The 55,407-nt window shown below is 61.5% G+C and carries 56 protein-coding genes (1 of these 56 cut by a window edge); 19 read left to right on the top strand and 37 right to left on the bottom strand.

Annotation, left to right across the window (positions count from 1 at the left end):
* The 9 genes in view from rplP to rpsJ are tightly spaced (at most 22 nt apart) and all read right to left on the bottom strand, a layout consistent with a single transcriptional unit that may run on beyond the window.
* Positions 1-145, bottom strand: partial view of a 50S ribosomal protein L16 gene (gene rplP / locus AACW18_RS00550; RefSeq protein WP_033130009.1) — the 5' portion only. It extends 269 nt beyond the left edge of the window; only the first 145 of its 414 coding nucleotides appear in the window; the start codon lies at positions 143-145; its stop codon lies off the left edge, out of view.
* A 13-nt stretch (positions 146-158) separates the two neighbouring features.
* Positions 159-872 carry a 30S ribosomal protein S3 gene (rpsC, locus tag AACW18_RS00545; RefSeq protein WP_033130008.1) on the bottom strand — a complete coding sequence of 238 codons (714 nt, stop codon included), beginning with the start codon at positions 870-872 and terminating at the stop codon, positions 159-161.
* 3 nt (positions 873-875) lie between these two features.
* A complete protein-coding gene (rplV, locus tag AACW18_RS00540) occupies positions 876-1,220 on the bottom strand; it encodes a 50S ribosomal protein L22 (protein WP_005890899.1) in 345 nt (114 codons plus the stop codon).
* A 10-nt stretch (positions 1,221-1,230) separates the two neighbouring features.
* Entirely contained in the window at positions 1,231-1,509 is a 279-nt protein-coding gene (gene rpsS, locus AACW18_RS00535; RefSeq protein WP_005307960.1) for a 30S ribosomal protein S19, read from the bottom strand.
* 22 nt (positions 1,510-1,531) lie between these two features.
* Positions 1,532-2,353, bottom strand: coding sequence for a 50S ribosomal protein L2 (gene rplB / locus AACW18_RS00530; RefSeq protein ID WP_042652873.1), 822 nt, complete (start codon positions 2,351-2,353; stop codon positions 1,532-1,534).
* A gap of 15 nt (positions 2,354-2,368) precedes the next feature.
* Complete coding sequence (gene rplW, locus AACW18_RS00525; RefSeq protein ID WP_005319747.1) at positions 2,369-2,671, bottom strand: 50S ribosomal protein L23; 303 nt, start codon at positions 2,669-2,671, stop codon at positions 2,369-2,371.
* On the bottom strand, positions 2,668-3,273 hold the full coding sequence (gene rplD, locus AACW18_RS00520) for a 50S ribosomal protein L4 (protein ID WP_025325386.1): 606 nt from the start codon (positions 3,271-3,273) through the stop codon (positions 2,668-2,670). Before rplD ends, rplW begins: the two co-directional genes overlap by 4 nt.
* A 17-nt stretch (positions 3,274-3,290) precedes the next feature.
* Positions 3,291-3,923 carry a 50S ribosomal protein L3 gene (gene rplC, locus AACW18_RS00515; protein WP_005319753.1) on the bottom strand — a complete coding sequence of 211 codons (633 nt, stop codon included), beginning with the start codon at positions 3,921-3,923 and terminating at the stop codon, positions 3,291-3,293.
* A gap of 22 nt (positions 3,924-3,945) precedes the next feature.
* On the bottom strand, positions 3,946-4,257 hold the full coding sequence (rpsJ, locus tag AACW18_RS00510) for a 30S ribosomal protein S10 (protein WP_005307944.1): 312 nt from the start codon (positions 4,255-4,257) through the stop codon (positions 3,946-3,948).
* Positions 4,258-4,612: 355 nt separating this feature from the next.
* Between rpsJ and AACW18_RS00505 the strand changes: the two genes are divergently transcribed.
* On the top strand, positions 4,613-5,527 hold the full coding sequence (locus AACW18_RS00505) for a DMT family transporter (protein WP_042652874.1): 915 nt from the start codon (positions 4,613-4,615) through the stop codon (positions 5,525-5,527).
* 37 nt (positions 5,528-5,564) lie between these two features.
* On the opposite strand, the gene envZ is transcribed toward AACW18_RS00505, so the two are convergent.
* Positions 5,565-6,875 carry a two-component system sensor histidine kinase EnvZ gene (gene envZ, locus AACW18_RS00500; protein ID WP_042652875.1) on the bottom strand — a complete coding sequence of 437 codons (1,311 nt, stop codon included), beginning with the start codon at positions 6,873-6,875 and terminating at the stop codon, positions 5,565-5,567.
* On the bottom strand, positions 6,872-7,591 hold the full coding sequence (ompR, locus tag AACW18_RS00495) for an osmolarity response regulator transcription factor OmpR (protein WP_218389854.1): 720 nt from the start codon (positions 7,589-7,591) through the stop codon (positions 6,872-6,874). Before ompR ends, envZ begins: the two co-directional genes overlap by 4 nt.
* A gap of 230 nt (positions 7,592-7,821) precedes the next feature.
* Between ompR and greB the strand changes: the two genes are divergently transcribed.
* Complete coding sequence (gene greB, locus AACW18_RS00490) at positions 7,822-8,295, top strand: transcription elongation factor GreB (protein WP_218292535.1); 474 nt, start codon at positions 7,822-7,824, stop codon at positions 8,293-8,295.
* Between the two features lie 215 nt (positions 8,296-8,510).
* Complete coding sequence (locus tag AACW18_RS00485; RefSeq protein ID WP_218389853.1) at positions 8,511-10,832, top strand: Tex family protein; 2,322 nt, start codon at positions 8,511-8,513, stop codon at positions 10,830-10,832.
* A gap of 106 nt (positions 10,833-10,938) precedes the next feature.
* Here the strand turns inward: AACW18_RS00485 and AACW18_RS00480 are convergent, their stop codons facing one another.
* The 3 genes from AACW18_RS00480 to bioH all read right to left on the bottom strand — a co-directional run bounded on the left by AACW18_RS00480 (position 10,939) and on the right by bioH (position 12,600).
* Positions 10,939-11,529: a hypothetical protein gene (locus AACW18_RS00480; protein ID WP_218389852.1), complete on the bottom strand. Its 591-nt coding sequence runs from the start codon at positions 11,527-11,529 to the stop codon at positions 10,939-10,941.
* Position 11,530: 1 nt separating this feature from the next.
* Positions 11,531-11,764: a flagellar biosynthesis protein FlgE gene (locus AACW18_RS00475; protein ID WP_218389851.1), complete on the bottom strand. Its 234-nt coding sequence runs from the start codon at positions 11,762-11,764 to the stop codon at positions 11,531-11,533.
* A 71-nt stretch (positions 11,765-11,835) separates the two neighbouring features.
* A complete protein-coding gene (gene bioH, locus AACW18_RS00470) occupies positions 11,836-12,600 on the bottom strand; it encodes a pimeloyl-ACP methyl ester esterase BioH (RefSeq protein WP_218389850.1) in 765 nt (254 codons plus the stop codon).
* 38 nt (positions 12,601-12,638) lie between these two features.
* On the opposite strand from bioH, the gene AACW18_RS00465 reads away from it, so the two are divergent.
* Both AACW18_RS00465 and nfuA read left to right on the top strand, forming a co-directional pair.
* Entirely contained in the window at positions 12,639-13,355 is a 717-nt protein-coding gene (locus tag AACW18_RS00465; RefSeq protein ID WP_218389849.1) for a ComF family protein, read from the top strand.
* A 193-nt stretch (positions 13,356-13,548) separates the two neighbouring features.
* On the top strand, positions 13,549-14,127 hold the full coding sequence (gene nfuA, locus AACW18_RS00460) for a Fe-S biogenesis protein NfuA (protein WP_042652881.1): 579 nt from the start codon (positions 13,549-13,551) through the stop codon (positions 14,125-14,127).
* Positions 14,128-14,203: 76 nt separating this feature from the next.
* Here nfuA and gpsA read toward each other — a convergent pair whose 3' ends face one another.
* From gpsA to AACW18_RS00445, 3 genes are read right to left on the bottom strand one after another with little or no spacing between them, the layout of a single operon-like run.
* Positions 14,204-15,208 (bottom strand): NAD(P)H-dependent glycerol-3-phosphate dehydrogenase, encoded by a 1,005-nt coding sequence (gpsA, locus tag AACW18_RS00455; protein WP_218389848.1) that lies wholly within the window; start codon positions 15,206-15,208, stop codon positions 14,204-14,206.
* 2 nt (positions 15,209-15,210) lie between these two features.
* Positions 15,211-15,681, bottom strand: coding sequence for a protein-export chaperone SecB (secB, locus tag AACW18_RS00450; protein ID WP_005890810.1), 471 nt, complete (start codon positions 15,679-15,681; stop codon positions 15,211-15,213).
* Positions 15,682-15,728: 47 nt separating this feature from the next.
* Complete coding sequence (locus tag AACW18_RS00445; RefSeq protein ID WP_042652883.1) at positions 15,729-16,160, bottom strand: rhodanese-like domain-containing protein; 432 nt, start codon at positions 16,158-16,160, stop codon at positions 15,729-15,731.
* 347 nt (positions 16,161-16,507) lie between these two features.
* On the opposite strand from AACW18_RS00445, the gene gpmM reads away from it, so the two are divergent.
* Together gpmM and AACW18_RS00435 are read left to right on the top strand one after the other, a co-directional pair.
* Positions 16,508-18,037 carry a 2,3-bisphosphoglycerate-independent phosphoglycerate mutase gene (gene gpmM / locus AACW18_RS00440; RefSeq protein WP_218329914.1) on the top strand — a complete coding sequence of 510 codons (1,530 nt, stop codon included), beginning with the start codon at positions 16,508-16,510 and terminating at the stop codon, positions 18,035-18,037.
* Between the two features lie 9 nt (positions 18,038-18,046).
* Positions 18,047-19,450: a peptidoglycan DD-metalloendopeptidase family protein gene (locus AACW18_RS00435; RefSeq protein ID WP_218389847.1), complete on the top strand. Its 1,404-nt coding sequence runs from the start codon at positions 18,047-18,049 to the stop codon at positions 19,448-19,450.
* 141 nt (positions 19,451-19,591) lie between these two features.
* On the opposite strand, the gene AACW18_RS00430 is transcribed toward AACW18_RS00435, so the two are convergent.
* A complete protein-coding gene (locus AACW18_RS00430; RefSeq protein ID WP_218389846.1) occupies positions 19,592-20,242 on the bottom strand; it encodes a Qnr family pentapeptide repeat protein in 651 nt (216 codons plus the stop codon).
* 89 nt (positions 20,243-20,331) lie between these two features.
* Between AACW18_RS00430 and AACW18_RS00425 the strand changes: the two genes are divergently transcribed.
* Positions 20,332-21,339, top strand: coding sequence for a substrate-binding domain-containing protein (locus AACW18_RS00425; RefSeq protein ID WP_218292537.1), 1,008 nt, complete (start codon positions 20,332-20,334; stop codon positions 21,337-21,339).
* A gap of 105 nt (positions 21,340-21,444) precedes the next feature.
* On the opposite strand, the gene AACW18_RS00420 is transcribed toward AACW18_RS00425, so the two are convergent.
* Genes AACW18_RS00420 through AACW18_RS00410 form a run of 3 tightly spaced genes read right to left on the bottom strand, consistent with a single transcriptional unit; the run spans position 21,445 to position 24,398 of the window.
* Positions 21,445-22,086, bottom strand: coding sequence for a bifunctional 4-hydroxy-2-oxoglutarate aldolase/2-dehydro-3-deoxy-phosphogluconate aldolase (locus tag AACW18_RS00420; RefSeq protein ID WP_218389845.1), 642 nt, complete (start codon positions 22,084-22,086; stop codon positions 21,445-21,447).
* A gap of 9 nt (positions 22,087-22,095) precedes the next feature.
* Complete coding sequence (gene edd, locus AACW18_RS00415; RefSeq protein ID WP_218389844.1) at positions 22,096-23,892, bottom strand: phosphogluconate dehydratase; 1,797 nt, start codon at positions 23,890-23,892, stop codon at positions 22,096-22,098.
* On the bottom strand, positions 23,889-24,398 hold the full coding sequence (locus AACW18_RS00410) for a gluconokinase (RefSeq protein ID WP_042652889.1): 510 nt from the start codon (positions 24,396-24,398) through the stop codon (positions 23,889-23,891). Before AACW18_RS00410 ends, edd begins: the two co-directional genes overlap by 4 nt.
* Before the next feature lie 155 nt (positions 24,399-24,553).
* Here AACW18_RS00410 and AACW18_RS00405 point away from each other — a divergent pair, with 155 nt between their 5' ends.
* The 4 genes from AACW18_RS00405 (at position 24,554) to AACW18_RS00390 (ending at position 31,894) form a co-directional block, all read left to right on the top strand.
* Positions 24,554-25,927, top strand: a complete 1,374-nt coding sequence (locus tag AACW18_RS00405; protein WP_042652890.1) for a GntP family permease — start codon at positions 24,554-24,556, stop codon at positions 25,925-25,927.
* Between the two features lie 159 nt (positions 25,928-26,086).
* Positions 26,087-27,436 carry a CDP-diacylglycerol--serine O-phosphatidyltransferase gene (pssA, locus tag AACW18_RS00400; protein ID WP_218389843.1) on the top strand — a complete coding sequence of 450 codons (1,350 nt, stop codon included), beginning with the start codon at positions 26,087-26,089 and terminating at the stop codon, positions 27,434-27,436.
* 167 nt (positions 27,437-27,603) lie between these two features.
* A complete protein-coding gene (gene recG / locus AACW18_RS00395) occupies positions 27,604-29,673 on the top strand; it encodes an ATP-dependent DNA helicase RecG (protein WP_218389842.1) in 2,070 nt (689 codons plus the stop codon).
* A gap of 154 nt (positions 29,674-29,827) precedes the next feature.
* On the top strand, positions 29,828-31,894 hold the full coding sequence (locus AACW18_RS00390; RefSeq protein ID WP_218389841.1) for an AsmA-like C-terminal region-containing protein: 2,067 nt from the start codon (positions 29,828-29,830) through the stop codon (positions 31,892-31,894).
* Positions 31,895-31,932: 38 nt separating this feature from the next.
* Here the strand turns inward: AACW18_RS00390 and AACW18_RS00385 are convergent, their stop codons facing one another.
* Entirely contained in the window at positions 31,933-32,838 is a 906-nt protein-coding gene (locus AACW18_RS00385) for a bifunctional GNAT family N-acetyltransferase/hotdog fold thioesterase (RefSeq protein WP_218389840.1), read from the bottom strand.
* A gap of 51 nt (positions 32,839-32,889) precedes the next feature.
* On the opposite strand from AACW18_RS00385, the gene AACW18_RS00380 reads away from it, so the two are divergent.
* Positions 32,890-33,558, top strand: coding sequence for a spermidine synthase (locus tag AACW18_RS00380; RefSeq protein WP_218389857.1), 669 nt, complete (start codon positions 32,890-32,892; stop codon positions 33,556-33,558).
* On the opposite strand, the gene dtd is transcribed toward AACW18_RS00380, so the two are convergent.
* The 3 genes from dtd to typA all read right to left on the bottom strand — a co-directional run bounded on the left by dtd (position 33,555) and on the right by typA (position 36,903).
* Positions 33,555-33,992, bottom strand: coding sequence for a D-aminoacyl-tRNA deacylase (gene dtd / locus AACW18_RS00375; RefSeq protein ID WP_218389839.1), 438 nt, complete (start codon positions 33,990-33,992; stop codon positions 33,555-33,557). The two genes, AACW18_RS00380 and dtd, sit on opposite strands and share 4 nt — an antisense overlap.
* 75 nt (positions 33,993-34,067) lie before the next feature.
* On the bottom strand, positions 34,068-34,940 hold the full coding sequence (locus tag AACW18_RS00370) for a virulence factor BrkB family protein (protein ID WP_042652896.1): 873 nt from the start codon (positions 34,938-34,940) through the stop codon (positions 34,068-34,070).
* Between the two features lie 151 nt (positions 34,941-35,091).
* Positions 35,092-36,903, bottom strand: coding sequence for a translational GTPase TypA (typA, locus tag AACW18_RS00365; RefSeq protein ID WP_042652897.1), 1,812 nt, complete (start codon positions 36,901-36,903; stop codon positions 35,092-35,094).
* 351 nt (positions 36,904-37,254) lie between these two features.
* On the opposite strand from typA, the gene glnA reads away from it, so the two are divergent.
* From glnA to add, 5 genes are all read left to right on the top strand, one after another.
* Entirely contained in the window at positions 37,255-38,664 is a 1,410-nt protein-coding gene (gene glnA / locus AACW18_RS00360; protein ID WP_042652898.1) for a glutamate--ammonia ligase, read from the top strand.
* A gap of 204 nt (positions 38,665-38,868) precedes the next feature.
* Positions 38,869-39,444, top strand: a complete 576-nt coding sequence (locus AACW18_RS00355) for a DUF4124 domain-containing protein (RefSeq protein ID WP_218389838.1) — start codon at positions 38,869-38,871, stop codon at positions 39,442-39,444.
* An 86-nt stretch (positions 39,445-39,530) separates the two neighbouring features.
* Positions 39,531-40,586, top strand: a complete 1,056-nt coding sequence (gene glnL / locus AACW18_RS00350; protein ID WP_218292519.1) for a nitrogen regulation protein NR(II) — start codon at positions 39,531-39,533, stop codon at positions 40,584-40,586.
* Positions 40,587-40,595: 9 nt separating this feature from the next.
* Positions 40,596-42,014 (top strand): nitrogen regulation protein NR(I), encoded by a 1,419-nt coding sequence (gene glnG, locus AACW18_RS00345; protein WP_218389837.1) that lies wholly within the window; start codon positions 40,596-40,598, stop codon positions 42,012-42,014.
* Positions 42,015-42,155: 141 nt separating this feature from the next.
* Positions 42,156-43,157, top strand: a complete 1,002-nt coding sequence (gene add / locus AACW18_RS00340; RefSeq protein ID WP_218389836.1) for an adenosine deaminase — start codon at positions 42,156-42,158, stop codon at positions 43,155-43,157.
* A 72-nt stretch (positions 43,158-43,229) separates the two neighbouring features.
* Here add and hemN read toward each other — a convergent pair whose 3' ends face one another.
* From hemN to AACW18_RS00320, 4 genes are all read right to left on the bottom strand, one after another.
* A complete protein-coding gene (gene hemN, locus AACW18_RS00335; RefSeq protein WP_218389835.1) occupies positions 43,230-44,603 on the bottom strand; it encodes an oxygen-independent coproporphyrinogen III oxidase in 1,374 nt (457 codons plus the stop codon).
* 25 nt (positions 44,604-44,628) lie between these two features.
* Positions 44,629-45,069, bottom strand: coding sequence for a DUF2489 domain-containing protein (locus AACW18_RS00330; RefSeq protein WP_218389856.1), 441 nt, complete (start codon positions 45,067-45,069; stop codon positions 44,629-44,631).
* Positions 45,070-45,080: 11 nt separating this feature from the next.
* On the bottom strand, positions 45,081-45,659 hold the full coding sequence (yihI, locus tag AACW18_RS00325; RefSeq protein ID WP_218329906.1) for a Der GTPase-activating protein YihI: 579 nt from the start codon (positions 45,657-45,659) through the stop codon (positions 45,081-45,083).
* Positions 45,660-46,458: 799 nt separating this feature from the next.
* Positions 46,459-47,076 carry a c-type cytochrome gene (locus AACW18_RS00320; RefSeq protein ID WP_218292516.1) on the bottom strand — a complete coding sequence of 206 codons (618 nt, stop codon included), beginning with the start codon at positions 47,074-47,076 and terminating at the stop codon, positions 46,459-46,461.
* Positions 47,077-47,218: 142 nt separating this feature from the next.
* On the opposite strand from AACW18_RS00320, the gene yihA reads away from it, so the two are divergent.
* A complete protein-coding gene (gene yihA / locus AACW18_RS00315) occupies positions 47,219-47,875 on the top strand; it encodes a ribosome biogenesis GTP-binding protein YihA/YsxC (protein ID WP_042652907.1) in 657 nt (218 codons plus the stop codon).
* Between the two features lie 1,008 nt (positions 47,876-48,883).
* Here yihA and aroE read toward each other — a convergent pair.
* The 8 genes from aroE to AACW18_RS00275 form a co-directional block, all read right to left on the bottom strand.
* Complete coding sequence (gene aroE / locus AACW18_RS00310; RefSeq protein ID WP_218389834.1) at positions 48,884-49,705, bottom strand: shikimate dehydrogenase; 822 nt, start codon at positions 49,703-49,705, stop codon at positions 48,884-48,886.
* Between the two features lie 101 nt (positions 49,706-49,806).
* The gene (gene hemF, locus AACW18_RS00305) at positions 49,807-50,715 is read right to left on the bottom strand and encodes an oxygen-dependent coproporphyrinogen oxidase (RefSeq protein ID WP_218389833.1); all 909 of its coding nucleotides are present in this window, start codon (positions 50,713-50,715) and stop codon (positions 49,807-49,809) included.
* A 98-nt stretch (positions 50,716-50,813) separates the two neighbouring features.
* On the bottom strand, positions 50,814-51,374 hold the full coding sequence (locus AACW18_RS00300; RefSeq protein WP_218389832.1) for a Sua5/YciO/YrdC/YwlC family protein: 561 nt from the start codon (positions 51,372-51,374) through the stop codon (positions 50,814-50,816).
* Between the two features lie 139 nt (positions 51,375-51,513).
* Positions 51,514-52,020 carry a 5-(carboxyamino)imidazole ribonucleotide mutase gene (gene purE / locus AACW18_RS00295; RefSeq protein WP_042652911.1) on the bottom strand — a complete coding sequence of 169 codons (507 nt, stop codon included), beginning with the start codon at positions 52,018-52,020 and terminating at the stop codon, positions 51,514-51,516.
* A 74-nt stretch (positions 52,021-52,094) separates the two neighbouring features.
* Positions 52,095-52,652 carry a DNA topoisomerase family protein gene (locus AACW18_RS00290; RefSeq protein ID WP_042652912.1) on the bottom strand — a complete coding sequence of 186 codons (558 nt, stop codon included), beginning with the start codon at positions 52,650-52,652 and terminating at the stop codon, positions 52,095-52,097.
* A 55-nt stretch (positions 52,653-52,707) separates the two neighbouring features.
* Complete coding sequence (locus AACW18_RS00285) at positions 52,708-53,181, bottom strand: DUF494 family protein (RefSeq protein WP_042652913.1); 474 nt, start codon at positions 53,179-53,181, stop codon at positions 52,708-52,710.
* Positions 53,174-54,289, bottom strand: a complete 1,116-nt coding sequence (gene dprA, locus AACW18_RS00280; RefSeq protein ID WP_218389831.1) for a DNA-processing protein DprA — start codon at positions 54,287-54,289, stop codon at positions 53,174-53,176. The genes AACW18_RS00285 and dprA overlap by 8 nt, the downstream gene beginning before the upstream one ends.
* Before the next feature lies 1 nt (position 54,290).
* Positions 54,291-55,379, bottom strand: a complete 1,089-nt coding sequence (locus AACW18_RS00275) for a LysM peptidoglycan-binding domain-containing protein (RefSeq protein ID WP_218389830.1) — start codon at positions 55,377-55,379, stop codon at positions 54,291-54,293.
* Positions 55,380-55,407: the final 28 nt, after the last annotated feature.

Raw genomic sequence — 55,407 nt, 5'->3', positions numbered from 1 at the left:
CTTCGATTTGACGAGCAGTCAGTTGACCACGGGTAGTCGCCTTCAGGCCAAAGGTACCGAAGGAAACTTCGTTACCAGAGTTGGCCAGACCGCGGTTACGACCTTTGTGGGTCTTGCGGAATTTAGTACGCTTTGGTTGCAACATTTACCGAATCTCCTTACTTAGCAGCGCGGCGCTTGTTGTCACGCTTGGGCTTTGCAGGAGCTTGCTCTTGAGCAGCGGCAGCATTGACTGCAGCCAGACCGCCCAGAACTTCGCCCTTGAAGATCCAAACTTTGACGCCGATCACACCGTAAGTGGTGTGGGCTTCAGAAGTTGCGTAGTCGATGTCGGCACGCAGGGTGTGCAAAGGCACACGACCTTCACGGTACCATTCGGTACGCGCGATTTCAGCGCCGCCCAGACGACCGGACACTTCCACTTTGATGCCCTTGGCACCCAGGCGCATGGCGTTCTGTACGGCGCGCTTCATAGCACGACGGAACATTACGCGACGTTCCAGCTGGGAAGTGATGCTGTCGGCAACGAGTTTGCCATCCAGCTCCGGCTTGCGGACTTCGGAAATGTTGATCTGAGCAGGCACGCCAGCAATGACGGCGACGGCTTTGCGCAGTTTCTCAACGTCTTCGCCTTTCTTACCGATCACAACACCCGGACGAGCGGTGTGAATGGTCACACGGATGCTCTTGGCCGGACGCTCGATGGTGATCTTGGACAAGGACGCGTTTTTCAGCTCCTTGGTCAGGAACTGGCGTACTTGAAAATCGCTGTACAGGTTGTCAGCGAAGTCTTTGGTGTTCGCGAACCAGGTAGAATTCCAAGGCTTGGTAATACCCAGGCGAATGCCATTAGGATGTACTTTCTGACCCATTGCTTATCTCCCAGCCTTAGCGTCGGATACCACTACAGTGATGTGAGCGGTACGCTTGAGGATACGATCCGCGCGACCTTTGGCACGAGGACGGATGCGCTTCATGGAGGGACCTTCGTCGACCATGATAGTAGCAACACGCAGGGCGTCGATGTCGGCGCCTTCGTTGTGCTCAGCGTTTGCAATGGCAGATTCCAGCACTTTCTTCACCAGAACAGCAGCCTTTTTCGGGCTGAAGGTCAGGAGAGTCAGAGCCTTGTCTACGGACAGACCACGTACTTGATCGGCTACCAGACGAGCTTTCTGGGCAGAAGTACGGGCATAACGGTGTTTAGCGATAGCTTCCATCATTTATCCCTTAGCGCTTCTTAGCCTTCTTATCAGCAGCATGGCCGCGATAAGTACGAGTCGGTGCGAATTCACCCAGTTTGTGACCGATCATTTCTTCGGTAACGAAAACCGGAACGTGCTGACGACCATTATGGACAGCGATGGTCAAACCGATCATATTCGGGATGATCATTGAACGACGGGACCAGGTCTTAACCGGCTTTTTATCCCCGCTTTCCACCGCTTTCTCTACCTTCTTCAGCAAGTGCAGGTCAATAAAAGGACCCTTCTTGAGAGAACGTGGCATGGTGATTCCTCTATGTTAACAATTACTTGTTACGACGACGTACGATGTACTTGTCGGTACGCTTGTTCTTACGGGTCTTGAAGCCTTTAGCCTTCTGGCCCCATGGGGACACAGGCTGCATGCCTTTGTTACGACCCTCACCACCACCGTGCGGGTGATCAACCGGGTTCATCGCCATACCGCGAACGGTCGGACGAATACCACGCCAGCGGTTTGCACCGGCTTTACCCAGTTGACGCAGCATGTGCTCGGAGTTACCGACTTCACCGATGGTAGCGCGGCACTCGGCCAGAACTTTACGTACTTCGCCGGAACGCAGACGCAGAGTTACATAGTTACCATCACGCGCCAGGATCTGGATGAAAGTACCAGCGGAACGAGCCAGCTGGGCACCTTTACCAGGTTTCATCTCTACGGCGTGAACGGTAGAACCGACCGGGATGTTGCGCATCGGCAGGGTGTTACCCACCTTGATTGCAGCATCAACACCAGAAGCGATAGCGTCACCAGCTTTCAGGCCTTTCGGCGCCAGGATGTAACGACGCTCACCGTCTGCATACAACACCAGAGCGATGTTAGCGGTACGGTTAGGATCGTATTCCAGGCGTTCTACTTTGGCCGGGATACCGTCTTTGTCGCGCTTGAAGTCGACGATACGGTAGTGTTGCTTGTGACCACCACCGATATGACGGGTAGTGATACGGCCGTTGTTGTTACGACCACCGGACTTGCTTTTGCTGTCCAGCAGAGCGGCGAAGGGCTTACCCTTGTACAGCTCTTGATTGACGATCTTAACGACGTGGCGGCGGCCCGGAGAAGTAGGCTTGCACTTAACGATTGCCATTTTTCAGAACTCCTCTTACTCGGCTGCGCCCATGAAGTCGATGTCCTGACCAGCTTTCAGGGTCACATAAGCCTTTTTCCAATCGGAACGACGGCCTACACGCGCACCTGAGCGCTTGGTTTTACCCTTCATGTTCAGGGTACGGACGGTCTCAACTTCGACCTCGAACAGTTTCGCAACTGCAGCTTTGACTTCCGCCTTGGTGGCATCAACAGCAATCTTGAACACGATAGTGTTCTGCTTTTCTGCGACCATGGTGCTCTTTTCAGAGATATGCGGAGCCTTCAGAACTTTCAACAAACGCTCTTCGCGGATCATGCCAGCATCTCCTCGATTTGCTTAACTGCATCAGCAGTCATCAGAATCTTGTCGAAAGCGATCAGGCTGACCGGGTCGATACCGGCAACGTCACGCACGTCAACTTTGTACAGGTTGCGAGCAGCCAGGAACAGGTTCTCATCGACTTCAGCAGTCACGATCAGAACGTCAGTCAGTTCCATCTCTTTCAGCTTGGCGATCAGTTCTTTGGTCTTCGGCGCTTCGATGCCGAATTTCTCAACAACGATCAGGCGCTCTTGACGTACCAGCTCGGACAGGATGCTACGGATAGCGCCGCGGTACATCTTCTTGTTAACTTTTTGGCTGTGATCTTGCGGCTTAGCAGCAAAAGTCACACCACCGGAACGCCAAATGGGCGAACGGATGGAGCCAGCACGGGCACGACCAGTACCCTTCTGACGCCACGGCTTTTTGCCGCCACCAGACACTTCAGAGCGAGTCAGCTGCGCACGAGTACCCTGACGGGCACCTGCGGCATATGCAACGACGACCTGGTGAACCAGAGCTTCGTTGAATTCGCGCCCGAAGGTAGTCTCGGAAACTTCAAGAGCGCTCTTGGCGTCTTTCATTACCAATTCCATTACTATCTCCTCAGACGTTACGCTTTGACGGCAGGTTTGACGATCACGTTGCCGTTGGTTGCACCCGGTACTGCACCTTTGATGAGCAGCAGGTTACGTTCAGCGTCAACACGAACCAGTTCCAGGTTCTGAGTCGTTACACGCTCAGCACCCATGTGACCAGCCATCTTTTTGCCCTTGAATACACGACCCGGAGTCTGGTTCTGACCGATAGAACCCGGAGCGCGGTGAGACAAGGAGTTACCGTGGGTCATATCCTGGGTGCGGAAGTTGTGGCGCTTTACAGTGCCCGCAAAACCTTTACCCTTGGATGTGCCAGTAACGTCTACCATCTTAACGTCAGCGAGAAGATCTACTTTCAGCTCGCTACCAACAGTGAAAGTTTCACCGTTGTTCAGGCGGAATTCCCACAGACCGCGACCGGCTTCGACACCAGCTTTGGCGAAGTGGCCAGCTTCCGGCTTGGTTACACGGCTGGCTTTTTTGGCGCCAGTGGTAACTTGAATAGCGTTGTAGCCGTCGGTTTCTACAGATTTGACCTGAGTTACACGGTTAGCTTCAACTTCGATAACAGTCACCGGGATAGAAACGCCATCTTCAGTGAAGATGCGAGTCATACCCACTTTGCGACCTACAAGACCGATTGTCATTGTTATCAACCTCTTTCCGTAATTAACCCAGGCTGATCTGGACGTCTACACCGGCTGCCAGATCCAGACGCATCAGGGCGTCTACGGTCTTGTCAGTCGGCTCAACGATGTCTACCAGACGCTTGTGAGTGCGGATCTCGTACTGATCACGCGCATCTTTGTTGACGTGCGGGGAGATCAGGACGGTGAAGCGCTCTTTGCGAGTCGGCAGCGGGATAGGACCGCGAACCTGCGCGCCAGTGCGCTTTGCAGTTTCAACGATTTCCGCTGTGGATTGATCGATCAGGCGATGATCAAAAGCCTTCAGGCGAATACGGATTCTTTGGTTCTGCATTGACAGAGCTCCAATAGATAAAAGAACATAAATCGACACCGCCCGACCGAGATTACTCCCGCCAGAGGTGCGATTTTTCACGTTTCCTCCCATATCGGGAGGACTGTATCGCTGGCGACTCGTAAACGGGAAGCTCAGCAGCAGACCAATCGTCTGGCTTACCTCATGGGTAAGCGGAGGGGATTATACGGATTTTTTCAATTCGCGCAAGGGAGGGCGGACAGATAGTGCGCAACTTTGTGTGGCGGATGGATCTCGCTGACGATCCCCTGCCCGCCTACCGCAAACCGGTAACGACAATGTTGCAAACAGGCTGATAGACTGCGCCCTTGCCTCTGTCAGCGGAACGACCCCGATGCTCAAAGATCAGAAAAAAGCCTACCAATATGGACTCTGCGCCGTCGCCCTCTGGTCGACGGTGGCCACCGCCTTCAAGATCTCCCTCGCCTACTTCGAGCCGGTGCAGCTGCTGCTCGTGGCGGCCCTGACCTCGACCCTGACTCTCGGCGCTATCGTTGCCAAACAGGGCAAGCTGTCGCTGCTGCGGAGCTATATCAAGGAGCGTCCATTCTACTATCTGGCATTGGGGGTGCTGAATCCCTTCCTCTATTACCTGCTGCTGTTCAAGGCCTATGATCTGCTGCCCGCCCAGCAGGCACAGACCCTCAACTACACCTGGGCCATCACCCTCAGTCTGCTGGCCGTCCCCTTCCTCGGCCAGAAGCTGCGCCGCCGCGACGGGGTCGCCATAGTGCTGGGTTACTTCGGCGCCCTGGTGATCGCCACCAAGGGGGATGTGTTCGGCCTGCAGTTCGACAGCCCGCTCGGGGTGACGCTGGCACTGGTGTCGACCCTGATCTGGGCCGGCTACTGGATCCTCAACACCCGCAACCAGGGCGATCCCGTGGTCAGCCTGCTGCTCGGCTTCCTCATCAGCCTGCCGTTTATCGTCGTGGCGACCTGGCTGCTCTCCGACTTTGCCATGACCGCCTGGCAGGGTTGGGCCGGCGCCATCTATGTCGGCCTGTTCGAGATGGGGTTCGGCTTCGTGCTCTGGTTGATGGCCCTGCGCCACGCCACCAACACGGCGCCCATCAGCAACCTCATCTTCATCTCGCCCTTCGCCTCCCTGGTGCTGCTCAACCTGCTGATAGGCGAGACCATACACCCGGCGACCCCCATAGGGCTGGCCCTGATAGTGGCGGCCCTGCTCATTCAGCAGCTGAAATACGGCAAGCGCTACCGCAAGACGAGCGAACCCCAGGCCTGACAATGCAAAAGGGGCGCATCCATCGATGCGCCCCTTCTCAATCCATCCACTCCAGCGGCTGGTGCTTGGGCAACCGGATCTCCACCAGCAGGCCCCCCAGCTCCGAGTCTCCCAGCCGTATGGTGCCGTGGTGCTGAGACACTATCTTGGCGACGATCGCCAGCCCCAGCCCGCTGCCACCGCCGGTGCGCGCCACGTTGCCCTGGGTAAAGGGCTTGAGGACCCGGGAGTGATCCTGAGCCGGAATGCCGGGGCCGTCGTCCGACAGCCGCAGCCGCACCCAGTGACCGTCATCTTTCAATTCCACCTGCAACCGGCTCGCCCCATAGCGCCGCGAGTTGCCCGACAGGTTGTTGAGGATGCGGCGAAGGCTGATGGGGTTGCAGGCCACCCGCACCGCCTGCTCCGGCAAGACCAGCTCCAGCTCCAGCCCCTGATCGGTCTGCATCAGCAGGGCATCGTGGATCAGCTGGGTCAGATCGATCTGCTGGGTGTCCAGCCCCTCGTCCGGGCGTATGTAGTCGATGAACTGATCGATGATGCCGTTGGATTCGTCGATGTCCGCGTTGATGCTCTCCCGCAAGTACTCGTCTCCGGACGACATCATCTCGGTCGCCAGCCGGATGCGGGTCAAGGGGGTGCGCAGATCGTGGGAGACCCCGGCCATCATCAGGTTGCGCTCCTCGATCAGCCGCTTGATGGAGCTCGACATGTGGTTGAAGGTGCGGGTCAGCCGGCGCACCTCCCGCGAGCCTCGTTCCCCCAGCGCATCGGGGAAGTTGCCGCGCGCCACCGCCACGGCGCCCGCCTCCAGATCCTCCAGCGGACGCACCAGCTGGCGGGCGAAGCGCCAGGCGGCAAACAGGGTCACCACCAGCAGCACGCTCATGTAGATGATCAGCGGCTCGATGTCGTCATCCTCGATCTCGGTCAGCGGGATCCGCACCCATATCTGGCTGGCATGGGGCGGCTGGATCCAGATGATGTAGTGATCCTGGATCTCGACCCGCACCTTGGTCGGCCCCTTCAGCTCGCGGCTGATGTTCTCTTCCAGATAGGCGTAGGGTTTGGAGTCGTTGAGCCCGTGCTGCTCCGCTTCGCTCTGGGTATAGATGTCGCTGCCGGTGGCCACATAGACCAGCGCCTCGGCATCTTCGCTCAACGCCAGCTGCTTGCTGTCGATGGGGAAGATCAGCTTGACCTGATTGGCCAGCAGGTGGCTGATCTGCTTGACGGTGGGCGACAGCAGATAGTTATAGAAGGTGACATAGGAGACAAACTGATAGACCACCAACACGGCAGCCAGGAACCAGAGCATGCGGGAGAACATGCTGCTCACTTTCTTCATGCGCCATCACCGTCCGGCACAAACACATAACCCAGACCCCAGACGGTCTGCAGGTAACGGGGCTGGGCCGGGTCCTGCTCCAGCAGGCGGCGCAGGCGGGACACCTGCACGTCTATGCTGCGCTCGGTCGCGGTGTACTCGCGGCCCCGGGCCAGGTTCATCAGCTTGTCACGGGAGAGCGGCTCGCGGGGGTGGCTCACCAGCACCTTGAGCACCGCAAACTCGCCGCTGGTCAGGGCGACAGGGTCGCCGTCGCGGCTCAGCTCGCGGGTCGCCAGGTTGAGTTGATGAGCGCCGAAGCTCACCACCTTCTCGGCGGAAGAGGGGGCGCCGGGCAGCTCGACGGTGTGGCGCCGTAGCACGGCGCGGATCCGGGCCAGCAGCTCGCGAGGGTTGAACGGCTTGGGCAGGTAGTCATCGGCCCCCATCTCGAGCCCGACGATGCGATCCACCTCGTCCCCCCTGGCGGTGAGCATCAACACAGGGATCTGGTTGCCCGCCTCGCGCAGGCGGCGGCAGATGGAGAGTCCATCCTCCCCCGGCAGCATCAGATCCAGCACCATCAGGCTGAAGTTCTCACGGGTGAGCAGCCGATCGGCCTGCTCACCGTTGGCGACGCCCCGCACCATGAACCCCTGCTCGGTGAGGTAACGCTCCAGCAGGGAGCGTAATTTCAGATCGTCGTCGACCACCAGGACCTTGTATTGCTGACTCATCGCTGCCTCTTCTCTCTCTCTCTCTTCTGCCCCAATACTAGGGCTCCCCCCGGCAACGACAAAGCATAAATATGTTACCGGTTATTACCCTCATCCCGGGAACCACGGGGGATGGCACTCGCGCTGGACGAGCTTGTGGCACCTTTTTGCTCGACAGCCAGACGCCAATGGCTAAGATCCCGGGCAGCACAATGCAACCCGCCACGCTGGCGCAAGGGATTGATAAGCTCATGAAAACCAAACTCATCACCCGCGAAGGCTACAACAGACTCCGGCAGGAGCACGACACCCTGTGGCGCGAAGAGCGGCCCGAGGTCACCAAGAAGGTGGCCTGGGCGGCTAGCCTGGGGGATCGCAGCGAGAACGCCGACTACCAGTACAACAAGAAGCGGCTGCGGGAGATCGATCGGCGGGTGCGTTACCTGCGCAAGTGCCTGGAGGAGCTGACCATAGTCGATTATGCCCCGTCCCAGGAGGGCAAGGTGTTCTTCGGCGCCTGGGTCGAGGTGGAGAGTGAAGAGGGAGAGACCAAGCGCTTTCGCATCGTCGGCTATGACGAGATCTTCGGTCGCAAGGATTACATCTCCATCGACTCCCCCATGGCCCGCGCCCTGCTCAAGAAGGAGGTGGGGGATGAGGCCATAGTGCGCACCCCCGTCGGTGACGCCTGCTGGTATGTCAACGAGATCAGCTATCCCAAGTAAGCACCCGCCAGGGGCCAACCCCCACAGGGCCCGAGTGCGCCGCCCGGCTCGGGTCCTGCCGTTCACAAACGCTATTCGATATAACTGGCCCCGTCCCACCCCGCAGGTCAACTCCTGACCTGCTCGCATGGCCCGGGGTGGCATCCCCCGCGCCGACCCCATATAGTGCTCACATTTGGCGCCTCGACGCCCAGACCCGACCACAGGGACCCCAGATGCACAGCCATGTAATTGAGAGACAGATTGCCGGTGAGCTGAATGCCCGCCCGGAACAGGTGCAGGCCGCCGTGCGCCTGCTGGATGAGGGCTCGACCGTGCCCTTTATCGCCCGTTATCGCAAGGAGGTGACCGGCGGTCTGGACGACAGTCAGCTGCGTACCCTGGAGAGCCGCCTCGGCTATCTGCGTGAACTGGAAGATCGCCGCCAGGTGATCATTCGCTCCATCGAGGAGCAGGGCAAGCTGACCCCCGAGCTGGCGCGCGAGCTGAACGGTGCCGACAGCAAGACCCGGCTCGAAGATCTCTATCTCCCCTACAAGCCCAAACGTCGCACCAAGGGGCAGATGGCCATCGAAGCAGGGCTGGAGCCGCTGGCCAATCTGCTGCTCACCGACCCCATGCAGGATCCGGAGCAGGAGGCGGCCCGCTTCCTCAATGCCGAGCAGGGAATAAACGACAGCAAGGCCGCCCTCGACGGCGCCCGCTACATACTGATGGAGCGCTTCGCCGAGCAGGCCGATCTGCTGGAGAAGCTGCGGGACTACCTGTGGCAAAACGCCACCCTGCGCGCACGGGTGGTGGCGGGCAAGGAGCAGGAAGGGGCCAAGTTCAAGGACTACTTCGAACACGATGAGCCGCTGCACAAGGCCCCCTCCCACCGGGTGCTGGCCATGCTGCGTGGCCGCAACGAAGGGGTGCTCAACCTGGCGCTGGTGACCGGCGACGACGAGAGCGCCAGCCCCTGCGAGGGCATCATCACCCATCACCTCAGGCTGAACCTGCAGGGCCGGCCGGCCGACAAGTGGCTGCAGGGGGTAGTGAGCTGGACCTGGAAGATCAAACTCTCGCTGCAGATGGAGACCGAGCTCATCGGCCGCATCCGCGAGAGTGCCGAGGAAGAGGCGATCAAGGTGTTCGCCATGAACCTGCAGGATCTGCTGATGGCGGCGCCGGCCGGTATGCGCTGCACCATGGGGCTGGATCCGGGCATCCGTACCGGGGTCAAGGTGGCCGTGGTCGATGCCACCGGCAAGCTGGTCGATCACGCGACCATCTACCCGTTCGAACCCAAGAAGCAGGTCGATCAGAGCCTCAGGACCCTGAGCGAGCTGTGCCAGAAGCACAAGGTCGAGCTCATCAGCATCGGCAACGGCACCGCCTCGCGGGAGACCGACCGGCTGGTGAGCGATCTGTTCGAGCGCTATCCCGCCGCCAAGGCGCAGAAAATCGTGGTGAGCGAAGCCGGCGCCTCCGTCTACTCCGCCTCCGAGCTCGCCTCCCAGGAGTTCCCGGATCTCGACGTCTCCATCCGCGGTGCCGTCTCCATCGCCCGCCGGCTGCAGGATCCCCTGGCCGAGCTGGTCAAGATCGATCCCAAGAGCATAGGCGTGGGTCAATACCAGCACGATGTGGGTCAGAGCCAGCTGGCGCGCCGGCTGGACGCCGTGGTCGAGGATTGCGTGAACGCGGTGGGGGTGGATGTGAACACCGCCTCGGTCGCCCTGCTCAACCGGGTCTCCGGCCTCTCCCAGACCCTGGCCCAGAACATAGTCGCCTACAGAGACGACAACGGCGCCTTCCACAACCGCCAGCAGTTGCTCAAGGTGAGCCGGCTCGGCCCCAAGGCGTTCGAGCAGTGCGCCGGCTTCCTGCGCATTCGCGGCGGCAGCAACCCGCTGGACGGCTCGGCGGTGCACCCGGAATCCTATCCCGTGGTGGAGCGGATCCTGGCGCAACTCCAGCAGCAAGTGGAGAGCCTGCTCGGCAACGGCAGCCTGCTGCGCGGCCTGAGGGCCGCCGACTACACAGATGAGCGATTCGGGGTCCCCACGGTCACCGACATCATAGGTGAACTGGACAAGCCGGGCCGTGACCCGCGCCCCGAGTTCAAGACCGCCACCTTCAAGGACGGGGTGGAGAAGATCAGCGACCTGGTGCCCGAGATGGTGCTGGAGGGCGTGGTCACCAACGTCACCAACTTCGGCGCCTTCGTCGACATCGGCGTGCATCAGGACGGGCTGGTGCACATCTCCTCCCTGACCGATCGCTTCATCAAGGATCCCCGCGAGGTGGTCAAGGCGGGCGACATAGTGCGGGTCAAGGTGCTGGAGGTGGATGCCCCGCGCAAGCGGATCAGCCTCACCATGCGCCTCAATGAGAAAGCCGGCGAGAAGAGTGGGCAGCAGGCCCGCAAACCAGCCGAGCCGCGTCAAACGATGGGCGCGCCCAAGGCGAGAAGCGAGCCGAGGCCGGCCAATCCCATCGGGGGGGCCATGGGCAACGCCTTCGCCGCCGCCCTCTCCAAGAACAAGAAATAGCCGACCAGCACGATGAAAAAGCCCCGAAAGGGGCTTTTTCATGGGTCTTCGCCAAGGCTGAGGAGTCACAGGCCATCGAGGTTGCCCTGCACTGACAGTAGGCGACTTAGATATCCAGGCTGAAGCTCTGACGGGGGGCTGGCCTGACCGCCTGCCGATAGTGCTGGGCGATGATCTGATTGCGTCTGTCCATATAGGCACCGAGCGGGCCGGATGCACCGCTGGCAGGCTCGACCTCCATCAGCTCCCTGCGGGCCTGCGCCTGCTTGAGCGTGGCGGTGCGGGCCACGCTCAGATCCTGGGAGGAGGGCTCGGCCGGTGCCAGGGCGGCGGCGCGCACCTGCTCATGCTGGCGCATCTCACGACCCCGCTCCACCCGCTGCTGTTGCTTCTGTTGCTCCTGCTGGCCTGACTCCTGCTGCCTGCGCTTCCCGTCTTCATCGGTGGCGTCGACAAAGCGCTGGGGCGCCGCCGTCGGGCTGGCTGGCGTACTCTCACGGGAGGATTGGGCAGCGGGGTTGGCCTGGGCGGCCCTGGACTGGTCTTTCTGGGAGGCCACGCCGGACTCGGCAGCGGAGGCCTCGCCCTGGCGCGCCTGGGGTACGAGTTCGGTGCGGCGATTGTCAGTCTGTGCCGATTCCGTCTGCGGGTGCAGCTGATTGGGAATCATCGGCGGCAGACCGACGTTGATGTTCATCTCACACCCTGATGTCGATCAGGGTACCCAGCATGTCGCTGGCGGTCTGGATCACCTTGCCGGAGGTGCCGGCCTGCAGCTCGGCCACCTTGAGGGTGACCAGCTCGTCCGGCAGCTCCACCCGATCGCCGACCGGCGTATTGAGGCGGGCGATCTGGCCGGATGCCTGCTCGGCGAGCAGTTCCGCCCGCTGGAATCCCTGTACTCCCGTCGTCATGGCGGAATCGATACGCATCATCTTGCTCCTCTGACTGTTGACTGATTATTCACCACCCAGAGGAATTATTGAAGCCTGCCGCTCGCTTTTCAGCCGATGAACTCCCGCACCATGGCGATGAACTGCGCCGGATGAGAGATGAAGGGGGCATGGGAGGCCTTGTCCAGCACCAGGCTGCGGCTATGGGGATAGCGCTCGTCCAGCAGCGGGATGGCCGCCTTGGGCACCAGCGAATCCAGCCGGCCGTAGATGCGCAGCCAAGGCAGGCTGAGCGTGGTCAACTCATCCCGCAGATCGACGTCGGCCAGCAGGCCGAGGCCGGCCTCCAGCGCGGCAAGCTGGGGCGCTGGGCGCTCCGCCAGCCAGTGGCGCAGCTGGCGGATGTCATCCCTGGCGTGCTCGCTGCCCATGGCCTGGATCGCCAGGAAGCGCTCTATGGTCTGCTTGAAGTCCCCCGCCAGCATCTGGTTGAAGCCGGCCAGCACCTTGGGCGCGATGCCGGGCCACTCATCCCGCGCCATGAAGCAGGGCGAACTGGCAACCGTGATCAGGGATTGCACCCGCTCAGGATGAGTCAGCGCCAACTGGCTCGCCACCAGGCCGCCGAGGGACCAGCCGAGCAGATGGCAACGCTCCGGCAATACGCTGGCCACCTGCTCTGCCAGCCAGGGCAGGGAATAGTCACTCCCGTCGTTCAGAGGACTGTTGCCGAAGCCGGGCAGATCCACCAGATGCACCCGATAATGGTCCGCCAGCTGCTGGGCTATGCCGTGCCAGACAGCGCCATTCATGCCCCAGCCATGCAACAACACCAGATCCGGCCCCTGGCCAAACCGCTCAACCGATATGCTCATCTAGACTCAAGATCCCTGTTTATCCGCTTGGTGCCTGCATGTTAAAGCGGCTGCTCGCCAAAGCAAGTCCGATCCTAGGCAGTCGGGCCGACTGGCTGGGGCTCTGTCTGCTCTGCCGCCAGCCCTGTGACGACCAGCCCCTGCTGTGCGACTGGTGCCAGCGGGCCCTGCGACAACAGGAGCCTCGCTGCCAACTGTGCGCATCCCCGCTGCCGGCCGAAGGGATCCTCTGCGGCCGCTGCCAGCGCCGGCCACCGCCCTGGCAGCGATTGCAGGTGATCGGCGACTACCTGCCGCCCTACCCCCTGCTCATTCCCCGCCTCAAGTACTCGGGCCAGATCCTGCTGGCGTCCCCCCTGGCACGGCTGCTGGCAGACCATCTGGATCTCGCGCAGCCGCCCGAGGTCATCATTCCGGTGCCGCTGCACTGGTGGCGACACTGGTGGCGCGGCTTCAATCAGGCGCAGGAGATCGCCGACGCCCTCGCCGAGATCACCGGCATCCCCTGCGACAGCGGGCTGCTGCGCCGAGCCAAGGCCACCCCGCAGCAGACCAGGCTGAGTGCCGGCCAACGTCGGCGCAACCTGCGCGGCGCCTTTCAGATCCGAGCCCACCACTATCGCCACGTGGCACTGCTCGACGATGTGGTCACCACGGGCGCCACCGCCGGCCAGCTCACCCGCTTGCTCCACGAGAGCGGCGTCCAGCGGGTAGAAGTCTGGGCAATCTGCCGCACCCTGAAGCACCTGAAATGACGCCCCTACTGAGCAGGCTCCACTCGGCTGCTCATTTTTATAACCACACAATGAAGGAGCAACGGAGTGGGCACTTTGCCGCTCTCTGTCGCGGCATTAAGCACAGCAAGCAACTACTGCCATGCTACCCAAGCCCTGCCAAGAGAGTTATCATGAATACCCTAGTCGTACACTCAGGTTTATGAGGATAGTGATGATCAGCATTTCCGACACCGCCCAGGCGCATTTCCGCAAGCTGCTGGAAAATCAGCCTGATGGCACCAATATCCGGGTGTTTGTGGTCAATCCGGGAACCCAGAACGCCGAGTGCGGCGTCTCTTATTGCCCACCGGATGCGGTGGACCCGGAAGATCAACACCTGCCTTTCAGCGGCTTCGACTGCCTGGTCGATCCCCTGAGCTCCCCTTATCTGGTGGATGCCACCATAGATTTCGTCACCGATCAGATGGGCTCCCAGCTCACCCTCAAGGCGCCGAATGCCAAGATGCGCAAGGTCGCCGACGATGCCCCCCTGGCCGATCGCATCGAATACGTGCTGATGTCAGAGGTGAACCCCATGCTGGCCGGTCACGGTGGCAAGGTGACCTTGATTGACATCACCGACGACAAGCTGGCGATTTTGCAGTTCGGTGGTGGTTGCAACGGCTGCTCACAGGTGGATTACACCCTAAAAGAGGGGATCGAGAAGCAACTGCTGGAGAAATTCCCGGGCGAGCTCAACGGCGTGAAAGATGCCACCGAGCATCAGCGTGGTGATCACTCCTACTATTGATCGGCCCTGCCCGCTCATGAAAAAGGCCCCGCCAGATCCTGGCGGGGCCTTTTGCTATCCGGCGAGCCGAACAGGGTCACTCGTCGCGCTTGTCCCGGCTGAGCAGGGCGATGGCGGCTTCTTTCGGGTTCTTGTCCTGATAGAGCACCTGAAAGATCTGTTCGCAGATGGGCATCTCGACGCCGCAGCGGGCCGCCAGCAGATGCACCTCCTTGGTGTTGCGATAGCCTTCCACCACCTGGCCGATCTCGGTCATGGCGGTCTCCACCGTCTTGCCGGCCCCGAGCGCCAGTCCGAAGCGGCGGTTGCGGGACTGGTTGTCGGTGCAGGTCAGCACCAGATCCCCGAGCCCCGCCATCCCCATGAAGGTCTTGGCATCGGCACCGAGGGCGGCGCCGAGGCGCTGCATCTCCACCAGACCCCGGGTGATGAGCGCTGTCCTGGCGTTGGCGCCAAAACCCAAGCCGTCGGAGAGGCCGGCACCGATGGCGATGACGTTCTTGACCGCCCCGCCCAGCTGCAGGCCGATGAAGTCCGGGTTGGTATAGACCCGGAACGAACGGCCACAGTGCAGCAGCAGCGAGAGATCGTCGGCGAAGTCGTCGTGGGTCGACGCCACCGAGATGGCGGTCGGCAACCCGGCGGCCAGCTCCCTGGCGAAGGTCGGGCCTGAGATCACCGCCAGCGGGATATCCTCACCCAGCACCTCGCGGGCCACGTCCTGCAGCAGCCGGCCACTGTCCGGCTCCAGCCCCTTGGTGGCCCAGGCGATACGGGTATCGGGGCGCAGGAAGGGCTTGACCCGGGCCAGCACCTGACCGAACACATGGCTCGGTACCACCAGCAGCAGCACGGGGGCGGCTTGCACCGCCTGCTGCAAGTCGGCAGTCAGCTGCAGATCGGCGGGGAAAGGGACATCCGGCAGGAAAGCCTTGTTGCAGCGATCTTGTTCCAGCACGGCGACATGAGCGGGGTCGTGACCCCACAGCAGGGTCGGATGACCGTTGCGCGCCAGAGAAATGGCAAGGGCGGAGCCGTAAGACCCCGCCCCCAAGACCGAGATAGCGATCTGGTCGGCCATTATCAGGCTTCCGCAGTCGCCTGCTGGGCCTGTGCCTGCGCCATGTGCTGGGCAAACAGGGCATCGAAGTTAACCGGTGCCAGGTTCAGCTGCGGGAAGGAACCCTTGCTCACCAGGTTAGCCACGGCTTCGCGGGCATAGGGGAACAGGATGTTGGGGCAGAAGGCGGCCAGGCAGTGAGCCAGCTGCGGCTCCGGCAGGTTACCGATGGAGAAGATACCGGCCTGCTGCACTTCACACAGGAAGGCGGTCTCGGTTTCCAGCTTGCAGGTCACGGTCAGGGTCAGCACGACCTCGTACACGCCGTCGGCCAGCACGCTGGTCTTGGTGTCCATGTCCAGCTTGACGTCCGGCTGCCACTCTTTCTGGAAGATGTGCGGAGTGTTCGGCGCTTCGAAGGAGACATCCTTGGTGTAGACACGCTGGATGTGGAATTCCGGTTGCACTTCCTGGTTGTTGATTTCGTCAGCCATTTCGTTTGATTCCTTTTTAAGAAAATGAGTGGGCGCAGGCCCTTAAATCAGCGTTTTTTGGTTACCGGCAGATTCTCTGCACGCCATTGGGCCATGCCACCGCTGAGCGTATACACCTGCTTGAAACCGGCCTTGCTCAGTAGGCGACCCGCGCCACCAGCGGTCATCCCCGACTCGCACACCACTATGATGGGGGCATCTTTATGCTTTTCAACCGGACCCAGATTATTGGCCTGGATCTGGGTGAGGGGCAGGTGATGAGCGCCGGCCAGGTGGCCCTTGGCAAACTCTTCCTGACTGCGAATGTCCACCACTGTGGCACTTTCACGGTTGATCAGCAGGGTGGCGGTGTGGTTGTTCACCGCCTTCACCGGAGAAAAACGAGCACGCACCGTGGTGTACACCAGGGTGCCTGCCAGGCCGAACCAGGCTGCTGCCAGCAGCGGGTTGCGGGCCGCAAAATCCAAATACTCTTGCATCTTCTACTATCCAGGGACCAAGACAAGGGCCCGAGTATACATGGGGCCCCCGATAAGATCAGCCATCTTGGCGGCAAAGCGAGAGCAAGCTCCCATCAGGGGTTGAGCGCGGGTTGCCCCCATGAAGAGCGGCTATAGATGCGGGTCTGGCGGGCATGCAAAAGCGGTTGTAAAGACGATGACGAGGTTGGCAGACAAGCCGGCAACATGCCGAAAACGGGCCGATAACAGCAAAAAAACCAGGCCACAGAGGGGCTTGGCTATCAGGTGACTATTTCGGCAGATGTAGTAATATTACGCTAGTTTCACTTCCTGCAATTCATTCCTATCCGAGAGGACATAGCCTTATGTCAACAGCTAAGAAACCTTTGGTTCTGGTCATCATGGACGGTTGGGGCTACAGCACCAAGCAAGAGCACAACGCCGTCGCTGCCGCCAAGACCCCCAACCTCGACCGTCTCGCCCATGATTACACCAGCACCCTGATCTCCGGCTCCGGCCTGGATGTGGGTCTGCCGGATGGTCAGATGGGCAACTCCGAAGTGGGCCACGTCAACATAGGTGCCGGTCGTATCGTGTATCAGGAGCTGACCCGCATCTCCAAGGAGATCAAGGACGGCGACTTCTTCCAGAACGTCGAGCTGGCCAAGGCTGTTGACGGCGCCGTGACCAACGGCAAGGCCGTGCACATCATGGGTCTGATGTCACCGGGTGGCGTACACAGCCATGAAGAGCACATCATGGGCATGATCGAGATGGCCGCCAAGCGTGGCGCCGAGCAGATCTACTTCCACGCCTTCCTGGATGGCCGCGACGTGCCGCCGCGCTCCGCCCAGTCCTCCATCGAGCAGTTCGATGCCCTGTTTGCCCGTCTGGGCAAGGGTCGCTTCGCCTCCATGATCGGCCGCTACTTCGCCATGGACCGTGACAACCGTTGGGACCGCGTGCAGCAAGCCTATGACCTGATGACTCAGGGCAAGGGCGAGTTCACCGCCGACAGCGCCAGCGAAGCCCTGGCCGCCGCCTATGCCCGCGACGAGAACGATGAATTCGTCAAGGCCACCCGCATCGGTGCCGCCGCCCCCATGCAGGATGGCGATGCGTTGATCTTCATGAACTTCCGTGCCGACCGTGCCCGCGAGATCACCCGCGCCTTCGTCGACAGCGACTTCACCGGCTTCGCCCGTGCCGTCACCCCTGCGCTGAACTTCGTGATGCTGACCGAATACGCCGCCGACATCAAAACCACCTGCGCCTACCCGCCCACTGCCCTGGTGAACACCCTGGGTGAGTGGCTGGCCAAGCAGGGCAAGACCCAGCTGCGCATCTCCGAGACCGAGAAGTACGCCCACGTCACCTTCTTCTTCAACGGTGGCGAAGAGTCCTGCTTCAGCGGTGAGGATCGCGAGATCGTCGCCAGCCCGAAAGTGGCCACCTATGATCTGCAGCCGGAGATGAGCTCCGAAGAGCTGACCGACAAGCTGGTCGGCGCCATCAAGAGCGGCAAGTACGACGTCATCATCTGCAACTACCCGAACGGCGACATGGTCGGTCACACCGGCGTGTTCGATGCCGCGGTCAAGGCCTGTGAGGCCGTCGATCACTGCATCGGTCGTGTCACCGAGGCCCTGGCCGAGGTGGGTGGCGAATGCCTGATCACCGCCGACCACGGCAACGCCGAGAAGATGCTGGACGAAGAGACCGGTCAGGCGCACACCGCCCACACCAATCTGCCGGTTCCCCTCATCTACTTCGGTCGCAAGGCCGAGGTGCTGGAAGGTGGCAAACTGTCCGATCTGGCCCCGACCATGTTGACCCTGATGGGTCTGCCTGTGCCGCCGGAAATGACTGGCAAGCCCCTGATGATTCTGAAATAATCCTGCCCCATGCGGGGATGCGAAGTTATTTCAACCAAAACCAGTCGCGTCGGCCTGTTGGCCGGCGCGCTGTTTTTTTGCCTGATCGGCGCTGCCGGCACGGCCCAGGCTGCCAACCAGCAGCTCGGCACCATGCAGTCCCAGATCAAGGAACAGCAGAAGACAATCAAGCTCAGCAAGCAGGAGCTGGCCAAACTCAATACCCAGCTCAAGGCCGATGAGCAGGCCATCTCGGCCGCCGCCGCCAAGCTCGATCAGACCAAACTGCAGCTGAAGCAGAACCAGCAAAAGCTGGTGAACCTGCAGCAGGACAAGCTGGATCTGGAGCAACAGGCCAAACATCAGAAACAGTTGCTGGCCAAGCAGGCGGAAAGCGCCTTCCAGGCGGGCAACCACGACTACCTCAAACTGCTGCTCAATCAGCAGGATCCGGCCAAACTGAGCCGCGCCCTCGACTATTTCGACTATCTCAACAAGGCCCGCATCGAGGCCATCGACGCCCTGCGCGCGACCCGCGCCAAGCTGGCCAAGAACCAGCAGGCGACCCAGGAGACCGAAAGCAAACTGCAAGCCCTGCTGAGCGAACAGCAAGCGTCCCACCAGAGCCTGCTGGCCAGCCAGCAGAGCCGTGCCAAGGTGCGCAACCAGCTGCAGCTGTCGGTGCAGGATGACGAGCAGAAGCTGACCAAGCTGGTCAAGGCGGAGAAGGCCCTGAAGGCCCGGCTGGAAGAGCTGCGCCGCCAGCGGGAAGAGCAGGAACGCCGTGAGCGGGCCGAGCGGGAGCGGCTGGCCAAGATCAAGGCCGAGCAGGAGCGCCAGCGCCGCCTGGAGGCGCAACGCCTGGCCGCCGAACAGAAGCGGCTTGCGGAACAACAGCGGATCGCGGCGCAACAGCAGAAGGCCGGCGAGCAGCAACGGCTCGCCGCCCAACAGCAGAAAGTCACCGAGCAACAAAACAAGGTGACTCAACAGCAAGCCGCCGCCCGCAGCAGCGCCAAGGCAAGCACCGGCGGCTACGGTGGCCTCAGCACCAATGGCAGCCTGCGCTGGCCGGTACAGGGCCCGATCCTCATCTCCTACGGCTCGGCTCGCACCGCCGAGCTCAAGTGGAAAGGCACCCTGATCGGCGCCAGCGAAGGCACCCAGGTCAAGGCGGTGGCGCCAGGACAGGTGGTCTACGCCGACTGGCTTGACGGCTTCGGCATGCTGCTGGTGATAGACCATGGTAAAGGCTATATGAGCCTCTATGGTCACAACCAGTCACTGCTGCGCCAGGTTGGCCAGAGCGTGGAGCAGGGCGAACCCGTGGCCCTGGTCGGCGACAGCGGCGGCCAGGACAGACCCGGCCTCTACTTCGAGATCCGCTATCAGGGTGAGGCCATCAACCCGACCAAGTGGTTGGCCAAGCGCTAACTGGTATTCAAGAGCACATGCCATCGAGCGCCTCATGAAAAAAGCCTGCATCCGCAGGCTTTTTTCATTCTGGCCCTGGCCCATCTCGCTGGCCGATGACGAAAACTTACGAAGTTTCCCGCACCATCCTGGTTGGCGCCATCAGGGGAAGACGACCATGCCGATCTGCTCCAGCAGCCCCTGCTGCTGATCCTCGCTTATCTGCACACCGTCCAGCTTGACCAGACGCAGATCCAGCCCGGGCAGGTCGCACTGGCGCAGATCGCAGCCCTGCAGGTTGAAGCTGCGCCAGTCTATCTGGCCAAACTCGGAGCCGCTGAGATCGGATCCCGCCAGCGAGGCACCCAGCAGGCTGGCCCCCTGCCAACGGTTGCCGCTCAGCTCGCACCGCTCCAGCAGGCAGCCGTCGAAGTTGGCGTAGCTGAAGTTGTTGCCGGTCAGATGGGCCTCGCAGAAGTAGCTCTTGACGGTGATCTGGTTGGCGAAGCTGGCACGGGCGAAGTTGATGCCCATGGCCTGGCAGTCGCGCAGCTCCAGCCCGAGGCACTGGCTGCGGCTCAGATCCGCCAGGGTCAGGTCGCAGCGCAGGAAGCTGGCCTCCCGCAGATCGCAGCCCTGCAGCGAGCAGCCGAGTTCGCGCTCCCGTTCGTAGAAGCTGCAGTCGACGAAGCGGCTCTCGCTCAGATCCAACCAGGAGAAGTTGCAGTCGATGAAGCGGCAGTCCGCGAACTGCTCCCCTTCCACTTCCTGCTGCTCGAATCGCTTCCCCTCGAAGCACTTGCCCTTGATCATCCGAAATTTCTCCTAATGATGGCGTCATATGCTGACTTTATTGCGTGAAAAAGGTAATGTTACCTGTAACATTGCTGCCGGAACCCAAGATGAACGACACCCGCAAACGCCGCCCCACCCTGCAAGACATCGCCGATCAGACCGGGGTCACCAAGATGACCGTCAGCCGCTACCTGCGCGATCCACACACAGTGGCCGAGGGCACCCGGGGACGGATCGCCGCCGTGGTGGAAGAGCTGGGCTACATCCCCAACCGGGCACCGGACATTCTCTCCAACGCCACCAGCAAGGCGATCGGCATCCTGCTCCCCTCTCTCTCCAACCAGGTCTTCTCCGCCCTGGTGCACGGCATCGAGACGGTGACCCGCCCCGCCGGTTACCAGACCCTGCTCGCCCACTACGGTTACAATCCGGAACAGGAAGAGGAGCAGGTGGCCTCCCTGCTCTCCTACCACGTGGATGGCCTGATCCTGTCCGACAGCCTGCACACCGAGCGCACCCGCAAGATGATCGCCACCGCCGGCATCCCTGTGGTGGAGACCATGGATCTGCCGCAGAACCCCATCGACATGGTGGTCGGCATGGATCACCGGGCCGCGGCCCGGGCCATGGTAACAGAGATGCTGCGCCGGGGGCGCCGCAAGGTGGTCTACCTGGGGGCACGGCTCGATGTGCGCACCCAGCTGCGGATGGAGGGCTACTACCAGGCGATGGCCGATTTCGGCCTCGATGGCCAGCACCTGCTGACCGAACAATCCTCCAGCTTCACCCTGGGCGGCCAGCTGCTGGAGCAGGCGCTGGCGCGCTACCCCGATCTGGACGGCCTGTTCTGCACCAACGACGATGTGGCGGTCGGTGCCCTGCTGCAGTGCCAGGCCAGGTGGATACCCGTGCCCCAGCAGATCGCCATCGCCGGCTGCAACGCCCTCGACATCGGCCACGCCATGACCCCCAAGCTGGCCAGCATAGTCACCCCGCGCGAGGAGATAGGCCGTGAGGCGGCAACCATGCTGCTGGCCCGCCTGGGCGGCCAGCCCAGACCCGACAGCCGCATGGACTTGGGCTTCTCCCTCTATGTAGGGGAGAGTCTGGGCTGACCGCCTCTTCTCTCCCATCCCCAGACCCCTCTCCCACTGGCCGAGGGGCGAAAACAAACAGGCCACCCTGAGGTGGCCTGTCTGGTTGTTCTAAACGATATGTGACTAACGTTTAACCAATTCAACCGCTTCGCGGGAGAGGCGAGTCACCTCTTCCCAGTTGCCGTTCTTGACCGCATCGGCCGGCAGCATCCAGGAGCCGCCGACGGTGGCGACGCATTTCAGCGCCAGGTAATCGGCGACGTTGTGCGGGCCTATGCCGCCGGTGGGGCAGAAGCGGACCTGCGGCAGCGGCGCGGCGATGGCCGCGAGCGCCTTGGTGCCGCCGTTGGCCTCGGCCGGGAAGAACTTCAGGTGGCTGTAACCCGCCTCCAGCGCCTGCATCACCTCGGAGGCGGTGGCGACCCCGGGGATCAGCGGCGCCGTGCTCTTGGCGGCGTGGGCCAACAGCGCCGGGGTCATCCCCGGCGAGATGACGAAGCGGGCACCGGCGGCCACGGCGGCATCGAACTGCGCGCAGTTGAGCACAGTCCCCGCCCCCACCATGGCCTCCGGCATCGCCTTGGCGATGAGGGCGATGGCATCCAGTGCCACCGGGGTGCGCAGGGTGATTTCGAACACCGAGATGCCACCCGCCAGCAGCGCCTGTGCCATCGGCAGGGCCTGCTCCAGGTCGTTGATGACCATCACGGGCACCAGCGGGGAGGCGGCAAACACCTCGGCAGGGGTCACTTTCCAGTTTTGCATAGCTCATCCTCAGTCAAAGATGGTGGCGCCACACTCGGCGCTCGATACCGCGCGACGCATCACGCTAAACAGTTCACGGCCCCAGCCCTCCTGCTCCAGGCTGAGATCCGGCTCGACCGGGGTACGGCCGGTCAGATCGGTCAGGCAATCCAGGCGGCCCGATTCGGCATCCACCCGCAGCAGGTCACCGTCTCGCAGCAGGCCGATGGCGCCGCCGTGCAGGGCCTCAGGGGTGACGTGGATGGCGGCCGGGATCTTGCCGGAGGCACCGGACAGGCGGCCATCGGTGACCAGCGCCACCTTGTGACCCGCCTTCTGCAGGTTGCCGAGCACCGGCATCAGCTTGTGCAGCTCCGGCATGCCGTTGGCGGCGGGGCCATTGTGGCGCACCACTATCACCGCATCCAGATTGAGTTCGCCGGCCTGGTAGGCCGCCTCCACCGCATGCTGGGAGGAGAAGACCTTGGCCGGCGCCTCGATCACGCGATATTCCGGGGCCACCGCCGAGACCTTGACCACGGCACGACCCAGATTGCCGGACAGCAGCTTGGTGCCGCCAGTGGCCTGGAACACGCTGCCTGTGGGAGAGAGCACGCTCGCATCGCCGCTCTCGCCGACCGGCTGCCACGTCAGCTTGCCATCCACCAGCAGGGGGCGACTGAGGTAATCCTGCATCTCGCCGAAGGTCGGGGTGGCGTCCATGTGGATCAGCCCCTCCTGTGCCAGCCGGCGCATCAGGCCGGGCACGGCACCGGCCTGCTCGAAGGCGTTCACATCGGCCGGGCCGTTCGGGTACATGCGCACCAACAGCGGCACCACGTCGGAGAGATCGCTCAGGTCGTCCCAGGTCAGGTGCAGGCCGGCGGCGCGGGCCAGCGCCACCATGTGGATGCTGTGGTTGGTGCTGCCGCCGGAGGCGAGCAGGGCCACCAGGCCGTTGACCAGGGAGCGCTCGTCCAGCACCTCGCTCAAGGGGCGATAGGCCGGTGAGCCGGGGATCATGGCGCTGATGCGGCGCGCCGCCTCGGCGGTGAGGGCGTGGCGCAGCTCGCTGTGGGGATGCACGAAGGCGGATCCCGGCAGCATCAGGCCCATGGCCTCGAACACCAGCTGATTGGTGTTGGCGGTGCCATAGAAGGTGCAGGTGCCGGGCGCATGGTAGGCGCCGCACTCCATCTCCAGCAGCGCCTCGCGGCCCACCTGACCGGCGGCATACTGCTGGCGCACCTTCACCTTGTCATCGTTGCTGATGCCGCTGGCCATGGGGCCGGCCGGCACGAAGGCGGTGGGCAGGTGGGCATGGGAGAGCGCCCCCATGATCTGGCCCGGCGCTATCTTGTCGCAGATGCCGAGCAGCAGGGTGGCGTCGAAGGTGTTGTGAGAGAGGGACAGCGCCGTGGCCTGGGCGATGAGATCCCGGGAGAAGAGCGACATGTCCATCCCGGGCTGGCCCTGGGTGACGCCGTCACACATGGCGGGCACCCCGCCGGCGACCTGGGCACTGTGGCCCAGCTCGGCCAGGGTCGCCTTGATCTGGTCCGGGTAGCCCTGATAGGGCTGATGGGCACTCAGCATGTCGTTGTAGGCGGTGACTATGCCGACGTTGGCGCGGGTCAGATCGAGGATGCGACCCTTCTCGTCCGTGCTGCAGGCGGCCACGGCGTGAGCCAGATTGCCACAGGCCAGGGCGGCGCGGGTCTTGCCCTGCTCCGCCTGACGCTGAATGCGGGCCAGGAAGGCCTGGCGACGGGTGGCACTGCGCGCACGAATGCGGGCGGTGACCTCGAGGATGATGGGATGAGTCATATTGCTTGCTCCAGTGCGGTGACGGCGCGGTCGACAACCTGTTCGAAGCCGCCGTCGATATCGATACAACATACCCCAGCTTCGCCATCCGGGCGCTCCAGCGCATCGAATTGGCTCTGCAGCATGCTCTCGCGCATGAAATGACCGTGACGGGCCTTCATCCGCGCCAGGATCAGCTCGTAGTCCCCATCCAGGAACAGGAACCTGACCGATTCGTTGCCCTCGCGGATCTGATCGCGATAGTGGCGCTTGAGGGCGGAGCAGACGATCACCCCCACCTCGTTCTTCTGTTCCAGGCTGTAGGCCGCATCGCGGATCCGCTCCAGCCAGGGGGCGCGATCCTCATCGTTGAGTGGGGCGCCGCCCGCCATCTTCTGAATGTTGGCACGAGGGTGCAGATCGTCGCCGTCGATAAACTTGGCGCCGATGACCTGAGCCACCCGAGCCCCGACCGACGATTTGCCGCTGCCGGAGACGCCCATCACGATAATACTCTTACCAGCCATTGTTTGACCTCTATCCCATTTCTCAAAAAACGTACCGTAGATGACTTCTAACTTATCACGTTACCGGTAACATGTTACCGGTAACGTGATGACATGTGAAGTGGTGCACAGATTTGTGCAAGACGATAACTGGAACTTTTGAGGATAGAAAAATTATGGAAGGTGTGGCTAATACCCCCGATGTCGCCTACCTGCTTTCGGTAGCAGGCGGTGCAATTATCATGTTGTTGCTGTTGATAATGCGCTTCAAGATCCACGCCTTCGTCGCCCTGACGCTGGTCAGCCTGGTCACGGCCCTCGCCACCGGCGTGGCCTACGATCAGGTCGTAACGACCATGCTGGGCGGCTTCGGTAGCACCCTGGCCGGGGTGGCCCTGCTGGTCGGTCTCGGCGCCATGATAGGCCGGATCCTGGAGATGACGGGCGGCGCCAAGGTGCTGGCCGATACCCTGATCAGCCGCTTCGGCGCCCATCGCGCTCCTCTTGCGCTCGGTGTGGCCTCCCTGCTGTTTGGCTTCCCCATCTTCTTCGATGCGGGCCTCATCGTCATGCTGCCCATCATCTTCAGCGTGGCCAAGCAGTTTGGTGGCTCTGTGCTCAAATATGCACTGCCATCTGCGGGCGCCTTCGCCGTGATGCACGCCTTCATGCCCCCCCACCCCGGCCCCGTTGCCGCCAGTGAGCTGCTTGGCGCCAACATCGGCCTGCTGACCATAGTCGGCCTGCTCGTCGCCATCCCGACCTGGTATCTGGGTGCCTATCTGTATGGCCTGTGGGCCGGCAAGAAGTTCGACCTGCCGCTGCCGCCGAGCTTTACCGACCCGGCGGCCATCCCGGCCGGCCAGCTGCCAAGCTTCGGCCAGGTGATCTCCATCCTGCTGCTGCCGCTGGCACTCATCTTCATGGATACCGGCCTCAACACCCTGGGTGCCATGGGGATGGTCGACAAAGGGGCTGATTGGGTCAATATCCTGCGCATGGTCGGCAAGACCCCGATCGCACTGCTGATCACCCTGCTCTACGCGGTCTGGGTCTTCAGCAAGCAACAGGGCAAGATACAGCTGGAGAAATTCTGTAACGATGCGCTGGCCCCCGTCTGCGCCGTCATCCTGGTGACGGGTGCCGGTGGCATGTTTGGCGGCGTACTGCGTGCCAGCGGCATCGGTGCTGCCCTGGCGGACGTGCTCTCTGACACCGGCATGCCGGTGATCCTGGCCGCCTTCCTGGTCTCGACCGCCCTGCGGGTAGCCCAGGGTTCTGCGACCGTGGCCCTCACCACCACGGCGGCCCTGATGGCGCCCATGGTTGCCGCCACCCCCGGCCTGAGCGAACTGGACCTGACCTTCATCGTCATCGCCATCGCCGGTGGTGCGACCGTGCTCTCCCACTTCAACGACTCCGGCTTCTGGCTGGTCGGCCGCTTCCTCAACATGGATGTGAAGACCACCCTCAAGACCTGGACCGTGATGGAGACCCTGCTCGGCACCATCGCCTTCCTCATCGTGGCCATGGCCAGCGTGGTGTTTTAACCTCGCCAGACAGACGGGTCGGGACCTCTCCCGACCCGTTTTCAATGGACGGCTCCCAGAGCCGTCGATTCTTTGTTGGGTATTCACCGCCTAGATTGCTAGAATCGCCTATTCATTGCCCCGAGTGGAACGCTTAACCCCGTGATTTCAGGTTTCTCTATGCATTCATCGGCACATTATCGACAGTTGCTGACTCGTCTGCCCCAGATCGCGGTCCCCGCGGATCGGTTCCAGGTGCTCAGCAGCGCCAAAGAGTTCAAAAGCAGGATCCTCTCGCTCATCGCCAGCGCGACCCAGCGCATCTATCTCGTCGCCCTCTATCTGCAGGATGACGAGGCGGGACGGGAGATACTGAGCGCGCTCTACGCCGCCAAGCAACGCAACCCCGCCCTCGACATCAAGCTCTTCGTCGACTTCCACCGCGCCCAGCGCGGCCTGATCGGCAAGGGCAAGCAGGGGGGCAACCACCTGATGTATCAGGAGATGGCCGCCCGCCACGAGCACCAGATCGCCATCTACGGCGTGCCGGTGAAGGGGCGTGAGCTGCTCGGCGTGCTGCACCTCAAGGGCTTCATCTTCGACGATACCCTGCTCTACTCGGGTGCCAGCCTCAACGACATCTACCTGCACCAGCAGGAGCGCTACCGCTTCGATCGCTACCACCAGATCACCAGCCCTGAGCTGACCCGCAGCATGGTCAACTATGTGGACGATGTGTTCCTGCGCAGCGAAGCGGTGCAGCGACTGGATCGGGCCGAGATCCCCAGCGCCAAGCTGCTGAAGGGGCCGATCCGGCGTTTCAAGCACAGCCTGCGCACCAGCCAGTATCGCTTCAAGAGCACGCCGCTGGGGGCCGAGGACGTCGCCATCACCCCCATGGCGGGGCTGGGCAAGCGTGGCAACCAGCTCAACCGGATGATCCGCAACCTGGTGCGCGCCACCGAGCGGGAGATCTTCATCTGCACCCCCTATTTCAACCCCCCCAAGGAGTTGAACAAGGACGTAGAGGCGCTGCTCAAGCGCGGCTGCAAGGTGACCATAGTGGTCGGTGACAAGACAGCCAACGACTTCTTCATCCCGCCGGAGGAGAAATTCTCCACCATAGGTGGGCTGCCTTACCTGTACGAGACCAACCTGCGCCGGTTTGCCGAGCGCAACCAGCGTCACATCGACTCCGGTCGCCTCAACCTGATGCTCTGGTGCTGCGAGAAGAACTCCTATCACCTCAAGGGCATCTTCGTGGACGAGGAGTGGGCGCTGCTCACCGGCAACAACCTCAATCCCCGCGCCTGGGCGCTGGATCTGGAGAATGGCCTGCTGGTGCACGATCCGCACCGCCACCTGCGCGAGCGCTTTGCCGAGGAGCGGGCCAACATCCTGGCGCACGCCCGTCGCATCAGCCACTTCGACCAGATAGAGCAGATCAAGGATTACCCCGAGCAGGTGCGCAAGCTGCTGGCCCGGATCCACAGGGTCAGGGCTCATATCCTGCTCAAGCGGATCATCTAGACCGCCATCCGGCTTCCGGATCAGCCCCCATCCAAAGGCCTCCCGTTTTCGGCAGGCCTTTTTCAGATGCGGCAACCCAACCCGGCTCACAGCAACACGGCTTGCATCGAGCCATCAACAACCCCTATCATCTGGACATATTTACAGTATTTTCGGGCATCTAATTGATGAAATTGGATAAAATCTCCCTCGATAGCCTCAAGGGCGTCGGCAGCAAGATGCTGGAGAAGCTCGAGCGGCTGGGGCTGGCGACGGTACAGGATCTGCTGTTCCACCTGCCCCTGCGCTACGAGGATCGCACCCAGGTGTGGCCCATCGGCGATCTGCCGCCCGGGCTGCACGGCGCCGTCGAGGGCGAAATCCAGGACACCCAGCTGGTGATGGGCCGCCGCCGCATGCTGGTGTGCCGCATCAGCGATGGCACCGGCAGCCTGACCCTGCGCTTCTTCAACTTCACCGCCGCCCAGAAGAACAGCCTGGCCCCGGGTCGCCTGCTGCGCTGCTTTGGCGAGGTGCGCCCCGGCAAATACGGGCTGGAGATGGCCCACCCCGAGTACAAGCTGCTCGGCGAGGAGCAGGCCGGCCAGACCGAAGAGGCACTCACCCCCGTCTACCCGACCACGGAGGGGCTGCGCCAGCTCAGCCTGCGCAGCCTCACCGATCAGGCGCTGGCCCAGCTCGAGCTGTACGGGGTGGAGGAGCTGCTGCCCGCCGGCCTCTACCCGCACCAGATAGAACTCGCCGCCGCCCTTCGCCTGCTGCATAGACCTCCCCCCTCGGTGGCGCTGGCGCTGCTGGAAAGCGGCCAGCATCCGGCCCAGCAGCGGCTGGTGCTGGAAGAGCTGCTGGCCCACAATCTGTCGGTGCTGAAGGTCCGCGCCCAGGCCCAGACCCAGCTCGCCCGAACCCTCAAGCCGGCCCCCACCCTGGTCAAACAGTTGCTCGGCGCCCTGCCGTTCAAACCGACCGGGGCTCAGAGCCGGGTGGTGGCGGAGATCAGTCAGGATCTGCAACGCAGCTACCCCATGATGCGGCTGGTGCAGGGGGACGTGGGCTCCGGCAAGACGCTGGTGGCGGCGCTGGCGGCGCTACAGGCCATCGGCAACGGCTGCCAGGTGGGGCTGATGGCACCGACCGAGCTGCTGGCCGAGCAACATGCCATCAACTTCGCCCACTGGCTGGAGCCGCTCGGCATCAAGGTCGGCTGGTTGGCGGGCAAGCAGAAGGGCAAGGCCAGGGAAACCCAGCTCGCCGCCATCGCCGATGGCAGCGTCAAGATGGTGGTGGGCACCCACGCCATCTTCCAGGAGCAGGTGGTGTTCCAGCGCCTCGCCCTGGTGATCATCGATGAACAACACAGATTCGGGGTGCACCAGCGCCTCGCCCTGCGCGAGAAAGGGGAGCGGGAGGGGGTACATCCTCACCAGCTGATCATGACCGCGACCCCCATCCCCCGCACCCTGGCGATGACCGCCTACGCCGATCTCGACACCTCTGTCATCGACGAGCTGCCGCCGGGCCGTACCCCCATCACCACTGTCGCCCTGCCGGACAGCCGCCGGGGCGACGTGATCGAGCGGGTCAAGCTGGCCTGCGAGGAAGGCAAGCAGGCCTACTGGGTCTGCACCCTGATCGAGGAGTCCGAGGTGCTGGAGTGCCAGGCCGCCGAGGACACCGCCGCCGAGCTGCAGAACCTGCTGCCCGGCCTGCATATCGGGCTGGTGCACGGCCGCATGCGGCCGGTAGAGAAGCAACGGGTGATGGAGGAGTTCAAGGCCGGCATCTTGCAGCTGCTGGTCGCCACCACCGTCATCGAGGTGGGGGTAGATGTGCCCAACGCCAGCCTGATGATCATCGAGAACCCGGAGCGGCTCGGGCTGGCCCAGCTGCACCAGCTGCGCGGCCGGGTCGGTCGCGGCTCTGTGGCCTCCCACTGCGTGCTGCTCTATCACGCCCCCCTCTCCAAGACGGCCCAGAGCCGGCTCGGGGTGCTGCGGGAGACCAGCGATGGCTTCCAGATCGCCCAGCGCGATCTGGAGCTGCGCGGCCCGGGCGAGTTGCTCGGCACCCGCCAGACCGGCTTGGCCGATCTCAAGATCGCCGATCTGGTGCGGGACCAATCGCTCATCCCCCAGGTGCAGAAGCTGGCGCGCTACCTGATGGACAGACACCCTAGCCACGTCGATCCGCTGATCCGCCGCTGGCTGGGACTACGGGATCACTATTCCAACGCCTGACACCCCATTGAGAACAGAAGAAGGAAGCCGATGAATTGCTGGCTTCCTCATGGGCAAACAGATTATCCATATCAGGTTGCTCCGCCGCAGGCCGGGGCTGCGGGATCACTATTCCAACGCCTGACAACCCATTGAAAACAGGAGGAAGATGTCGATGAATTCCTGGCTACGCGCCCTGCTCTATGTATTCGCCTTCCTGCTGCTGTTCGTCTGGGTGGGTCTCGGCCTGTTCGACGCCGAACGAGCCAGGGGCCCCATCGCCAACTGGCTCAGCCAGCAGACCGGGGTGCAAGTCACCATAGGCCGGCTGGTATTCAACCCACTCCATCCCTACACCCTGCTGGCGGAGCAGGTGCAGTACGGTGACGCGGTGAAGCTGGACAAGATCTACCTGGAGATAGACAGCATCGACTGGCTGAACCGGGATGTGCGCATCGCCCACCTGGATCTCATCCGCCCCCTCATCAGGCTGCCGCTCCCCAACCAGTTGCCGACCCTGCCGGTGCACTCCCTCACCATAGGGGACAGCAACATCGACAACCTCAGCCTGCAGAGCGACGGGCTCATCCTGCGCGGCCTGAGCGCCACCCTGAGCGACTGGGAGCTGATCGATCCCAGGCACCAGCCCCAGGCCAACCTGAGCCTCAGCATCAACCAGCTCGATAGCCCCAGCCTGACCCTGGCTCGCCTCAACCTGAAAGGGCGACTGGAAGGCCAGGTGCTGAGCACGGACAAGCTGACCACCAACCTGTTCGACGGCCTGCTGGAGACCGGCATGGTGCTGGACTGGCCCGCACGCAGCTTGCAGCTGCGCGGCCTCAAGGCCCGTGGCATGCGGGTCGAGCTGGACAGCCTCGACCAAGCCGAGTTCCCCCTGCGCCGGATCAGCCTGGATCGGGGCCAGTTCGACGAAACCAGCGTCAACGCCAACGCCCAGGAGCTCGCCCTCAACAACTTCAGCGGCCAGCTCACCGCCTTCGAGTGGCAGGCGGGCAGCCGACCGACCGGTTACCTCACCGGCTCTCTGGCCGATCTCGGTCGTGGCCTGTTCCAGCTGGAAGAGATCAAGGGGCGGCTCGCCTTCTCGCCAGAGCAGCTCGATGCGGAGCTGCAGGGCAAGGCTTTTGATGGGGAGTTCAACCTGGAGCTGGCGCTGGATCCCGATCTTCAGAAGCTGACCCTGAAGGAGATGACCCTGAGCGGCATGGACATCAGCCTGCCGGATGGGTGGTGGCAGGATTGGCAAGGCTGGCGCCCGCAGCAGATCGAGGTGCGCAAGCTGGCCTTCGATCGGCTCAAGGTGCTCTCCTTCGACGACAGCCTGCCCCTGTCGCTGACCGGCTGGCAGCTCTACCTGACCGATCTCAGCCTGCGCGGCGATCAGCCGGGCCCCCTGCTCGGCCGGGCCAGGGTGGAGAGCAAGTGGTTCGAGCTGGTGTGGGACGGTCTCTCCGCCCGCAACGGCGAGCTGGATGGCGAGCTGACGCCGAGCTCCTGGCAGCTCAACAAGCTGTCCAGCACCTTGCCCGACGAGGGGGCCATCGAGCTGAGCGGCCAGTGGGGCAAGGAGCCTGGCCAGAGCAGCCGCCTGCGACTGCAGGGCAAGCAACTGGATCTGGAGCAGTGGAGCAAGCTGCTGCGGGCCCCCATCTCGCTGGCGGGCAAGGTGGATCTCGATGTCGATCTGCAGGCAGATATGAGCAAGAAGCTGACCGACTGGCGCAGCACCCTGCAGGGCAGCCTGAGCCTGGATGCCAGGGATCCTTTCTGGGACAAGGTGAAGATAGATCCGCTGCTGGATGAGTGGTTCAAGGGCGCCACCCCGCCGACCCTGACGGCGGACGGCCTGTGGCAGGTGATGCAGCAGGGGGATACCCCCTTCTATCGCGTCAAGCTAAACGCCAAGGCCGAAAACGGCCTGGTCCAGATCGAACAGGCGGGCGCCTCCACCATCACCCACCTGCTGGCCCTGCAGGGAGGCGTCGATCTGGCCAACGGCCAGTGGCAGCTCGATCTCGGCGCCCTGAACGGGCAACGCTGCGCCGAGCTGCTGGCCCGCTGGCGCGGCCCGCTCGACGCCCCGACCCTGAGCTGGAGCTTCCCGGCCGAGGCCTCCTGCGGCTGGGAGGCCGGCGTACGCTACCCGGCCCAGGGCCGCAGCAGCCCGCTCTGGCGCCCACAGCCCAAACCAGCGACCCCAGACACCAACAAGGCCTCATGATGAGGCCTTGTCATTGAACCGACAGACGGTCGAGCCCCCTAGCCGCCCCGCTTGATGGGCAGCACCACGTACTGGCCGACGAACTCCACCGCCAGCTTGCGGCCGCTGAACAGCTGCACCCGCAGGCTGAACTTGGCCGACTCCCCGGTCTTGAGCGGCGCCAGCACGGCAGGCATCCCCTCCCGGGCGACCCTCGCCTCCGGCTCCTCGCTCACCGGTCTGTAGTATTTGATATTGCCCTCGGCCAGCACGGTATCGCCACCCAGCCCGGCCTCCTTGAGCTGCAACCAGATGAGCCCCCAGCCCGCCAGCACACACTGGCTGTAGATGCTGCCGGCAAACATGGTGTCGTGGACGTTGAGGTTGGCCGCCAGCTTGGCCTTGAGATGAAAGGTCTGGCCGTCGTAATGGGTGATGTGCACCCCCATCTTCTCGCTGATGGGGATGCCCCGCGACCAGCGGGTGGTGAGATCCTGACACCACTCCGGGCGATACTGGATGGTCTGCAGCGGGCTCAGGGACTTGATCATCTGGCGGTGGGTGATGCGGCCGAAGGAGACAGGTCCTTCCCCCACCTCGAGGAAACCGCAGCGGCGGTAGAACTCCACCGCCTCCTGGCGGGCGTTCATCACCAGCCGCTTCACCTTCTCGTCGCGGGCGAGCTGCTCGAGATCCTCCACCATGCGGGCCCCCAGCCCCTGACCCCGAAACTCGGGTTTCAGCGCCATGAAGCGGATCTGGGCCTCGTCACCACCGACGAACAGCCGGCCGACGGCGATGGGGGTACCGTCTTCGGCCAGCATCAGCCGATGAATGGCGACGGTATCGTATTCGTCCCGCTCGGAACCTATGGGCAGATTGAAAGGCTTGCGCAGCAGCTCCCAGCGCAGTTGGTAGTAGCTTTCCAGCTCGGCTGCCGTTTGGGGGGTGACCACCCGGTACATAGATACATCCTTGAGTTACACTGGTCGAAAACCATCTTGCCGTGCAAATTCATGGACTTCAATCCGCAAGCGTACCAAGCCGAACACTTATTGCACCTCAGCGCCAAGGCCGAGCGCCGGCTCTGCATCCTGGAAAACGCCGAGCACCGCTGGCTGGAGATGGACGGCGTGGTGCAATCGGCCATGTGCCTCAGTGAGCCGGACCGGCTCTGCCTGCCCCATCAACAACACATAGCCGCGCGGCTGCCAAGCCAGGCGAGCCGGATCCTGGAGCTGGGGCTGGGAGGGGGTGATCTCACCCGCCATCTGGGGGCACGCTGGCCCGAGGCTAGCCACGACTGCGTGGATCTGGATGCCGAGGTGCTGACCCTCTTCCAGGCCTTCTTTCAGGCGCCAGGGGCACCCTCTGCTCGGCCACCACGCCTGCATCACGCCGATGCGCTCCGTTTCCTGTTAGACAGCAGGGAGCACTACGATCTGGTGCTGCTCGATCTGTTCAGCCAGGACGGCAACCCCCGACTGCTGTTCCAGGCCCCGCTCTATCAGGCGCTGGCCCAGTGCCTGCGCGGCACCCTCATCATCAACCTGCTGCCACGCACCCGGCTGGAGCTGGAGCAGGCGCTGCGGCTGGCCGAGGAGTGGGTCGGCCCCACCCAGGCCTATCCGGTTCCCGGCTACCTCAACGTGATCCTTCACGCCACCCGTCAGGACGCCACCTAGACCTGCAGCCAGAAGGTCACTGGGCCGTCGTTGAGCAGCCGCACCTGCATGTCGGCGGCGAAGCGGCCGGTCTCGGTCGGCAGGCCGCTATTTCTCGCCTGGGCGACGAAATAGTCGTAGAGCCGCTCGGCATCGCTCGGGTGAGCGCCGCCGGAGAAGCCCGGCCTCATCCCCTTCTTGGTATCCGCCGCCAGGGTAAACTGGGACACCACCAGCAGGCTGCCGCCGGCCTGGGTCAGGCTGAGGTTCATCTTGCCGTCCGCATCGGAGAAGATCCGATAGCCGCTCACCTTGTGCAGCAGCTTGTCGGCCTTGGCCTCGTCATCCCCCTGCTCCACCCCGAGCAGTACCAGCAGACCGGCGTCGATGGCACCGGTCACCTCTCCCTCGACGGTCACGCTGGCCTCGGAGACCCGCTGAATCAATGCGATCACTCATCACTCCTTTGTCTTGTCAGAAAGAAACGACCGCCAAGAGGCGGCCGTTGATGTTAGCAACAAGGTGTGGGCTCAGCCCAGCTCCTCTGCACCCGGTTTCTCATATTCGCCGAGACAGGCGGTGGTCTCGGCCCCCAGCAACACCACCAACCAGCTCAGGTAGACCCAGACAAACAGGATAGGAATGGTCGCCAGCGCGCCATAGATGGCCTGATAGGAGGGGAAGTTGGTGATGTAGATGGTGAAGCCGCGCTTGGCCAGCTCGAACAGGCTCGCCGCCACCAGGGCGCCGATGAAGGCGTGGGTCAGCCGCACCTTGCAGTTGGGCACCACGGTATAGATCAGCAGGAAGCCGAACACGGAGAACAGGAACGGCAGACCCCGCAGCAGCCAGTAACCCACCCCGAACAGCGCCTCGCCCTGGAAGAACCGCAGCGAGATGATGTAGGAGGAGACGGCGATGCTGGCGCCGATGAGCACGGGCCCCAGGGTCAGGATCATCCAGTACATGGCGAAGGCCTGGGCCAGCGGCCGGCTCTGGGTCGAGCGCCAGATGTAGTTGAGGTTCTTGTCGATGGCCGAGATCAGCATCAGGGCGACCACGATCAGGGCGCCGATACCGACCGCCGTGGTGTTGGTGGCATTGGCCACAAAGCCGTCGATGTACTCCTTGAGCGCCTCCCCGGCGGTCGGCACGAAGTTGTGATAGACGAACTGCTCCATCGCCTGCTTCAGGGTCTGGAACACCGGGAAGGCCGACATCATGCCGAACACCACGGCGACCATGGGCACCAGGGAGAGCAGGGTTACATAGGCCAGGTAGCCGGCGGTGACGGTCAATCTGTCCTGCTGGAAACGACCCCAGACAAACTGGGCGAAGTGGGCGCCATCGTGGCGCAAGAAGGAGAGGGCGTGCCCGAGGCGGCTAGCGATTGTGTTCTGCATCGTGGTTCTCAGAGGCTTCATCATGCAGATATTGTGTCAGATGGCGTGGCCATTTGACCACCCGTGGCCGGATGGAGTTGGCCTATACCCCGCCAAACGGCCATAAAAAAAGAGGCCCGAAGGCCTCTCTCTGTCTGTCGATGCACAGATATCAAGCACGACCGGCGCGCTTGCGATCCATCTCGGTCAGCAGTTTCTTACGAATACGGACAGCCTTTGGAGTCACTTCAACCAACTCATCGTTGTCGATGAACTCGAGAGCCTGTTCCAGGGTCATGCGGATCGGCGGGGTCAACACCTGAGCTTCATCGGTACCGGAGGCACGCATGTTGGTCAGCTGCTTGCCCTTCAGGCAGTTTACAGTCAGATCGTTGGAGCGGGAGTGGATCCCGATCACCTGGCCTTCGTACACCTCGGTAGCATGACCGATAAACAGACGACCGCGGTCTTGCAGACCGAACAGGGCGAAAGTCAGGGCCTTACCGGTGGCGTTGGAGATCAGCACGCCATTCTGACGCTCACCGATGCTGCCACCCTTGTGCGGACCGTAATGGTCGAAGCTGTGATACAGCAGACCAGTACCGGAAGTCATGGTCAGGAACTCGGTCTGGAAACCGATCAGGCCACGGCTCGGGATCATGAAGTCAAGACGGACGCGGCCCTTGCCATCCGGAGTCATGTTGGTCATCTCACCCTTACGCAGGCCGAGTTGCTCCATGACTGAACCCTGGTTCGCCTCTTCCACATCGACAGTGACTGTCTCATACGGTTCGTGAAGCACGCCATCGATGGTGCGCAGGATAACTTCCGGACGGGATACCGCCAGTTCGTAGCCTTCGCGACGCATGTTTTCGATCAGGATGGACAGGTGCAGTTCACCACGACCGGATACACGGAACTTGTCCTGGTCATCAGTGTCTTCCACACGCAGGGCCACGTTGTGAACCAGCTCCTGGTCCAGACGCTCACGGATGTTGCGCGAGGTAACGAACTTGCCTTCTTTACCGGCAAACGGTGAGGTGTTGACCTGGAAGGTCATGTTCACGGTCGGCTCATCAACGGACAGAGCCGGCAAGGCTTCAACTGCGTTGTTATCACAGATGGTGTCGGAGATTTTCAACTCACCCAGACCGGTGATGGCGATGATGTCGCCCGCTTGCGCGCTTGCCACTTCAGTACGAGCCAGGCCCAAGTAACCCAGTACCTGACCAACCTTGCCAGTGCGAGTCTTGCCATCAGCACCGACAACGGTGACCTGCTGGTTGCTCTTGACGCGACCACGGCTGATGCGGCCGATACCGATAACACCCACATAGGAGTTGTAATCGATCTGGGAGATCTGCATCTGGAAGCCGCCATCAGGATCGGCATTCGGTGCTTTCACGTTATCAACGATGGCCTGGAACAGGGGTTCCATGCTGTCGGACTCGACGTTCTGATCCATGGAGGCCCAGCCGTTCAGAGCAGAGGCGTAGACAACTTTGAAATCCAGCTGGTCATCGGTGGCACCCAGGTTGTCAAACAGGTCAAAAACCTGATCCATAACCCAATCAGGACGGGCGCCCGGACGGTCAACCTTGTTGATGACCACGATCGGCTTCAGACCCTTAGCGAAGGCTTTCTGAGTTACAAAGCGGGTTTGCGGCATCGGGCCGTCAACGGCGTCGACCAGCAGCAGCACGGAGTCAACCATAGACAGAACCCGCTCAACCTCACCACCGAAGTCAGCGTGACCCGGGGTATCGACGATGTTGATGCGGTAGTCATTCCAGCGGATCGCAGTGTTCTTGGCGAGAATGGTAATACCACGTTCCTTTTCCAGGTCGTTGGAATCCATCAGACGCTCTTGACCATCAGTGGTACGGTCCAGGGTTCCAGACTGCTGCAGCAGCTTATCAACCAGGGTAGTTTTGCCGTGGTCTACGTGCGCAATAATCGCAATATTGCGTAAATTCTCTAACATTCTCGCCTCAATCACCGGGTAAAATTGGGCGCTAATTGTACTCTCGCCTTTGTGATCTGCCTAGCATAATTGCAGTGCATTCGCGCACAACAGGGGATCAGGATCATAGACCCCATGCTGAAAGCCTGCTTAGATGGGGGCTGATCGTGCTGGCGCACCACGATGGTGCACCAAAACGATCCAAGGTTGCACCACTTTGAAGCGCGACCCTGTACGAGAGCTGGTATCCCGACAGCCTGAAACGGTGCAAATGCCCTGAAATCAAGCTGTCACAAACTTGGCACGATACTGGCTTATGTGAATGTGACGACGCATTCACCCAAAGAGTTTTAACACCGGAGGTTACTTAGCATGTCAGCCCAGAACGTTTTGGCCCTGATCCAGGAACACGAAGTCAAGTTTGTTGACCTGCGCTTTACCGACACCAAGGGTAAAGAGCAGCACGTATCCATCCCTTCCCACCAGGTCAACGAAGAGTTCTTCGAAGACGGCAAGATGTTCGATGGCTCCTCCATCGGCGGCTGGAAGGGCATCAACGAGTCTGACATGGTGCTGATGCCTGATGCGGCCTCCGCCAAGCTGGATCCGTTCACCGAAGAGACCACGCTGAACATCGTCTGTGACGTGCTGGAACCGGCAACCATGCAAGGTTATGACCGCGACCCGCGCTCCATCTCCAAGCGTGCTGAAGATTTCCTGAAAGCCAGCGGCATCGCTGACACCGTGCTGTTCGGGCCGGAGCCGGAATTCTTCATGTTCGACAACATCACCTTCTCCAACACCATGGGCCACAGCTTCGTGAAGATCGAATCCGAAGAAGCTGCCTGGAACTCGGGTACCGAGTACGAGCACGGCAACAAGGGTCACCGTCCCTTCGTCAAGGGTGGTTACTTCCCGGTTGCACCGGTTGACTCCTCCCAGGACATCCGCGCCGCCATGTGTCTGGTGCTGGAAGAGATGGGTCAGGTTGTCGAGGCGCACCACCACGAGGTGGCTACCGCCGGTCAGAACGAGATCGCCACTCGCTTCAACACCCTCACCCTGAAGGCCGATGAAGTACAGGTTCTGAAGTACGTGATCCACAACGTGGCCCACGCCTACAACAAGACCGTCACCTTCATGCCGAAACCCATGTTCGGTGACAACGGCTCCGGCATGCACTGCCACCAGTCCCTGGCCAAGAACGGCGTCAACCTGTTCGCCGGCGACCTGTACGGCGGTCTGTCCGAGATGGCGCTGCACTACATCGGCGGCATCATCAAGCACGCCAAGGCCATCAACGCCTTCGCCAACCCGACCACCAACTCCTACAAGCGTCTGGTTCCGGGTTACGAAGCGCCGGTCATGCTGGCTTACTCTGCCCGTAACCGTTCCGCCTCCATCCGTATCCCTGTGGTGCCGAGCCCGAAAGCCCGCCGCATCGAGGTGCGCTTCCCGGATCCGGCTGCCAACCCGTACCTGGCCTTCGCAGCCCAGCTGATGGCCGGTCTGGACGGTATCATCAACAAGATCCATCCGGGCGATGCCATGGACAAGAACTTGTATGACCTGCCGCCGGAAGAAGCCGCAGAAGTGCCGACCGTTGCCGGCTCCCTGGACGAAGCCCTGGCCGCACTGGACACCGACCGCGAGTTCCTGACCCGTGGTGGCGTGTTCAGCGATGACTTCATCAACTCCTACCTGGAGCTGAAGCAGCACGATGTGGATCGCGTACGCATGACTCCGCACCCGCTGGAGTTCGAGCTGTACTACTCCGTCTAAGCCGACACGCTTGTTTTATCGTGAAAAAAACCCGCCAGATGGCGGGTTTTTTGTCTGATCGGTCGAGTCACAGCGCCATGGATCCGGCCATCAGCCCGGCACCCATGTCATCCCATCGGCTTATCTTATCCCCATGGGTCCGACAATCGGTCTGAGCGTTTTTTCTCTGATAGGATTAAACAGGACACCGTCAAGGAGAGATGGATGAAAAATTTACACCCGATATGGATGCTGGGCCTGTTGCTGCTGATGCCCTGCGCCGCGCAGGCCGCCACAGTCTATTCCTGGGTCGATGCCAATGGCGTGACCCACTACACCGATGCCCCTCCCCCCGGCAAACGGGCCAAGGAGCTGGATCTGCGGGTCTCCCCCCTCATCGGCACGGCCCCCCACTCGGTTCAGGTCGACAACTTCAATAGCCTGACCGGTGTCGATGCCAAGAAGGCGCAGGAAGCCAGCCCACTGGCGATCGCGCTGCTCTCTCCCGAACCGGGCAGCACCCTGCGTGACAACACCGGCAACGTGGTGTTTCAGGCCGAGGTCAGCCCCCATGTCCCGGTACAATACGATGTCCGCCTCACCCTGAACGGCAAGGCGGCCCCCCTCGTTCATAACAGCCTGGCCATCCGGGTCGAAAACCTCGATCGCGGTGCCCACGAGGTACGGCTCGAGCTGCTCGCCAAAGACGGTACGATCCTTGCTAAATCTAAACCAGCCACCTTTTACCTGCACAGAACGACGGTAGATCCAGCTCCCAAACCCACCCCCAAGGCCGATTAGGGGTGATGTGATGCACCGATGCGGGTAAACTCAATGCACCATATCGGTGCATTATTGGTGTGCAGCACCGTTTTAGGGAGAAACCTGTGCCAACCCGCTCGGATCATGCCAAGACCCTCTTGGACAACCTGTTGACTGCCGTCATCCTGATGGATGAACGGCTCTGCATTCAATTCGTCAACCCGGCGGCCGAACAACTGCTCTCCCTCAGCGAGCGGCGACTGATCGGGATCGAACTGCCCCACCTGCTGGAGCACATCTCCCTCGATCTGCAACGGTTCAAGCAGTGCCTCATTTCGGGGCAGGGCTTCACCGACAGCGAAGTCACCCTGGTGGTGGAAGGGGAACCCAGGCTGGTCGAGATCAGCGTGAGCCCCATGGCCGACCACGAGCAGCGGCTGATGGTGGTGGAACTGCGCAAGATCGATCAGCAGAAGAAGATCAGCCAGGAGCTGCAGCAACATGCCCAGCAACAGGCGGCCAAGGAGTTGGTGCGCGGCCTGGCCCACGAGATCAAGAACCCGCTGGGTGGCCTGCGCGGCGCGGCCCAGCTGCTGCAAAAGGAGCTGCCGGATCCGGCCCTGCGCGAATACACCGGCATCATCATAGAGCAGGCCGATCGGCTGCGGGTGCTGGTCGATCGCCTGCTCGGCCCCCAGCGCCCCGGCCGGCACCAGATGCACAATGTGCACTCTGTGCTGGAGCAGGTGCGCCGCCTGGTGGATCTGGAACTGCCGCCCCAGATCCGCATCGAGCGGGACTACGACCCCAGCATTCCGGAGTTCGAGATGGAGCCGGATCAGATGCAGCAGGCCTTCCTCAACATGGTGCGCAATGCCGCCGAGGCGCTGGGGGAGCAGGCCGGGTTCATCCGCATCAAGACCCGTACCGCCTTTCAGGTCACCATCCACGGCCAGCGCTACCGGCTGGCGGCCGAGATCAAGATCATCGACAACGGCCCCGGCATCCCCGATGCCATCCGCGACACCCTGTTCTACCCCATGATCACCGGCAAGGAGGGTGGCACCGGCCTCGGCCTCTCCATCGCCCAGAACCTGATCGATCAACACAAAGGCCGCATCGACTGCATCAGCTGGCCAGGTCACACCGAATTCACCATCTATCTACCGCTTCGCAAATAAGGGAACCTCATGACAGCAAAAGTGTGGATCGTCGATGACGACAGCTCCATCCGGTGGGTCCTGGAGCGCACCCTTGGCAGCGAAGGCTTCGAATGCGAGAGCTTTGCCGATGGCGAAGCCCTGCTGAGCTCGCTGGAGATGCGCTCGCCGGACGTGATCCTGTCCGATATCCGCATGCCGGGCATCGACGGGCTCAGCCTGCTGGAGCAGATCCACCGCCGCCAGGCCGATCTGCCCATCATCATCATGACCGCCCACTCTGACCTCGACAGCGCGGTCAACGCCTACCAGCGCGGCGCCTTCGAATACCTGCCCAAGCCGTTCGACATCGAGGAGGCGGTGACCCTGGTGCGGCGCGCCGAGAACCATCTGAAGGAGCAGCGTACCAAGCGCAAGGCACGCCAGCAGGAGCCAGGCAACAGCCCCGAGATCATCGGTGAGGCGCCGGCCATGCAGGAGGTGTTCCGCGCCATCGGCCGGCTCTCCCGCTCCAGCATCTCTGTGCTGATCAACGGCCAGAGCGGCACCGGCAAGGAGCTGGTCGCCCACGCCCTGCACAAGCACAGCCCGCGCGCCCACAAGAACTTCATCGCCCTCAACATGGCGGCGATCCCGAAAGATCTCATCGAATCCGAGCTGTTCGGCCACGAGAAGGGGGCCTTCACCGGTGCCAACAACATCCGTCACGGCCGCTTCGAGCAGGCCGACGGCGGCACCCTGTTTCTCGACGAGATCGGCGACATGCCGCTGGACGTACAGACCCGGCTGCTGCGGGTGCTGGCCGATGGCCAGTTCTACCGGGTCGGCGGCCATCAACCGGTACAGGTGGACGTGCGGATCATTGCGGCGACGCACCAGAACCTGGAGAAACGGGTCGCCGATGGCGAGTTTCGGGAGGATCTGTTCCACCGCCTCAACGTCATCCGCATCCACATCCCGGCCCTCAAGGAGCGGCGCGAGGACATCCCCCAGCTGGCCCATCACTTCCTGCTGCGCGCCGCCAAGGAGCTCAATGTGGAGGCCAAGAGCCTGCACCCGGATACCCAGGCCTATGTCAGTCGCCTGCCCTGGCCGGGCAACGTGCGCCAGCTGGAGAACGTCTGCCGCTGGCTGACGGTGATGGCCTCGGGTCAGGAGGTGCTGGTGAGCGATCTGCCGCCCGAGCTGCTGACCCCCATCACCAGCACGGCGGAGCCGGGCCAACCCGCCTCGTCCGGTGGCTGGCAGCAGCAACTGCAGGATTGGGTGGCCAGTAAGCTGGCGCTGGGGGAGACCGACATCCTGGCCGACGCCCTGCCCCAGTTCGAGCGCATCATGCTGGAGACGGCGCTGGAGCACACTCGCGGCCACAAGCAGGAGGCCGCCCGCCTGTTGGGCTGGGGTCGCAACACCCTGACTCGCAAGCTGAAGGAGCTCGACATTCCCTGATGCCCGAGGAAAAACGATTCCCATCACGCCTTGACGAATCGCCGACCGATAAGACCCCGTTTGCTTGCAAACGGGGTATCTTTTTTAGGAGCCCTGCCTAGAATGGCAGGCTTTCCAACCCGACTCGCAGAAGGCGCCTCCATGATTGACAGATCCCTCCCCCTGACCGACCTGCACCGCCATCTGGATGGCAACATCCGCCCGCAGACCATTCTCGAGCTGGGTCGCCTGCACAACATCCGGTTGCCCGCAGACGAGCTGGAGGCGCTGCGCCCCCACGTGCAGATCGTCGAGAACGAGCCGAGCCTGGTCGCCTTCCTGAAGAAGCTGGACTGGGGCGTGGCCGTGCTGGCCGACTACGATGCCTGTCGCCGGGTCGCCTATGAAAACGTGGAAGATCTGCTGTGCGCCAGCATCGACTATGCCGAACTGCGTTTCAGCCCCGCCTACATGGCGATGGCCCACAAGCTGCATCCGCAGGGGGTGGTGGAGGCCATCATCGACGGCGTCGCCGCCGGCAGCCGCGACTTCGGCATCAAGACCAATCTCATCGGCATCATGAGCCGCACCTTCGGCACCGCACAGTGTCACGCCGAGCTGGAGGCCTGTTTGGCCCAGCGTGACCACCTGGTCGCCATCGATCTGGCCGGTGACGAGCTGGGCTTCCCCGGCGAGCTGTTCATCGATCACTTCCGCAAGGTGCGCGACGCGGGCATGAGAGTCACTGTGCACGCCGGTGAGGCGGCAGGGCCCGAGAGCATGTGGCAGGCCATCCGTGAACTCGGCGCCGAGCGCATCGGTCACGGCGTAAAGGCCATCCAGGATCCGCGCCTGATGGCCTATCTGGCGGAGCATCGCATCGGCATCGAGTCCTGCCTCACCTCGAACCTGCAGACCACTACGGTGGCTAGCCTCGCCGATCACCCAGTCCGCCAGTTCCTGGCCGCCGGCGTGCTGGCCTGCCTCAACACCGACGATCCCGCGGTGGAAGGCATAGATCTGCCCCACGAATACGAGGTGGCCGCCCCGGCCGCCGGCATGACGGCGAGCGAGATCCGCACTGCCCAGCAAAATGGCCTCACCCTGGCCTTCCTGAGCGATGGCGAGAAGACCGAACTGAGCGCCCGCGCCGCCCAGCGCTGAGACTCATGCCTTAGCGCCCAATAAAAAAACCGCCGAGGGGCGGTTTTTTTATGTTCCAGGCACACAACCGAGTCAGATCACCCGAGAGAACTGCTGCTGGCGCGCCTTGTTGCGCAGGTAGACATCGAAGCACATGCAGATGTTGCGGATCAGCAGCTGGCCGGTAGAAACCACCTCCAGACCCTCTTCGGTTCTGCGCACCAGACCGTCGTCGACGAAGGTCTGCAACAGCTTGAGGTCTTCCGCGAAGTACTCCTTGAACACCAGGCCATGGGCCTGCTCGACGGCGGCGAAGTTCAGGGAGAAGTCGCAGATGAGGCGCTTGATCACCTCGCGGCGGATCAGGTCGTCCCGATTGAGGGAGCAGCCCTTCCACTGGGCATGACCCAGTTCTTCCACCTGAGCGTAATAGGCCTTGAGCTCTTTCTGGTTCTGGGAGTAGGCATCGCCGATCATGCTGATGGAGGAAACCCCCAGCCCCAGCAGATCGCAATCCCCCTGGGTGGTGTAGCCCTGGAAGTTGCGGTGCAGATTGCCCTCGCGCTGCGCCACCGCCAGCTCATCATCGGGCTTGGCGAAGTGATCCATGCCGATGAACTGGTAGCCTTGGCCGGTGAGGAAGGCAATGGTGTCCTGCAGCATCGCCAGTTTCTCCCGAGGCGCGGGCATGTCCTCTTCCTTCAGCTTGTGCTGGGCGGCGAACCGGCTCGGCAGATGGGCGTAGTTGAAGATGGAGAGACGGGCCGGATCCGTCTTGAGCACTTCCTCCAGGGTGTGGTGGAAGCTGTCGCGGTTCTGGTGCGGCAGGCCGTAGATGAGATCGAGGTTGGTGGAGCGGAACCCCAGCTCGCGGGCACGCTCCAGCATGGCGCGGATGAAGTCGTTGTCCTGCTCGCGGTTGACCGCAACCTGGACCGCCTTGTTGAAGTCCTGCACGCCGAGGCTGATGCGGTTGAAACCCAGCTCCCGCAGCACATTCAGCATGTCGATCGCGATCTCGCGCGGATCCACCTCTATGCTGATCTCGCCCTCGTCCGCGAACCGGAAGTGTTCGCGCAACATGGCCATCAGGCGACGGGTCTGGGCTTCATCCAGATAGGTGGGCGTGCCGCCGCCCCAGTGCAGCTGGGTCACCAGCCGGTGCTTGAACAGCGGCGCCTGGGCCTTGATCTCCTGCTCGAGGAAATCGAGGTACTGATCGGCCTTGTGTTGGTGACGGGTGATCACCTTGTTGCAGCCGCAGTAGTAACAAAGCTTGTGGCAGAAAGGGATGTGCACGTAGAGCGACAGGTTGCGCGCCGGATACTGCTCGGCGGCATGAACGAAGTCCGGATAACCGAAGCGCTCGTTGAACTCCAGCGCGGTGGGATAGGAGGTGTAACGCGGACCGCTGTAGTTGTATTTCTCGATCAGGGCCTGGTCCCACACAATCTGGTCTGCTTGCACGCTTGCTTCCTCTTTCTTCTTGTTATCACCGAATCAACTGAAAGTCCTTCAGTCGCGCCACATCCTTGAGGATCTGCGCTTCCAGCTCGGCCTCGTAGCCACTGCGCTCGAGATCCATCCTCATCACTTCGTTGCGCTTGAGCGCCCGCCGCGCCTCGTGAGTCGGCATCTCCTTCACCTTCTCATAGAGGTCGTACAGGCCGGGAAACTCGCTGGCAAAGGCGCGCCCGCCCTGGATCTGCAAGGCATCCAGCAGATTGGTCAGCCGGATGGCCCCCTCGGAATAGTCACACTGACCATCCCGCACCGCATGGGCGATGACCCTGACGCTGTCGAGGATACGTTCATTGCGGGCCGCGATGGCACGCAGCTGCATGTCGCGCTGGCGCTTGAGGCGGGCCAGCAGGGTACCGGCGTAGACTGCCAGCCCCAGCAAGATCAGGCCACCCAACAGGGCGGCCAGCATCCATCCACTCATCACTTTTTCTTCGGCTCTGGCTTGGGTTCAGGCTGATAGTCGACCTTGCTGAAGCGATCCCACAGCTCCTCTTCGGAGGCAGGCTGGCTCGGCTCGTCATACTCTTCGTCAAAGGAGCCATCGTCGTCTTCGTCTTCATCGGTGTCGATGATGCCGAGTTCATCCATCAGCTCCTGATAACGATCCACGCGCTGGTCGACCCAGGCCTGCTCGGCCGCGTCCAGGGTCTCGCCGGTATCCAACCGATCCAGCAGGTCGTTCAGGCGATCATCGTTCTCGATGGCGGCAAGTTCCTGCTCCGGCGTCATCAGCAGCGCCTTCTCTTTCAGCGGCTTGGATGAAACCGGTTTGGTTTTCTTCTCTTCCACGATCAGCGCGACCGGTTTGCGAGAACCGATGCGTGGATCCTTGGCCTGCTTGCCACTACCGCTCTTGTTGGACTGCTCTGCCTGCTGGCGGGAGCCTGCCTTCAAGCCCTTGCGCTTGGCAGCGCGTTTGCGCTCACGGCCTTCTATGGCACTGGCATCTGATTCTTTGCGCTTGCCGGTAGGCTTGCGGGTGGGTTGTTTGGCCGACATGAATGACTCCGAGAAATATCTGGATTGAAGCCCGCGCCCGGGAGGATCTCGTCCGGGGAGGATGCTGAGGCGGGGAACAGTAAATCTGGAACAAGAGTGGGATCCCGCACCAATTCGGCCATATTTGGCCGCTGAACACCGCAGGATCGGCATCCTCTGGGCATGTTGCTGGTATTTTGACACAGAATGGCTGGGCGGGTTAATGACTCAACAGAAAAAAGGCAGCCGAAGCTGCCTTGATATGCTTATGCGAGTCCCATTCCCTGGCTGCGAATCGCCTTTTCCCTTGGCGTACCTCTGCGCATCATATCTTGGGGTCTTCCTGACCCTTGTTGGTCAATCCTGAATGTGCGTGTGCTTGCCTGACCCGTCCCGATGACGTCCTGCCATCCATCCGGGGTGGTTGCCTCCCGCAGCCCCGCTCGTCCCGAGCGGTCACCATCCTGGTCTTTCAATCCGTTGCTCATCACTTGCGCCGAGCCGACTCCCTGTCTCGCCTTCCCGAACCTGAATCCGCTCGCTGGGCCACTCCATGTACCCACTGTAGCAACTTGGCAAAAAGGCTCAATCCACTCAGAATGTTTTCAAACGAACATAAATCTTCAATTTTAATTCAACATATTGAAAATTATCGTTTCTATAATGAAAGCCATGACTAGTTTCAGCCCGGACCAGGCTTGGAAATGGGAGATCTCTTACAACAATGCAGGCCATTTAGAGTAAATGGTTTTAAAGGTCAAAAATAAACGGGAAACCAATGGTTCCCCGTTCTTTTCAATAAGATAAACCGCAGGTGCTATCAGTGCAGACCGGCCACGTATTTGGACAGCGCCTCGATATCCTGATCCGTCAGCTTCTTGGCCACGTCCCGCATCATGCCGTTCGGATCGTTCTCACGGGCCGCCGCACGGAAAGCGGTAAGCTGGGCCTTGATGTAGGCGGGATGCTGGCCTGACAGGCTGGGATACTTGGCCTGCTCGACACCGGAGCCACGCGGTCCGTGGCAAGCGGTGCAGGCCGCCAGACCACGACTCATGTCTCCTCCCATGTAGAGCGCCTTGCCTGCCGCGACCACGTCATCCGGCACCGCGACCGGGGTGACCTTCTGGGTGGCATAGTAGGCGGCCAGGTCGTCCATATCCTGATCGGACAGGGGCAACGCCATGGGTCCCATGATAGGTGCAACCCGGCCAGTTTGGCCAGAAGCAGCAGCCTTCAGTTCAACTAATTGTTTTTTGATATATGATGCGTGCTGACCAGCAATCTTGGGATACATATCGACTGGGCTGTTACCGTCCGGTCCATGACAAGCCGCACACACGGCAGCCTTGGTTTGTCCCGCAGCGGCATCGCCCTTGGCTTGTGCCATCCCCGTTACGCCAACCATCAGAGCAAGAGTAATGACTAGGTTCTTCATGGCGTTCCAACTTCTCGTTATTAGGCTTCCAGATCCCATGCCGCTGAAGGCATGTTAAAATAAACGCGTTTAAGCGACGCTATTTTACACGATTTCACATAAAAGTAACTCTATAACCCTCTATCTCTATGGGGAATTTACGTTGGATACACAAACTCTGAATTTCAATAAGGTGCATTTTGTGACCAGCGCACCCGACATCCGCCACCTGCCAAATGATGGGGGTGTCGAGATTGCGTTTGCCGGCCGTTCCAACGCCGGTAAGTCATCTGCATTGAATACCTTAACCAAACACAAGAACCTGGCACGGACCAGTAAGACCCCGGGCCGTACCCAGCTGATCAACCTGTTCGAGCTGGAACCGGGCAAGCGTCTGGTCGACCTGCCTGGCTATGGTTATGCCCAGGTACCGCTGGAAATGAAGCTCAAGTGGCAAAAGTCGCTGGCAGAATACCTGCAGCGCCGCGAGTCCTTGAAAGGGCTGGTGATCCTGATGGATATCCGCCACCCGCTCAAAGAAACTGACATGAACATGCTGGAGTGGAGCTCACACCGTGAGCTGCCGGTCATACTGCTGCTGACCAAGGCCGACAAGTTGAGCCCGGGTCCCCGTAACAATCAGGTGATCAAGGTACGCCAGGCCGTGGCCGAACTGGGTCCGCAGATCCAGGTCGAGGCTTTCTCTTCCCTCAACAACATAGGCGTCGAGAAGCTGGCTCAAACCCTGAGCGGCTGGTATCTGTCCAATGCCGAGATCGCTCCGGTAGACATCGACGAAGACCACCAGATCGAGGAGTAAGTTACTCCTCATCTTGCTGCAATGAGCGGAGTTGGCCCTCCGCTGATTGATTGAAAGACTTTCAAGCCACCCCTCGCAGATCCCTCCTCACCCCGACAACGGTCACCCCGATCGACCATAAACAACAAGTCATTTAATATCAGATAGATAATGAGTTTGACCGCCTAGAGAATTAACTTTCAATCGCCTTGATAGCGTTTTCATTATTTCAGCGAAAGAGATCATGCCGAAGGCACTTCAAGAACGAAAATGAAAATTTATTACAACAATGAAAGGGGAAGGGACAAAAATGAGGCCAGTCCCGCTATCTGCGGTCTGGCCTGAAGCAATGAGTTCAAAAAATTGGGAAAAAGCTAATTCTCGAGAACAAAGACGATTGGTTTTCCTCAAGAAACATCTCATTCTAGCAAAAAATCGATCAAATTAAAGCATTTACTCTAAACTGGGTGCATAAAAAAACACCCCGACGATAACTCATCGGGGCTGCTATTCAGCCACATTCAATTACGTGAAATAAAAGGTCTGAAAGATAGAACATCTTACCTCTGTACCCTACGTCGAGAACTGTACAGCAAAGCAGCAAAAAGTGAAAGTAATTTATGTAATTTAGTTTCATAAAAAACGTATAAGAAAATTCACTTTATTTTTCATATAGATAAAAAAATCCCCAGTACGAATACCGGGGAGTTATAAAGGTGACTAGCTAGCACTTCCTCAACTATCTAGTTAGTCAGCGCCATTTCACTCAAGTTCCGCTGTATTGAAAAAAAACTTGAAAATCTTGCAGAAAAAACGAGAATCTACACATAAGGCATTGTTATTTAGCAACTTTTATTTCATCCACTGCATGTTTTAATACCATGCAAATAATACCAACGCGGGTGATAGCCACCTTTCCCACCAATGGTGACCGATGCCGCCATCGGAAAAGCGCCCAACTGCTGGGCCGGAAAATCCACATGCCGCTCATCGAACCCCAGCCTCATCCCTCGAGACACCGAACCTGACTCACAGTATCCCCAGGTTACGCTTCAGCTCTCTCAATACCTGCTTGGTCCCCGGCCGGATGCCTCGCCACACGGTGAACGCCTCGGCCGCCTGCTCCACCAGCATGCCCAGTCCATCCATGGTGTGCAGGGCGCCATGTTGCTTGGCCCAGTGAATGAAGGCGGTATCCGCCGCACCGTACATCATGTCGTAGATGGCGACACCGCCGTGGATCATGGCCGGCGGCAAGGGGGGGAGGTCCCCCTGCAGGCTGGCGGAGGTGGAGTTTATGATGAGATCGAACGAACCTCTCAGCTGCTCATAGGCCTGGGCCATCACCGCCCCCAGATCCTGGAATTCGGCGGCCAGCTGCTCGGCCTTGGCGTGGGTTCGGTTGGCGATCACCAGCTCGCTCGGTCGCTCGGCCAGCAGGGGCGCCAGCGCCCCTCGGGCGGCACCACCCGCCCCGAGCAGCAAGATCCGGCTACCGGCTAGATTCACCCCATGGGCCTTGAGATCCGCCACCAGGCCGGCACCATCGGTATTGTCCCCGAGCAGCACCCCGTCATCGGTCAGCTTGATGGTGTTGACCGCCCCGGCCCGCTGGGCCCGTGGGCTCAGTCGAGCGACCAGGGAGAATGCCTGCTCCTTGAAGGGCACTGTCACGTTGCAACCCTTGCCCCCCTCGGCGAAGAAGGTCTGCAGGCTGGCCGCAAAGTCATCGACTGCGGGCTCGGCCAGGCCATATTCCAGCGCCTGCTGGGTCTGCCTGGCAAACAGGGTGTGGATGAAGGGAGACTTGCTGTGGCGCACCGGGTGGCCAAAAACCAGATAACGATCCATCAAATATATCCATCGAAGGGCGGTCTCCCGATTTAACGGGTTTTCCCCCGGGGGGACAAGCCGAATCTCGGCCACGAAAAAGGGCCCTTGGGCCCTTCTTCTCACAACCAGTTTCTGGGGGTGAGGTAGTCGCTGTAGAGCAATGCCTCCTGACTACCGGGCTCAGGTTGCCAATCGTACTCCCAGCGCGCCAGCGGCGGCATCGACATCAGGATCGACTCGGTGCGGCCACCGGTCTGCAGCCCGAACAGGGTACCCCGGTCGTAGACCAGGTTGAACTCCACGTAACGGCCGCGCCGATAGAGCTGGAACTCCCGCTCCCGTTCCCCATAGGGCAGCGCCTTGCGCCGCGCGATGATCGGCAGATAGGCATCGAGGTAGCCTCTGCCCACCGCCCGCATAAAGGTGAAACAGTCGTCAAACGGCCAGCGATTCAGATCGTCGAAGAAGAGGCCGCCGACGCCACGTGTCTCATTGCGGTGCTTGAGGAAGAAGTAACGATCGCACCACCCCTTGAACTCGGGGTAGATCTCCTCGCCAAAGGGCTGGCAGAGATCGTGCGACACCTGATGCCAGTGCAGCACATCCTCGGCAAAGGGGTAAAACGGTGTCAGATCGAAGCCACCGCCGAACCACCAGATGGGCTCTTCACCCTCTTTCTCGGCGATGAAGAAGCGGACGTTGGCATGGCTGGTCGGCACATAGGGATTGTGGGGGTGGATCACCAGCGAGACGCCCATGGCCTCGAATCTGCGCCCCGCCAGCTCCGGCCTATGGGCGGTCGCCGAGGCCGGCATGGCATCACCATGAACATGGGAGAAGTTGACGCCCCCCTGCTCGATCACGGCGCCCTGGCGCAGCACCCGGGTACGGCCACCACCGCCACCCTCACGGGTCCAGGCGTCTTCCACGAAGCGCCCTTCCCCATCGGCCTGCTCCAGGCCCTGGCAGATCTCGTCCTGCAGTTGCAGTAGGAAGGCCTTGATCTGGGCCACGTCCGGTTTGCTCATCTCGTCTCCAGTCGGGCGGGAGCCTGTCCTGCCCGTCTTATTATGGTGTCGCTACCAAGGTCAGAGGCCGCTCGCGGCCTGGCAAAGAAGATACGCCCTCAAGAGGGGCGAATGACGGCGCCGGTTCTGGCGTCCTTGATCTCGGACGGATTGGCCTGTTCACCCACTTCGCCTGGCAGGATATAGGCCAGCAGGTGCGCCAGCGGCGCGCCTATGTCGGCGATGCAGCGAGCGGGCGCTTCACCGGTCAGATTGGCACTGGTCGACACCAGCGGCTTGCCGAAGGCGCGACACAGCGCCTGCACCTGAGGATGCGCCGTCACTCGAACCGCCAGGGTATCGAACTGGCCGGTGAGCCAGGCCGGCGTCGTGGCACGGGCGGGCATGATCCAGGTGAAGGGACCAGGCCAGCTCGCCTGCACTCGGGTAAGCTGATCGGCACTGAGCTGACCCAAATCGATGTAATCCTGCAACTGCGCCAGATCGGCGGCAATCAGGATCAGCCCCTTCTCCACCGGACGCTGCTTGATGGCCAGCAGACGCTGCACGGCAAGCTCTGAATCGGGATCACAACCCAGGCCGAACACGGCCTCGGTCGCGTAGGCGATCACCCCGTCATCGCGGAGGGCGGCAATCGCTTGTTCAAATTCATTTGGCATAGAAAAAATGCGGTAGCCGAGCTACCGCCTCATCACTGATTGACATTGAGCCTGCTAGAGCGGCAACCGCTTGTTCAGATTCATTTTCCCTGGAACGCAGAAAAAATACGACCCGTCAGGCTGGCTGCCGCCTCATCGCTTACTTGAGCAGTTGAGCCTGCAGGGCAGCATCCTTGGCCATCACCTCTTCGGCATTCTTCTGGCGCTCGGCGCGTACCTTGACTGCCAGTGCGTCATCGGCCACGGCCAGCATCTGGGCAGCCAGATAACCGGCGTTCTTGGCACCGGCCTTGCCGATCGCCACTGTCGCCACCGGCACGCCACCCGGCATCTGCACGGTGGAGAGCAATGCATCCAGCCCCTTGAGCGGGCCACCATCGATGGGCACCCCGATCACGGGACGGGTGGTGATGCCGGCCACGGCACCAGCCAGGTGGGCGGCCAGCCCGGCGGCGCAGATGAAGACCTTGCAACCACGGGTTTCGGCATCGGTGACATACTGATGGGTCGCGGCCGGGGTACGGTGCGCGGAGGTGACCTTCACTTCCACTGTGATATCAAACGACTTGAGGACTTCAAGGGTGGATTGCATCACGGGAAAATCTGAATCAGAGCCCATCAATACGGCAACAAAGGGTTTATTCATGGTGGGAATTTCCTTACTCCAAGTGGGGGGTTGAAGTTCGCCGAAAACGTTTCAATTTGGTTACGGCGGCGGGATTATACCTGCTCACTCTGATGGCCGCATTTCTTTTGCGGGCAGATCCACCTCAGATTTCCCCTCACTTTCTTCTCCACCATGATGCCCCAGCCACATTCGGGACAAGGCATGGGGATCGGCTTGTCGTTAACCACATATTTACAATGGGGATAGCCATCACAAGAGTAAAACTGCTTGCCGTAGCGGGAGGTGCGGCTCACCAGATGACCCTTGCCACACTCGGGACAGAGGATCTGGGTGTCGTCGCTTTCCTGCAAGGATTCGATGTGCTGACAGGCCGGATACTGGGTGCAACCGACGAACAGGCCGTAACGCCCCTTCTTGATCGCCAGCGGCTGGCCGCAATCCGGGCAGGCGGAACCTTCCAGCACCTTCTCGATGTCGCGGCCGGATGGCGTCAGGGAACGGATGTAGTCGCAGGCGGGGTAGGCTGAGCAGCCCAGAAAGAGGCCATGCTTGCCTTGGCGGATCACCAGCTCGGCACCACACTGCGGGCAAGGCTCTCGCTCGAACGCGTTCTCGTGGGCAGAAAAGAGGTGATGATCGATTTTTGACATGGGCCGCGCCTTGAAATCCAGATGGCCTGAATTCTACCAGCGCGGCACCGGACTGTCAGTGAATGACACCGTCTGACTCGTCAAACACCAGCTCTTCCATCTGCTGGTAGGCATTTTCACTGCCCGGTACGTTGAACAGCACCATCATGACGACCCACTTCAGGTCATCCAGCTCGATATCCGGCTTATCCAGCTCGAGCAGGCGCTCGATGCAGATCTCGCGGGTTTCGGCATTCAGCACCTGAGCCTGTTCCAGAAACAGCAGGAAGCCACGGCATTCGGTGCTGAGGCGGGCCAGCTCTTGCGGGGCATAGATCCGCATCGAGCCTTGTGCGCTGGCGGAGACATACACCTCCCGTTCGCTGTCATGCAGATTGGCCAGCCTTTCCAGCCAGTTGAGCGCCTTCTCGATCTCGTCCTGATTGAAACCGGCTCGGCTCAGTTCGTCGGTGAGTTCATCCTGCTCTACCATCACATCAGCATCGCTGTGGATGTAGGTCTCGAAAAGGTACATCAATACATCAAACATGATTCGCCCTCCTCGTTCTGACGTATCCACCGGCTACCGCCATCACTGCACCGGCCAGCTCCAGCTCTACCAACCTGCCCAACACCAGTTCGACAGGAAGCCGGGACCGCTCGGCAACGGTATCCACGCTCGTGGCTTCATAATCTACGTTATCCAACAAATCGGCATAAGGCAATTCGCTATTATGCGAAGGCTCGGGTGAATGACTCGCCGGTCTCGCCAACGGCACCAAGGCGGGCAGTTCCTCCATGACATCGGCCGCAGTCAAGACCAGTTTGGCCCCCTGCTGGATCAGCCTGTTGCAGCCCAATGCCTGCACATTCTGCGGGGCACCGGGTACGGCGAACACCTCGCGCCCCTGTTCCAAGGCGTAACGGGCCGTGATGAGGGAGCCACTCTGTTCGGCCGCCTCCACCACCAGGGTACCGAGGGAGAGCCCGCTGATGATGCGATTGCGACGGGGGAAGTGCTCGGCGAGCGGCCCCTTGTCCGGCGCCAGCTCGGAGATCAGCAGGCCGCCGCGTTCCAGGATTTGCATGGCCAACCCCTGATGACGCTTCGGATAGAGGCAATCGAGGCCGGAGCCCAACACCGCCAGCGTCACGCCCCCGGCCGTCAACGCCTGCTGATGACAGACGCCATCGATGCCAAGCGCCAGCCCCGAGGTGATCGCCAGGCCGCATTCCACCAGCTCGGCGCACAGCCGAGCCGCATTGTCCTTGCCGGCATAAGTGGGATGGCGCGTGCCCACCATTGCCAACTGGGGCAGCGCCAGCGCCTCCAGCGCGCCACGGCAATAGAGCAGCAGCGGCGCGGCGGGGATCTCTTTTAACAGGGAGGGATAACTGGGGGTATCTGGACAGATGAGATGCTGACCCGGCCTGCTCGCCCAGAGCAGCCCCTGCTCTACCTCGGGCAGTGGCCACCTGAGTTCGCGGATCTGGGCCTCGCTGAGGCCCATCTCTCGAAGCCTGGCATCGTCGCAGGCAAACAGGGCGACGATATCCCCCTCGAAGTGGGCCAGCAGGCGAGATGCTGTGACAGGACCTATGCCAGTCACCGCATCCAGCGTCAGCCACAGTGCGAGCCGTTCGAGTGGAGGCGACACGTCAGAAGTTGGTGACCTGGTAACCCGAGCTGACCATCTCCTGACTCTGCAGGATGAGGCCATAGCTCAGCTTGTCGTAGACCTTGAACAGCATGACCCTGGCGACGGCCTCAGATGGCAGGGCTGACTTGCCCGCCGAGTAGAAGGCCTTGTTATACACTGAGGCATATTCGCGGTATGAGACCTTGCCATCCCTGTCCACCATCTCGGCGCCCGGGCGCTGGATCTCGAGCACATCGCCGGGGGCGACCCGATCCCGCAGCCCCTTGTTGATGAGCACCACATCAAACTTGCCGCCGCCGCGCGCCTTGCTCGGCAGTTCGACCACATAGCCGGGGGAGATGGTTGGCGCCGCCTTCGGCATGAATACGGCGGAGAGACTCTCCTGTGGCGGTAGCGGGATGATCTTATCCCCCTGATACACCTCGCGCCTGTTGTGTGTCAGCGTGACTCTGGTGCTGTCGTTGGCCAGCCGCTCCTCCGCCCGCACCGTGCCGACGAAAACGGCCTCCTGACCGAGCTGCTCCCCGGTCTGCCTGTCCTTGTAGGTCACGCCCGGGTGATAAACCCCGTAGTCCTGGCCCGGGGTCAGCGAACCCCGCACATAGAGGGTATCCCCCTCCAGCATGCCGACGTGCTTCTCGTTATTGCCGAGCACATAGGGCAGGTCCTTGACCTGCTGGCTGTCAGCCAGAATGTGGTCGGTCTGCAGGAAGGGACCTATCTCGCTGAGTGGCAGGGTCGGGATCGGGCTGGCCTTGTTCTCGTAGCGGTTCTTGGGAGACAAGTGAATGACCTGTTTGCCGCCCTGGCTGGCCTTGCCGAGGCGAGGCTCGCCATTGACCCAGCTCAGTTGCAGCACGTCACCGGGGTAGATCCAGTGCGGATTGGCAATCTGGGGATTGATGTTCCAGAGGCGTGGCCAGAGCCAGGGCTCGGCCAGGTATTGGCCCGAGATGTCCCAGAGGGTATCCCCTTTCTGGACGACATAGCTGTCTGGATAACCGGGTTTTAGCGTCAGCTGGTCGGCCATGGCACCATTGGCCAAGGCTGTCGCCAGAGAGGCGAGGATGATTTGCTTCAGATGCATAACACTCCCTGTTACTTCTGCACGCAAA

This window comes from Aeromonas sp. sia0103 (genome assembly GCF_963895295.1).
In the GTDB taxonomy this organism is placed as follows: Bacteria; Pseudomonadota; Gammaproteobacteria; order Enterobacterales; family Aeromonadaceae; genus Aeromonas; species Aeromonas encheleia.
This window is presented reverse-complemented; position numbering and strand designations above follow the sequence as displayed.

Excerpts from the sequence above, each read along its gene's own strand:
- rpsC (WP_033130008.1), bottom strand. The coding sequence starts at position 872 with ATGGGTCAGAAAGTACATCCTAATGGCATTCGCCTGGGTATTACCAAG.
- rplV (WP_005890899.1), bottom strand. The coding sequence starts at position 1,220 with ATGGAAGCTATCGCTAAACACCGTTATGCCCGTACTTCTGCCCAGAAA.
- rpsS (WP_005307960.1), bottom strand. The coding sequence starts at position 1,509 with ATGCCACGTTCTCTCAAGAAGGGTCCTTTTATTGACCTGCACTTGCTG.
- rplB (WP_042652873.1), bottom strand. The coding sequence starts at position 2,353 with ATGGCAATCGTTAAGTGCAAGCCTACTTCTCCGGGCCGCCGCCACGTC.
- rplW (WP_005319747.1), bottom strand. The coding sequence starts at position 2,671 with ATGATCCGCGAAGAGCGTTTGTTGAAAGTTCTGAAGGCTCCGCATATC.
- rplD (WP_025325386.1), bottom strand. The coding sequence starts at position 3,273 with ATGGAATTGGTAATGAAAGACGCCAAGAGCGCTCTTGAAGTTTCCGAG.
- rplC (WP_005319753.1), bottom strand. The coding sequence starts at position 3,923 with ATGACAATCGGTCTTGTAGGTCGCAAAGTGGGTATGACTCGCATCTTC.
- rpsJ (WP_005307944.1), bottom strand. The coding sequence starts at position 4,257 with ATGCAGAACCAAAGAATCCGTATTCGCCTGAAGGCTTTTGATCATCGC.
- AACW18_RS00505 (WP_042652874.1), top strand. The coding sequence starts at position 4,613 with ATGCTCAAAGATCAGAAAAAAGCCTACCAATATGGACTCTGCGCCGTC.
- envZ (WP_042652875.1), bottom strand. The coding sequence starts at position 6,875 with ATGAAGAAAGTGAGCAGCATGTTCTCCCGCATGCTCTGGTTCCTGGCT.
- ompR (WP_218389854.1), bottom strand. The coding sequence starts at position 7,591 with ATGAGTCAGCAATACAAGGTCCTGGTGGTCGACGACGATCTGAAATTA.
- greB (WP_218292535.1), top strand. The coding sequence starts at position 7,822 with ATGAAAACCAAACTCATCACCCGCGAAGGCTACAACAGACTCCGGCAG.
- AACW18_RS00485 (WP_218389853.1), top strand. The coding sequence starts at position 8,511 with ATGCACAGCCATGTAATTGAGAGACAGATTGCCGGTGAGCTGAATGCC.
- AACW18_RS00480 (WP_218389852.1), bottom strand. The coding sequence starts at position 11,529 with ATGAACATCAACGTCGGTCTGCCGCCGATGATTCCCAATCAGCTGCAC.
- AACW18_RS00475 (WP_218389851.1), bottom strand. The coding sequence starts at position 11,764 with ATGCGTATCGATTCCGCCATGACGACGGGAGTACAGGGATTCCAGCGG.
- bioH (WP_218389850.1), bottom strand. The coding sequence starts at position 12,600 with ATGAGCATATCGGTTGAGCGGTTTGGCCAGGGGCCGGATCTGGTGTTG.
- AACW18_RS00465 (WP_218389849.1), top strand. The coding sequence starts at position 12,639 with ATGTTAAAGCGGCTGCTCGCCAAAGCAAGTCCGATCCTAGGCAGTCGG.
- nfuA (WP_042652881.1), top strand. The coding sequence starts at position 13,549 with ATGATCAGCATTTCCGACACCGCCCAGGCGCATTTCCGCAAGCTGCTG.
- gpsA (WP_218389848.1), bottom strand. The coding sequence starts at position 15,208 with ATGGCCGACCAGATCGCTATCTCGGTCTTGGGGGCGGGGTCTTACGGC.
- secB (WP_005890810.1), bottom strand. The coding sequence starts at position 15,681 with ATGGCTGACGAAATCAACAACCAGGAAGTGCAACCGGAATTCCACATC.
- AACW18_RS00445 (WP_042652883.1), bottom strand. The coding sequence starts at position 16,160 with ATGCAAGAGTATTTGGATTTTGCGGCCCGCAACCCGCTGCTGGCAGCA.
- gpmM (WP_218329914.1), top strand. The coding sequence starts at position 16,508 with ATGTCAACAGCTAAGAAACCTTTGGTTCTGGTCATCATGGACGGTTGG.
- AACW18_RS00435 (WP_218389847.1), top strand. The coding sequence starts at position 18,047 with ATGCGGGGATGCGAAGTTATTTCAACCAAAACCAGTCGCGTCGGCCTG.
- AACW18_RS00430 (WP_218389846.1), bottom strand. The coding sequence starts at position 20,242 with ATGATCAAGGGCAAGTGCTTCGAGGGGAAGCGATTCGAGCAGCAGGAA.
- AACW18_RS00425 (WP_218292537.1), top strand. The coding sequence starts at position 20,332 with ATGAACGACACCCGCAAACGCCGCCCCACCCTGCAAGACATCGCCGAT.
- AACW18_RS00420 (WP_218389845.1), bottom strand. The coding sequence starts at position 22,086 with ATGCAAAACTGGAAAGTGACCCCTGCCGAGGTGTTTGCCGCCTCCCCG.
- edd (WP_218389844.1), bottom strand. The coding sequence starts at position 23,892 with ATGACTCATCCCATCATCCTCGAGGTCACCGCCCGCATTCGTGCGCGC.
- AACW18_RS00410 (WP_042652889.1), bottom strand. The coding sequence starts at position 24,398 with ATGGCTGGTAAGAGTATTATCGTGATGGGCGTCTCCGGCAGCGGCAAA.
- AACW18_RS00405 (WP_042652890.1), top strand. The coding sequence starts at position 24,554 with ATGGAAGGTGTGGCTAATACCCCCGATGTCGCCTACCTGCTTTCGGTA.
- pssA (WP_218389843.1), top strand. The coding sequence starts at position 26,087 with ATGCATTCATCGGCACATTATCGACAGTTGCTGACTCGTCTGCCCCAG.
- recG (WP_218389842.1), top strand. The coding sequence starts at position 27,604 with ATGAAATTGGATAAAATCTCCCTCGATAGCCTCAAGGGCGTCGGCAGC.
- AACW18_RS00390 (WP_218389841.1), top strand. The coding sequence starts at position 29,828 with ATGAATTCCTGGCTACGCGCCCTGCTCTATGTATTCGCCTTCCTGCTG.
- AACW18_RS00385 (WP_218389840.1), bottom strand. The coding sequence starts at position 32,838 with ATGTACCGGGTGGTCACCCCCCAAACGGCAGCCGAGCTGGAAAGCTAC.
- AACW18_RS00380 (WP_218389857.1), top strand. The coding sequence starts at position 32,890 with ATGGACTTCAATCCGCAAGCGTACCAAGCCGAACACTTATTGCACCTC.
- AACW18_RS00370 (WP_042652896.1), bottom strand. The coding sequence starts at position 34,940 with ATGCAGAACACAATCGCTAGCCGCCTCGGGCACGCCCTCTCCTTCTTG.
- typA (WP_042652897.1), bottom strand. The coding sequence starts at position 36,903 with ATGTTAGAGAATTTACGCAATATTGCGATTATTGCGCACGTAGACCAC.
- glnA (WP_042652898.1), top strand. The coding sequence starts at position 37,255 with ATGTCAGCCCAGAACGTTTTGGCCCTGATCCAGGAACACGAAGTCAAG.
- AACW18_RS00355 (WP_218389838.1), top strand. The coding sequence starts at position 38,869 with ATGAAAAATTTACACCCGATATGGATGCTGGGCCTGTTGCTGCTGATG.
- glnG (WP_218389837.1), top strand. The coding sequence starts at position 40,596 with ATGACAGCAAAAGTGTGGATCGTCGATGACGACAGCTCCATCCGGTGG.
- add (WP_218389836.1), top strand. The coding sequence starts at position 42,156 with ATGATTGACAGATCCCTCCCCCTGACCGACCTGCACCGCCATCTGGAT.
- AACW18_RS00330 (WP_218389856.1), bottom strand. The coding sequence starts at position 45,069 with ATGCTGGCCGCCCTGTTGGGTGGCCTGATCTTGCTGGGGCTGGCAGTC.
- yihI (WP_218329906.1), bottom strand. The coding sequence starts at position 45,659 with ATGTCGGCCAAACAACCCACCCGCAAGCCTACCGGCAAGCGCAAAGAA.
- AACW18_RS00320 (WP_218292516.1), bottom strand. The coding sequence starts at position 47,076 with ATGAAGAACCTAGTCATTACTCTTGCTCTGATGGTTGGCGTAACGGGG.
- aroE (WP_218389834.1), bottom strand. The coding sequence starts at position 49,705 with ATGGATCGTTATCTGGTTTTTGGCCACCCGGTGCGCCACAGCAAGTCT.
- hemF (WP_218389833.1), bottom strand. The coding sequence starts at position 50,715 with ATGAGCAAACCGGACGTGGCCCAGATCAAGGCCTTCCTACTGCAACTG.
- AACW18_RS00300 (WP_218389832.1), bottom strand. The coding sequence starts at position 51,374 with ATGCCAAATGAATTTGAACAAGCGATTGCCGCCCTCCGCGATGACGGG.
- purE (WP_042652911.1), bottom strand. The coding sequence starts at position 52,020 with ATGAATAAACCCTTTGTTGCCGTATTGATGGGCTCTGATTCAGATTTT.
- AACW18_RS00290 (WP_042652912.1), bottom strand. The coding sequence starts at position 52,652 with ATGTCAAAAATCGATCATCACCTCTTTTCTGCCCACGAGAACGCGTTC.
- AACW18_RS00285 (WP_042652913.1), bottom strand. The coding sequence starts at position 53,181 with ATGTTTGATGTATTGATGTACCTTTTCGAGACCTACATCCACAGCGAT.
- AACW18_RS00275 (WP_218389830.1), bottom strand. The coding sequence starts at position 55,379 with ATGCATCTGAAGCAAATCATCCTCGCCTCTCTGGCGACAGCCTTGGCC.